Origin of the sequence: Ferrimonas futtsuensis DSM 18154 (assembly GCF_000422645.1) — a bacterium.
Lineage (GTDB): Bacteria > Pseudomonadota > Gammaproteobacteria > Enterobacterales > Shewanellaceae > Ferrimonas > Ferrimonas futtsuensis.
In genome coordinates this window covers 175,546-233,216 of the sequence record NZ_KE383896.1, presented here as the reverse complement: position 1 = coordinate 233,216, position 57,671 = coordinate 175,546, and the positions used below count along the sequence as shown (strand labels likewise).

The 57,671-nt window shown below is 58.7% G+C and carries 48 protein-coding genes (2 of these 48 only partly in view); 20 read left to right on the top strand and 28 right to left on the bottom strand.

The window, feature by feature from the left end; all coding sequences use genetic code 11:
- Positions 1-1,022: the 3' portion of a glutamine-hydrolyzing GMP synthase gene (gene guaA / locus G505_RS0118720; RefSeq protein WP_028110923.1), read on the top strand. It extends 553 nt beyond the left edge of the window; only the last 1,022 of its 1,575 coding nucleotides appear in the window; its start codon lies off the left edge, out of view; the stop codon is at positions 1,020-1,022.
- Between the two features lie 64 nt (positions 1,023-1,086).
- On the opposite strand, the gene G505_RS0118715 is transcribed toward guaA, so the two are convergent.
- From G505_RS0118715 to G505_RS0118665, 11 genes are all read right to left on the bottom strand, one after another.
- Positions 1,087-1,680, bottom strand: coding sequence for a PhnA domain-containing protein (locus tag G505_RS0118715; RefSeq protein ID WP_028110922.1), 594 nt, complete (start codon positions 1,678-1,680; stop codon positions 1,087-1,089).
- Between the two features lie 117 nt (positions 1,681-1,797).
- Positions 1,798-2,805 (bottom strand): hydrogenase expression/formation protein HypE, encoded by a 1,008-nt coding sequence (hypE, locus tag G505_RS0118710; protein WP_028110921.1) that lies wholly within the window; start codon positions 2,803-2,805, stop codon positions 1,798-1,800.
- Entirely contained in the window at positions 2,802-3,929 is a 1,128-nt protein-coding gene (hypD, locus tag G505_RS0118705; protein WP_028110920.1) for a hydrogenase formation protein HypD, read from the bottom strand. The genes hypE and hypD overlap by 4 nt, the downstream gene beginning before the upstream one ends.
- Positions 3,922-4,164 (bottom strand): HypC/HybG/HupF family hydrogenase formation chaperone, encoded by a 243-nt coding sequence (locus tag G505_RS0118700; protein ID WP_028110919.1) that lies wholly within the window; start codon positions 4,162-4,164, stop codon positions 3,922-3,924. The genes hypD and G505_RS0118700 overlap by 8 nt, the downstream gene beginning before the upstream one ends.
- A gap of 149 nt (positions 4,165-4,313) precedes the next feature.
- A complete protein-coding gene (gene hypF, locus G505_RS22010; RefSeq protein ID WP_035385550.1) occupies positions 4,314-6,590 on the bottom strand; it encodes a carbamoyltransferase HypF in 2,277 nt (758 codons plus the stop codon).
- Positions 6,587-8,263, bottom strand: coding sequence for a hypothetical protein (locus tag G505_RS0118690; protein WP_028110918.1), 1,677 nt, complete (start codon positions 8,261-8,263; stop codon positions 6,587-6,589). The genes hypF and G505_RS0118690 overlap by 4 nt, the downstream gene beginning before the upstream one ends.
- An 11-nt stretch (positions 8,264-8,274) precedes the next feature.
- A complete protein-coding gene (locus G505_RS0118685; RefSeq protein WP_028110917.1) occupies positions 8,275-8,811 on the bottom strand; it encodes a HyaD/HybD family hydrogenase maturation endopeptidase in 537 nt (178 codons plus the stop codon).
- 5 nt (positions 8,812-8,816) lie between these two features.
- Positions 8,817-9,488, bottom strand: coding sequence for a Ni/Fe-hydrogenase, b-type cytochrome subunit (gene cybH / locus G505_RS0118680; RefSeq protein WP_028110916.1), 672 nt, complete (start codon positions 9,486-9,488; stop codon positions 8,817-8,819).
- A 9-nt stretch (positions 9,489-9,497) separates the two neighbouring features.
- Entirely contained in the window at positions 9,498-11,201 is a 1,704-nt protein-coding gene (locus G505_RS0118675) for a nickel-dependent hydrogenase large subunit (protein WP_028110915.1), read from the bottom strand.
- A complete protein-coding gene (locus G505_RS0118670) occupies positions 11,201-12,340 on the bottom strand; it encodes a hydrogenase small subunit (RefSeq protein ID WP_028110914.1) in 1,140 nt (379 codons plus the stop codon). The genes G505_RS0118675 and G505_RS0118670 overlap by 1 nt, the downstream gene beginning before the upstream one ends.
- A 451-nt stretch (positions 12,341-12,791) precedes the next feature.
- Positions 12,792-14,585 carry a M14 family metallopeptidase gene (locus G505_RS0118665; protein ID WP_035385549.1) on the bottom strand — a complete coding sequence of 598 codons (1,794 nt, stop codon included), beginning with the start codon at positions 14,583-14,585 and terminating at the stop codon, positions 12,792-12,794.
- Between the two features lie 248 nt (positions 14,586-14,833).
- Between G505_RS0118665 and hcp the strand changes: the two genes are divergently transcribed.
- The 8 genes from hcp (at position 14,834) to G505_RS0118625 (ending at position 23,500) form a co-directional block, all read left to right on the top strand.
- Positions 14,834-16,495, top strand: a complete 1,662-nt coding sequence (hcp, locus tag G505_RS0118660) for a hydroxylamine reductase (RefSeq protein ID WP_028110912.1) — start codon at positions 14,834-14,836, stop codon at positions 16,493-16,495.
- Between the two features lie 63 nt (positions 16,496-16,558).
- Positions 16,559-17,548: an FAD-binding oxidoreductase gene (locus G505_RS0118655; RefSeq protein ID WP_028110911.1), complete on the top strand. Its 990-nt coding sequence runs from the start codon at positions 16,559-16,561 to the stop codon at positions 17,546-17,548.
- A 599-nt stretch (positions 17,549-18,147) separates the two neighbouring features.
- Positions 18,148-18,894, top strand: a complete 747-nt coding sequence (locus G505_RS0118650) for a (Fe-S)-binding protein (protein WP_028110910.1) — start codon at positions 18,148-18,150, stop codon at positions 18,892-18,894.
- A gap of 12 nt (positions 18,895-18,906) precedes the next feature.
- The gene (locus tag G505_RS0118645; protein WP_028110909.1) at positions 18,907-20,292 is read left to right on the top strand and encodes a lactate utilization protein B; all 1,386 of its coding nucleotides are present in this window, start codon (positions 18,907-18,909) and stop codon (positions 20,290-20,292) included.
- Positions 20,292-20,864: a LutC/YkgG family protein gene (locus G505_RS0118640; RefSeq protein ID WP_028110908.1), complete on the top strand. Its 573-nt coding sequence runs from the start codon at positions 20,292-20,294 to the stop codon at positions 20,862-20,864. Before G505_RS0118645 ends, G505_RS0118640 begins: the two co-directional genes overlap by 1 nt.
- Positions 20,865-21,291: 427 nt before the next feature.
- Entirely contained in the window at positions 21,292-22,140 is an 849-nt protein-coding gene (locus G505_RS0118635; RefSeq protein ID WP_245568402.1) for an ABC transporter ATP-binding protein, read from the top strand.
- Between the two features lie 2 nt (positions 22,141-22,142).
- Positions 22,143-23,126 (top strand): ABC transporter permease, encoded by a 984-nt coding sequence (locus G505_RS0118630; protein WP_051216456.1) that lies wholly within the window; start codon positions 22,143-22,145, stop codon positions 23,124-23,126.
- Positions 23,127-23,134: 8 nt separating this feature from the next.
- On the top strand, positions 23,135-23,500 hold the full coding sequence (locus tag G505_RS0118625; RefSeq protein ID WP_028110905.1) for a VOC family protein: 366 nt from the start codon (positions 23,135-23,137) through the stop codon (positions 23,498-23,500).
- Between the two features lie 15 nt (positions 23,501-23,515).
- Here G505_RS0118625 and G505_RS0118620 read toward each other — a convergent pair whose 3' ends face one another.
- The 5 genes from G505_RS0118620 to G505_RS0118600 form a co-directional block, all read right to left on the bottom strand.
- Positions 23,516-24,814 carry a transglycosylase SLT domain-containing protein gene (locus G505_RS0118620; RefSeq protein ID WP_028110904.1) on the bottom strand — a complete coding sequence of 433 codons (1,299 nt, stop codon included), beginning with the start codon at positions 24,812-24,814 and terminating at the stop codon, positions 23,516-23,518.
- A gap of 17 nt (positions 24,815-24,831) precedes the next feature.
- Positions 24,832-25,332, bottom strand: a complete 501-nt coding sequence (locus tag G505_RS0118615; protein WP_051216454.1) for an LPP20 family lipoprotein — start codon at positions 25,330-25,332, stop codon at positions 24,832-24,834.
- Positions 25,333-25,416: 84 nt separating this feature from the next.
- Positions 25,417-26,442, bottom strand: a complete 1,026-nt coding sequence (locus tag G505_RS0118610; protein WP_028110902.1) for a hypothetical protein — start codon at positions 26,440-26,442, stop codon at positions 25,417-25,419.
- A gap of 26 nt (positions 26,443-26,468) precedes the next feature.
- The gene (locus G505_RS0118605) at positions 26,469-27,401 is read right to left on the bottom strand and encodes an LPP20 family lipoprotein (RefSeq protein WP_028110901.1); all 933 of its coding nucleotides are present in this window, start codon (positions 27,399-27,401) and stop codon (positions 26,469-26,471) included.
- A gap of 14 nt (positions 27,402-27,415) precedes the next feature.
- Complete coding sequence (locus G505_RS0118600; RefSeq protein WP_028110900.1) at positions 27,416-28,222, bottom strand: ETEC_3214 domain-containing protein; 807 nt, start codon at positions 28,220-28,222, stop codon at positions 27,416-27,418.
- A gap of 237 nt (positions 28,223-28,459) precedes the next feature.
- On the opposite strand from G505_RS0118600, the gene tadA reads away from it, so the two are divergent.
- Entirely contained in the window at positions 28,460-28,975 is a 516-nt protein-coding gene (tadA, locus tag G505_RS0118595) for a tRNA adenosine(34) deaminase TadA (protein WP_051216452.1), read from the top strand.
- Here tadA and G505_RS23155 read toward each other — a convergent pair.
- Both G505_RS23155 and mltF read right to left on the bottom strand, forming a co-directional pair.
- Positions 28,948-29,088, bottom strand: a complete 141-nt coding sequence (locus G505_RS23155; protein ID WP_157509285.1) for a hypothetical protein — start codon at positions 29,086-29,088, stop codon at positions 28,948-28,950. The genes tadA and G505_RS23155 overlap by 28 nt on opposite strands.
- Positions 29,089-29,389: 301 nt before the next feature.
- Positions 29,390-30,775: a membrane-bound lytic murein transglycosylase MltF gene (gene mltF / locus G505_RS22005; protein WP_157509284.1), complete on the bottom strand. Its 1,386-nt coding sequence runs from the start codon at positions 30,773-30,775 to the stop codon at positions 29,390-29,392.
- Positions 30,776-30,947: 172 nt separating this feature from the next.
- Here mltF and purL point away from each other — a divergent pair, with 172 nt between their 5' ends.
- From purL to cydX, 4 genes are all read left to right on the top strand, one after another.
- Positions 30,948-34,838, top strand: coding sequence for a phosphoribosylformylglycinamidine synthase (gene purL / locus G505_RS0118585; protein WP_028110898.1), 3,891 nt, complete (start codon positions 30,948-30,950; stop codon positions 34,836-34,838).
- A gap of 1,085 nt (positions 34,839-35,923) precedes the next feature.
- Positions 35,924-37,564 carry a cytochrome ubiquinol oxidase subunit I gene (locus tag G505_RS22000; RefSeq protein WP_051216449.1) on the top strand — a complete coding sequence of 547 codons (1,641 nt, stop codon included), beginning with the start codon at positions 35,924-35,926 and terminating at the stop codon, positions 37,562-37,564.
- Positions 37,557-38,696: a cytochrome d ubiquinol oxidase subunit II gene (cydB, locus tag G505_RS0118575; RefSeq protein ID WP_028110897.1), complete on the top strand. Its 1,140-nt coding sequence runs from the start codon at positions 37,557-37,559 to the stop codon at positions 38,694-38,696. Before G505_RS22000 ends, cydB begins: the two co-directional genes overlap by 8 nt.
- Before the next feature lie 12 nt (positions 38,697-38,708).
- The gene (cydX, locus tag G505_RS22910) at positions 38,709-38,828 is read left to right on the top strand and encodes a cytochrome bd-I oxidase subunit CydX (RefSeq protein WP_028110896.1); all 120 of its coding nucleotides are present in this window, start codon (positions 38,709-38,711) and stop codon (positions 38,826-38,828) included.
- A 303-nt stretch (positions 38,829-39,131) separates the two neighbouring features.
- Here cydX and G505_RS0118565 read toward each other — a convergent pair whose 3' ends face one another.
- Entirely contained in the window at positions 39,132-41,141 is a 2,010-nt protein-coding gene (locus tag G505_RS0118565) for a methyl-accepting chemotaxis protein (RefSeq protein ID WP_028110895.1), read from the bottom strand.
- 203 nt (positions 41,142-41,344) lie between these two features.
- Here G505_RS0118565 and G505_RS0118560 point away from each other — a divergent pair, with 203 nt between their 5' ends.
- On the top strand, positions 41,345-41,587 hold the full coding sequence (locus G505_RS0118560) for a lipoprotein (RefSeq protein ID WP_028110894.1): 243 nt from the start codon (positions 41,345-41,347) through the stop codon (positions 41,585-41,587).
- 24 nt (positions 41,588-41,611) lie between these two features.
- Here the strand turns inward: G505_RS0118560 and G505_RS0118555 are convergent, their stop codons facing one another.
- Together G505_RS0118555 and G505_RS0118550 are read right to left on the bottom strand one after the other, a co-directional pair.
- A complete protein-coding gene (locus tag G505_RS0118555) occupies positions 41,612-42,934 on the bottom strand; it encodes a sigma-54-dependent transcriptional regulator (protein ID WP_028110893.1) in 1,323 nt (440 codons plus the stop codon).
- Complete coding sequence (locus G505_RS0118550; RefSeq protein ID WP_028110892.1) at positions 42,931-44,577, bottom strand: sensor histidine kinase; 1,647 nt, start codon at positions 44,575-44,577, stop codon at positions 42,931-42,933. The genes G505_RS0118555 and G505_RS0118550 overlap by 4 nt, the downstream gene beginning before the upstream one ends.
- Positions 44,578-44,827: 250 nt before the next feature.
- Between G505_RS0118550 and G505_RS0118545 the strand changes: the two genes are divergently transcribed.
- Positions 44,828-45,361 (top strand): hypothetical protein, encoded by a 534-nt coding sequence (locus G505_RS0118545; protein WP_157509283.1) that lies wholly within the window; start codon positions 44,828-44,830, stop codon positions 45,359-45,361.
- 137 nt (positions 45,362-45,498) lie between these two features.
- Complete coding sequence (locus tag G505_RS0118540; protein ID WP_028110890.1) at positions 45,499-45,744, top strand: HP1242/YdcH family protein; 246 nt, start codon at positions 45,499-45,501, stop codon at positions 45,742-45,744.
- Here G505_RS0118540 and G505_RS0118535 read toward each other — a convergent pair.
- Positions 45,741-48,821 carry an efflux RND transporter permease subunit gene (locus G505_RS0118535; RefSeq protein WP_028110889.1) on the bottom strand — a complete coding sequence of 1,027 codons (3,081 nt, stop codon included), beginning with the start codon at positions 48,819-48,821 and terminating at the stop codon, positions 45,741-45,743. The two genes, G505_RS0118540 and G505_RS0118535, sit on opposite strands and share 4 nt — an antisense overlap.
- Positions 48,818-49,933 carry an efflux RND transporter periplasmic adaptor subunit gene (locus G505_RS21995; protein WP_051216447.1) on the bottom strand — a complete coding sequence of 372 codons (1,116 nt, stop codon included), beginning with the start codon at positions 49,931-49,933 and terminating at the stop codon, positions 48,818-48,820. Before G505_RS21995 ends, G505_RS0118535 begins: the two co-directional genes overlap by 4 nt.
- Before the next feature lie 102 nt (positions 49,934-50,035).
- Between G505_RS21995 and G505_RS0118525 the strand changes: the two genes are divergently transcribed.
- A complete protein-coding gene (locus G505_RS0118525) occupies positions 50,036-50,647 on the top strand; it encodes a TetR/AcrR family transcriptional regulator (RefSeq protein ID WP_028110888.1) in 612 nt (203 codons plus the stop codon).
- Between the two features lie 33 nt (positions 50,648-50,680).
- Here the strand turns inward: G505_RS0118525 and G505_RS0118520 are convergent, their stop codons facing one another.
- From G505_RS0118520 to G505_RS0118510, 3 genes are all read right to left on the bottom strand, one after another.
- The gene (locus tag G505_RS0118520; RefSeq protein WP_028110887.1) at positions 50,681-50,935 is read right to left on the bottom strand and encodes a VF530 family protein; all 255 of its coding nucleotides are present in this window, start codon (positions 50,933-50,935) and stop codon (positions 50,681-50,683) included.
- 110 nt (positions 50,936-51,045) lie between these two features.
- The gene (locus G505_RS0118515; RefSeq protein WP_028110886.1) at positions 51,046-51,609 is read right to left on the bottom strand and encodes a chalcone isomerase family protein; all 564 of its coding nucleotides are present in this window, start codon (positions 51,607-51,609) and stop codon (positions 51,046-51,048) included.
- A 147-nt stretch (positions 51,610-51,756) separates the two neighbouring features.
- Positions 51,757-53,076 (bottom strand): OprD family outer membrane porin, encoded by a 1,320-nt coding sequence (locus tag G505_RS0118510; protein WP_028110885.1) that lies wholly within the window; start codon positions 53,074-53,076, stop codon positions 51,757-51,759.
- 463 nt (positions 53,077-53,539) lie between these two features.
- Here G505_RS0118510 and G505_RS0118505 point away from each other — a divergent pair, with 463 nt between their 5' ends.
- Both G505_RS0118505 and G505_RS0118500 read left to right on the top strand, forming a co-directional pair.
- Positions 53,540-55,306 carry a flavocytochrome c gene (locus G505_RS0118505; protein ID WP_028110884.1) on the top strand — a complete coding sequence of 589 codons (1,767 nt, stop codon included), beginning with the start codon at positions 53,540-53,542 and terminating at the stop codon, positions 55,304-55,306.
- 134 nt (positions 55,307-55,440) lie between these two features.
- Positions 55,441-56,325, top strand: coding sequence for a LysR family transcriptional regulator (locus tag G505_RS0118500; RefSeq protein ID WP_028110883.1), 885 nt, complete (start codon positions 55,441-55,443; stop codon positions 56,323-56,325).
- Here G505_RS0118500 and G505_RS0118495 read toward each other — a convergent pair.
- Positions 56,322-57,524 (bottom strand): MerR family transcriptional regulator, encoded by a 1,203-nt coding sequence (locus G505_RS0118495; RefSeq protein ID WP_028110882.1) that lies wholly within the window; start codon positions 57,522-57,524, stop codon positions 56,322-56,324. The two genes, G505_RS0118500 and G505_RS0118495, sit on opposite strands and share 4 nt — an antisense overlap.
- 77 nt (positions 57,525-57,601) lie before the next feature.
- Positions 57,602-57,671 carry the end of a GNAT family N-acetyltransferase gene (locus G505_RS0118490; protein WP_028110881.1) on the bottom strand. The gene runs 434 nt beyond the window's last position, so only the last 70 of its 504 coding nucleotides appear in the window; its start codon lies off the right edge, out of view — the gene reads right to left on this strand; the stop codon is at positions 57,602-57,604.

Genomic DNA, 57,671 nt, shown 5'->3' with positions numbered 1-57,671 from the left:
ACTCCAAGCAGGGCAAGCGGATGCTGGAGCACTTCGTGCTGAACATCTGTGGCTGTGAGGCCAAGTGGACCTCCGCCGCCATCATCGACGACGCCATCGAGCGCATCAAGGAGAAGGTGGGCACTGACAAGGTGATCCTGGGCTTGTCTGGCGGCGTGGACTCCTCGGTGGTGGCCATGCTGCTGCACCGTGCCATCGGCGAACAGCTGACCTGTGTGTTCGTCGACAACGGCCTGCTGCGTCTGGACGAAGGTGACCAGGTGATGGAGATGTTTGGCGACCACTTCGGCCTGAACATCGTCCGCGTCGACGCCGAGCAGCGTTTCCTGGACGCCCTCAAGGGGGAAGCGGATCCCGAAGCCAAGCGTAAGATCATCGGCCACACCTTTGTGGAGCTGTTCGACGAGGAAGCGGCCAAGATCCAGGGCGTGAAGTGGCTGGCCCAGGGCACCATCTACCCTGACGTCATCGAGTCCGCCGGCGCCGCCACCGGCAAGGCCCATGTGATCAAGTCCCACCACAACGTGGGCGGCCTGCCCGAGGACATGGAGCTGGGTCTGGTGGAACCCCTGACCGAGCTGTTCAAGGATGAGGTGCGTAAGATTGGCCTGGAGCTGGGCCTGCCCTACAACATGCTCTACCGTCACCCCTTCCCGGGTCCGGGTCTGGGTGTGCGGGTGCTGGGCGAGGTGAAGAAGGAGTACTGCGATCTGCTGCGCCGTGCTGACGCCATCTTCATCGAGGAGCTGCACAAGGCGGACCTGTACAACAAGGTGTCCCAGGCGTTCACCGTGTTCCTGCCGGTGCGTTCCGTCGGCGTGATGGGCGATGGCCGCAAGTACGACTGGGTGGTGTCCCTGCGTGCGGTGGAGACCATCGACTTCATGACCGCCCACTGGGCCCACCTGCCCTACGACTTCCTGGGCAAGGTGTCCAACCGCATCATCAACGAGATCGACGGCATCTCCCGGGTGGTGTACGACATCTCCGGTAAGCCGCCGGCCACCATCGAGTGGGAGTGATCCCCTCGACCTGACTGAAAAAGGCGGCCAATTGGCCGCCTTTTTTGTCTGTTGAAGCGGGAGATTACTCGCCCTGCTTGGATTTCTTCACGTACTGGGTGAGGATGACGATGCGCTGACCGTTGACCCGGCCCTCGATGTGCTCGGGGTTGTTGGTCAGGCCGATGTTGCGCACCGGGGTGCCGCGCTTGGCGGTAAAGTTGCCGCCCTTGACCACCAGGTCCTTGATCAGGTGGACGGTGTCACCGGCCAGCAGCACGTCGCCGTTGCTGTCCTTGTGGACGATGGCGTCGGGATCCGCTTCTTCGGGCAGGCCGGCGTCGGCCCAGGCCTTCACATCCTCTTCCATGTAGATCATGTCCAGCAGATCCTGGGCCCAGGTCTCGCCCTGCTTGGTCAGGCGGTGCAGCATGCGGTAAGCCACCACCTGTACTGCGGGCACCTGGCTCCACATGGCGTCGTTGAGGCAGCGCCAGTGGTTGGCGTCCAGCTGGGCGTCGTCGGGCAGTTCGCCCTGGCACTTAACACAGGCCAGCACCGCTTTCTCTTCGGTGCTCTTCTCTACCGGTGGCACGTCATACACGCTCAGCTGATCGTTACTACCACACAACTCGCACTTGGAGTCGCCACGCTGCATCAGAGTGTTTTCAATGCTCATTCAGATATGTCCTTCAGGAGAGTTAAGGCGGAATTATATCAGCGGCAAAGTGGTTCTGTCAGGGACTCAGACAGCAAAAAGGGCGCCTCGGCGCCCTTTGAATCCGGAAAGCTGGCCTTAGCAGATGCGCGGCAGCAGCTCCCCTTTGGGCAGTTCCAGGTAGCGCTGGCTGCCCCAGGGGGAGGTGAGGACCACCTTGCCCACGTGCTGCTGCACCACGGTGCCGATGATGGCGGCGCTCTCCTGTCCCTGCTTTAACAGAGCCAGAGCCTGCTCCGCCTGGTCTGCGGGAACGCCGAGAACGAAGGTGCCTTCGTTGGCCAGTTCCATGGGTTCGAAGCCGAACAGCTCACACAGACCCTGCACCTCGTCGGCGATGGGCACCTGCTCCTGCTCGACTTGGATCCCCAGTTCGCGGCTGGCGGCCCACTCGTTGAGCACGGCGGCCAAGCCGCCGCGGGTGGCGTCTCGCATGGCGCGCACCTCGATGCCTGCATCCAGCAGTCGCTTGACGTCATCCCACAGGGTGGCGCAGTCCGAGGCCAGGTCCCCCTCCAGGGTCATCCCCTCGCGGCTGGCCAGGATGCAGGCGCCATGGCGGCCAACGTCCCGGGAAACCAGGATGCGGTCACCCACCTCCAGATTCTTCCATGAGGGGTTGGCGATGCATTGGCCCACACCTGAAGTGTTGATAAAGATGCCGTCGGCGGCGCCTTTGGGCACCACCTTGGTGTCGCCGCAGACGATGCGGGCACCGCTCTTCTCCAGCTCCTCGGACATGGATTTCACCAGGGACTCCAGCTCGGCGAAGGTCAGGCCCTCCTCGATGATGAAGCCGCAGCTCAGGTACTGGGGAATGGCGCCGGCCATGGCCAGGTCGTTGACCGTGCCGGCCACGGCGATCTTACCCAGGTCGCCTCCCTTGAACTGGCGGGGACTGACGGTGAAGCTGTCGGTGGTGAAGGCCAGGGGACCCTGCAGATCCAGCCGGGCGGCGTCTTCGTCCCGAATCAGGATTTCATTGCTGAAATACTTGAAAAACAACTTGCGGATCAGCTCGTTCATCTCCACGCCACCGCCACCATGGCTCAGTTGAATGCGGCGTTTGTTGTCGGTGGCGGTCATAGAATCACTTCTCCGTACTTAAAGTGGGCGTGACAGGCGCCCTCTGAGCTGACCATGCAGCTGCCCATGGGGGTCTGGGGAGTGCAGCCCCGACCGAACACCTTGCAGTCGGTGGGTTTGGCCAGCCCTTTGAGAATGTTGCCGCACATGCAGGCCTTGTGGTCGTCCAGCTCCTCGCTGGGCAACTGGTCCTTGAACTTGAGCTCGGCGTTGAGGTGCGGGTAGTCGGGTGACAGTCCCAGGGAGGAGTCTGGGATGTAGCCCAGACCACGCCAGCGGAACTGGGGGCGCACCGCCAGGTATTTGTCCACCAGGGCCTGGGCGCCGGTGTTGCCATCCAGGGTGACGGCGCGGCTGTACTGAATCTCCAGCTCCGCCTTGCCCGCCAGTTTCTGCTCCACCAGCATCAGTACCGACTCCAGCACGTCCACCGGCTCGAAGCCAGAGACCACCACTGGGGTGTTGTAGGCGTCGACAATGGGCTGGTAGATCTTGGCGCCGGTGATCACGCTGACGTGGGAGGGGCCGATAAAGGCGTTGACCTTGGCCTGGCCGTCGGCCATTACTGCGTGCACGGCCGGCGGAACCAGCACATGGTTAACGTGCAGCAGCAGGTTGGGCAACCCCAACTGGTCAGCCATCTGCACCACTACTGCGGTCATGGGAGTGGTGGTCTCGAAGCCAATGGCGAAGTAGATCACCGTCTTATCCGGGTTCTCCTGGGCCAGTTTCACCGCGTCCATGGGGTCGTACAGGGGGCGCACATCGGCGCCCTGGGCACGGGCCTGGGCCAGGGTGGACTTGGAGCCAGGTACCCGGATCATGTCGCCCAGAGTGGCCAGGATGACGTCGGGCATCTGGGCCAGGGCAATGGCCTGATCGATGCGCTCTTTGGGCATGACGCACACCGGGCAGCCGGGGCCGTGGATAAACTCAATGTTCTCTGGCAGCGCCTGGTGAATGCCGTATTTCATGATGCTGTGGGTGTGACCGCCGCACACCTCCATGATCCTCAGGGGCTCTTTCAGGCCGGGGGCCTTGTCGGCGATCTGCTTCAGCAGCGCCTTGATGGTCTCCGGATCCCGAAATCCCTGATAGAGATCCTTCAGGGCCAGATCAGACATTTTCCGCCTCCATCTTTTCGACAATCTCTTTGTAGAGCTCGAGGCTCTCCTTGGCCGCTTCTTCGTCGATCTTGTTCATGGCGAAGCCGACGTGGATCAGCACGTAGTCGCCCACGTTCAGGGGCTCGCTGATCAGGTGGGTACTCACCCGGCGGGTCACGCCCATGGTATCGACGGTGGCGGTGGTGTCTTCAGGGTGCAGTTCTACCACCTGAGAGGGGATGGATAAACACATGGTCTGATTGGTCCCTTGTTTACATTTCGAACATTATTCGACAACACCCCCATGACTTTCGTGACCTGGGTCATGTTAGTGGCATTTAACCTGTGGTGGGTGTCGTAGTTTTGGGTAGTCGGAGGGCCGAAACCGGCCCTCCGGGGAAGTTACTCCTGGTTTAGCGCATACCAAAGCTGACCCTGAGCGATGCTGCCGTCATTGACGGCGGTGCGCTCTGGCCAGAGCCAGCGAGTCTGGTGTTCGCCCATGATCGCCTGCAGCCGCTCCAGCAGGCAGCGGTTCATCATCACCCCGCCACTGAGCACCAGGGGGTAGTCCGGGTAGCGTTCCATCAGGCTGACCATCATCTGGGCGACGGCGTTGATGAAGGCTCGGGCCCAGGTGGCGGTGTCCAGCTTGCTGTGTCCCAGGGTCATCATCTGATGCACCAGAGGGGCGGTATCGATAATGGGGCCGATGCTGGCGGGCAGGCTCAGCAGGTTGACCTCGCTGTCCTGGCATTGCTCGGCAGCCGCTTCCAGCAGCATTCCGGCCTGACCGTCAAAGTCGGTCTCGCGGCACAGCTGCAGGAAGCAGGCCACGGCGTCGAACAACCGACCCATGGAGCTGGAGTAGGGGGCATTGATTCCCCGCTGCCACATCAGGTGCATATTCTTCAGGGCCATATCCTTGATGCCGAACTTCTGAGGCCAGCCGCTGGCCTGCACCTCCTCCAGGGAGTAGTGCTGGAACATCAGGGAGAGGGCCACCCGCACCGGATACTTGATCGCCTGTTCCCCGCCGATCAGGCGGAAGGGTTTGACGTAGTGCAACCGGGTGTAGCCCTGAGTGTCTGCCAGCATCACCTCGCCACCCCACATCTGCCCGTCGTCGCCCAGGCCGGTGCCGTCGAAAGCAAAACCCAGGACCTTGTCGGTGCGTTTGTGCTCTGCCATCACCGCCAGAATGTGGGCGTGGTGGTGCTGCACCTGCAGCAGGGGCAGTTCCTGGCGCTGGGCCAGATTCTGGGCCCACTGGCTGGAGCCATAGCCGGGGTGCAGGTCGGTGACCAGTCGCTCCACCTTGAGGTCATAGATGCGCTGCAACTGGGCCAGGGTGTGCTCGAAATAGCCCTCGGTGGCCAGGTTATCCAGGTCGCCGATGTGGGGGCTGGTGATCGCTCGCTGGCCGAAGGCCAGGGCCAGGCGGTTCTTCTGCTGGGCGCCTACTGCCAGGGTGGTACACTGAGCTTCGGTGTCCAGCCGTTCGGTCTGTGGCGCCACCCCGCGGGCCAGGCGCCACCACTGGGTCTGCCCGCCAACCACCTGAACCACGGAGTCGTCGCAGGCGTTGAGAATGGGTCGGTCGTGATCCAGGATGCCATCCACCACGTGGCCCAGTTTGTCCACCAACTGACTCAGCTCGGTGATCACCGGCTCGCCGGAGAGGTTGGCACTGGTGGCCACCAGGGGCCGATCCAGCCGCTCGAGCAGCAGCTGATGGATGGGGGTGTAGGGCAGGAACAGTCCCAGGCGATCAATGCCCGGCGCCACCGACGGGGCCAACGTGTTGTTGCCCAGGGTGCGCATCAGGGTAATGGGGCGCTCCTGGGAGCAGAGGGTGTCCCACTCCTCGCGGGTGCCCTTGACCAGGGTCTCGGCGGTGGCGCGGTCTTTGACCATCACCGCCAGGGGTTTGGCGGGGCGCCGTTTGCGTCGCCGCAATGTGTCTACCGCCAGGTCACTGGTGGCGTCGCACATCAGGTGATAGCCTCCCAGTCCCTTGATGGCAATGATCTTGCCTTTGGCCAACTGGCTGCAGCAGTGCGCCAGGGGATCGGTGACCGTCAATGGCTGACCACTGGCCTTGCGCCAGGTCAGCTGAGGCCCACAGTGGGGACAGCTCACCGGCTGAGCGTGGTAGCGACGATTGAGGGGGTCCTTGTACTCCTTGGCACACTCGGGGCACATCTTAAAGCCTGCCATGGCCGTGTTGGGCCTGTCGTAGGGCAGGTCGCGGATGATGGTGTACCTGGGACCGCAATTGGTGCAGTTGGTGAAGGGGTAGTTGAAGTAGCGGCTGTTCGGGTCGCGGATGTCGTTGAGACAGTCGTCGCAACTGGCCTTATCGGTGGCCAGGGCCACCTGGGCATCTTGCTTGCCGCTGCTTTCCAGAATAATGAACTCCGCCTCATCCGGGTTGATCGGATGATCCTCGAGGGACAGGTGATCGACCTTGGCCAGAGGCGGGAGTTGGTGGCGCATGGCGTCTTCAAACGCGGCCAGCTGGGCCGCAGTGCCCTGCACCTCGATGGCAACGCCGTTGGCGTCATTGAGGACATTGCCGGTCAGAGCATTTTCTGTGGCGTGGCGGTAGACAAAGGGCCGGAAACCGACCCCTTGTACCGTACCAAGGATCTGGTAGTGCTGGCGCCTCAGACTCATGCACGCTTCCTGCGCTTGAGGAACAGACCACCGGCCGCCAGGTTGGAGCCGTCAAAGTCCAGCGCTTCGGGCCACATCAGGTGGAAGTTGTTGCCCAGGCGGCGATGGATGCGGTCCATCAGCGCCGGAGAAGCAAACTCATCCCCGGCCAGGGCCAACTGATCGATGCCCACATCCGCGTCCAGCTGTTCCACCCAGTTGGCAACGAAGTCGGCGAAGGAGTCCACCAGGCCGTAGCAGGTGGCCTGGATGCTGTTCTCATCCGCCATGGCGTAGCTCAGGGCGGCTTGCAGTGCCTTGTGGGGCTGCACCGTCAGCACCTCATCGTCGTCGCGCTTGAGCTTGAAGTCGATGCGGGGGCTGTTCTTGCCGTCGTGGCCCAGGGCCAGGGCGGTGAACTTGCGGGCGGCGGTCAGGCGATCGTCACCGGGTTCGGCCACCTGCAGCAGCCAGGCAATCAGGGCCATCACGCTGGACAGGTTGCCGCTGATGGGGGTGTCGCTCATGGCGTCCAGGGTGGCGGCACGCTCTGGGTGGAGCTCGCGGAAGCGGGCGACCAGACGTTCGCCGGTCTCGGCGCTTTCGGCGATGGCGTTGAGGATCTGATTCGGTGCAATCCACTTCTCAGGCAGTTTCACCAGCCACTGGTACTCGCCCTGGTCATCCTGATGGATCAGGCCTGAGGGGCGGTTGCCACTGAGGTAGAGGGTGGCCGTGGTGCTGCCCCTGGGGGCAAACAGGGTGGCGCCGTGATGGGCACAGGCGGCGGCCCAGCGATCATTGATGTTCTGACGACCATCTTCGCTCAGGAGCAGTTTGCCGTCGTTCACTTCGGCGCGATAGCCACCGATCACCGCGTCGTCCCACAGGGGGGCTTCAGGGCAGGCGATGTCGCCCGGCTGGGTGCGGTGGCTCAGGGCCAGGGGCTTCTCCTCCAGGAAGGTGAGCACCAGTTTGGGGGCTGGCTCCACCTCCTCGACGGCCACCAGCTCCACACCGGCGTCGGCCAGCTTCTGAGCCAGTCGCAGAGAGATCCTGTCGTCGGCCAGGTGGCACAGGTAGGTGATGTGCGCCAGGGTGTTGGCCTTGGCAAACTCCGCCTTGGGCAGCAGCTGCAGCATGGGCTTTTCCAGGCTGCTCAGCAGGCGCACGCCCTGATTGGAGAGGTGCAGGGCGGTGTTCAGGGCTTCGGCACGACAGAACATCAGCTGTTTGGGCTGGATGTTGCCGAGGCGGCGGAAGCGGCGCAGGCCACTGCCGGTGGCCAGGGTGCACTGACCTTTTGCCAGGAAGGTGTCTACGGCCTGCTGCAACTGGTCGCTGTCCAGGCTGGGCTGAGCCTCGCTGCCACAGTGGTGGCAGGTCTGCAGGTGATCACGGCAATAGCCACAGTAGGGGTTGTGAACCGGACCATGGGCCAGGGCGTGTTCGTCACCCTCGAGCTCCTCAACAGGGAGCAGTTCACTGCGCTCCAGCCAGCAGGAGAGAGACCACTCCTGACCCACCTGTTCAGCCAGCTCCGACAGTTGCTCCTGATCGCCTTCGGCGATGAAGAAGTAGGTGTTGTCGGTTTTGCCTGTGGTGAGTACCTGGGGGTGGGTCAGCAGCTGGTTGCAGCGATGAGCGTAGTAGGGGACCGGACGGTCGCAGTGGAAGTTAAACTTCAGCTTCATGGCTGGGGTCCTTAGGTGTCGCAGGATTGGTGGGCCAGGGCCTGGATGTCGAGATCCTTCACCTTGGTGGCGCGGATCCCCAGGGTCTCCAGATGACCAACCAGGGCTTTCTCCATGGTAGGCACGGCGCCTTTGACCTGGTCGGTGAGCTCAAAGCTCATGGATTCCAGGACAGTGGGTACCACACCCAGGACATAGGTCTCGGGCCGATCGCCCACCATGTCCATCATGTTCAGGGTTTGCAGCATCTCCACTTCGTGGGCGCTGCCTTGCCAGTCCACCTCGGCGGGGGCCCGGTCAAAATTGAAAAAGAAGACGTCGCCGAAGTTGGCGTTCGCGGAGTTGATGGTGTCGACCACCACCAGATGGTCATAAGGGGCAATCAGAGGAATCAATGCGTTGGCCAGAGTGCCGCCGTCCATGAATTCCAACTGAGGTTGCCCCTCGAATTTGTACGCTTTCTGGAAGTAGTTGGCAAAATGTACGCCGATGCCTTCATCGGCGTACAGTACATTGCCAATCCCCAGAATGAGGATTTTTTCTGGCATATCGATTACTTGTGCTTCATTGGGTGGTAGTCATAACCGGACACAATGGAATCCACAGAGTTGTGCTTAAAGCGGATGCCACTGAACACAGCCATGTATACATGGATAACCATGAAGATGACAAATACCCAGGTCAGGAAGTGGTGCAGCTCTCGCACAAAGGCCAGGGTTCCGAACATCGGAATCAGGGCTTCGGCGATGGGCATAAAGGCACCCCCCAGTCCTTCGTGATACACATGGGCGTGCAGGATCAGACCGGTAACACACATCACCACGATAACCATGGTCAGTGCGAAGTAGGTCATGTACTGCAGCGGTCCGTAGACACCGGACTTGTGCATGTTGCCCATGTAACCGTAGGCCATCAGGTTCTCAATCCATTTCTTGGGACTGATCACATCACGGAATGAACGCCGCTCAATATCACTCTTACTGAAGAAGTAAAGATAGGCGCGAATGATGGTGATCGCCACAAGCAGGAAACCTGCAACCAGGTGGCCGAAGCGCACCCAGCCTTGCATCAGGTTGTCGGGTCCACCGTACTGGACCAAAAAGGGCCAGGAGATGTAGAACCCGGAGATTACCAGCAACACGATGGAGAGCGCACGCAGCCAATGGCAGATACGGATCACCGGCGTGAAGATGTAATCTCTTGAATGTGGAACCTTGTTAGACATAGCTCCTCCTTAGCAGGCGTTGGGTGCTACTTGGAACTGCCCCAGATCCTGGCCTTTGTAATCCATCACGTGTACGGCACAGGCCATACAGGGGTCGAAGGAGTGGATGACGCGGATGATCTCCAGAGGCTTGGTAGGATCTTCCAGCTTCATGCCAACCAGGGATTCCTCGAAAGGACCAACCTTGCCGTTGGCGTCCACAGGACCGGAGTTCCAGGTGGTGGGTACCACGGCTTGGTAGTTCTCGATCTTGCCACCCTTGATGCGGATCCAGTGGCTGAGCAGGCCGCGAGGTGCTTCAATCACACCCACACCCTTGTACTCTTTGTTGGGATCGATAACCGGCTCGATGTAGGTGGACTCATCAACAAGGATGTTGTTCACCAGGGCATCGAAGGTCTTCAGGCTGTTCTCGGCAACCAGCATGGTCTGTACCAGACGGGACGCGGTACGGCCCAGAGTGGTGAACAGAGCTTCAACAGGCAGGCCAGTGGCTTCCAGCAGACCGTTAACGGCGCCAACCACCTGCTTGTTTCCGCGGGCGTAGGCGACCAGCAGGCTGGACAGGGGACCCACTTCGATGGGCTCACCAGCGTAACGAGGAGACTTAACCCAGGAGTACTTGCCTTCGTTGTCGAAGGTCGGCAGCTTACCGTAAACGGTGTCACGCTCGATCAGGCCGGTGTAGTTAGGCTCGGTCACACCATCATAGGGGTGACGGGCCGCGCCGTCCTGGTACCAGGAGTGAGTCACGTCCTCTTCGATCAGGGTCAGATCAACGTCCTGAACATTGGCCAGGTCGCCATTCATGATCACGCCCTGCTGGAACAGGTACTCGCCGTTGCCCAGGTAGAAGTCTTCGGCGGCCATGAAGTTCTTCACGCCCACGCCACCCAGTACGGAGGGCTCTTCTTTGTAGGCTTCGGCAGCCATCAGTACGTCAGGCAGGTAGGCACGGTTGATGAAGTCGTTCACTTCGGCGTGCTTCTGCTTCCACTCTTGCAGACGGGCTGGGGACAGCATGTCGCGAACACAGCTTACGCCACCAACAACCAGGGATTGTGGGTGAGGCTGCTTACCACCGAAGATGGCCAGCATCTCGGCAGCTTTACGCTGAACTTCCAGGGCCTTCAGGTAGTGGGATACGGCGATCAGGTTCTGCTCGGGAGAGAACTTGTAGGTGCCGTTGCCCCAGTAAGCGTTGGCGAATGGCCCCAGCTTACCGGTGTTAACCAGACCCTGTACCCGCTCCTGTACGGCGCGCAGTTCACCTTCGCCAGCGGCGATTGGGGTGGCGCTGTACTTCATGGCAACCTGAGCGGCCTTGGCCGGATCGGCGCTCAGAGCGGAGACGATGTCTACCCAGTCCAGGGCATGCAGGTGGTAGAAATGAACCACGTGGTCATGCATGTACAGGGAGGACTGCATCAGGCTGCGCAGCAGCTTGGCGTTCTCAGGAATCTTCAGGTCCAGAGCGTCTTCTACCGCTTCGATGGAGCAGCGGTAGTGGGAGTAGGTACATACACCACAGATACGCTGAACCAGCAGACCCGCATCCATAGGGCTACGGCCCTTCAGGATGGTTTCGATGCCGCGCCACAGGGTGGAGCCGGACCAGGCTTTGGTGATGACATTATTTTCATCGACCTCAACCTCGACACGAAGGTGACCTTCAATCCGGGTGATTGGATCGACTACAACACGTTTGCTCATCACTTATCCTCCACATCTTTGGCAAACACACCGGCGACGGCGTGGGCACCGAGACCTACTACCGACAGGCCAAGGATGGCGGTGCCGATAAAGTCAGCGGTCTTATCCAGGCTGTGGATATCGCGGCGACCCAGGGGTTTTTCGAAATCGGCCATGGCGTCCCAGAAGTTGGGCTCGGAACAACCGATACAGCCGTGACCGGCCAGCACGGGCCAGCTGGTGTGGTGGTTAAAGCGCTCGGTGGGGCAGTTGTTGTAGGTATAAGGACCCTTACAACCAACCTTGTACAGGCAGTAACCCTCTTTGGCACCTTCATCACCGAACTTCTCGACGAACTCACCGGCGTCGAAACGACCGCGGCGCTCACAGTTGTCGTGAACACGCGCGCCGTAAGCCCACTTGGGACGACCGTACATGTCCATTGGAGGCAGTTTGCCGAACATGACGAAGTACATCAGGGTACCCACGATGTTCTTCTCACTTGGGGGACAGCCACCCAGGTTCACAACGGGCTTGTGAACAACCTGGTCAACGCCCTTGGCGTCGGTTGGGTTTGGCGCAGCGGCCTGAACACCACCGAAGGCGGCACAGGTACCCACGGAGACGATGGCGGCGGCGCCTTCGGCTGCGTGGTGGATGATTTCGGTACCGGTGTGGCCCTTACAGCCTACGGTCAGGTAGTGACCATTGTCGGCGGTGGGGATGGCGCCCTCTACAGCCAGCACATAGCCGCCTTTGTAGGCTTCCAGTGCGTGCTCCAGGTTCTCTTCAGCCTGCCAGCCGGCGGCGGCCATCAGGGTCTCATGGTATTCCACAGAGATGTGGTCGAAGAGGACACTGTCGATGGAGGGGGTGTCACAGCGAATCAGGGATTCGGAACAACCGGTACATTCGGCCATGTGCAGCCAGATCAGCGGCACACGATCGGCGACCTCTGCCGCTTCGGCCACCAGGGGGCTGAAGGAGAGTGGCAGAGAAAGCATAGCGGTTACCTGTGCGGACCAGGTCATGAACTCCCGACGGGAGATGCCCTGGCTCTCGAGGCGTTGCATCAGCGGAGTGGACTTAACCGCGTTGATCTTTTTCAACTCGGAAAGTCGCTTTTTTCCCCGCGAGAATAAAGCGTCGTACTGTCCCATATTTTTTAATCCTTGCATTGGGTACACGGGATTGCCATGGAAAGTGTATGGAATTCGATGTTGGACATAATGACCGAGATCAATATTGGTGACATATATCCACAACCCTTGCTGTTAACGACCTGTTGTCGTGATCTAAATCATGGTTTTTTGGTAACTTTGGCTTGAACCATATTTTTTGTCTTATTTTTGGGGTTGAAAGTGAAAGAAATTTGTTAGCAGACCTTGGGCAAGCTGTATCTTTCTACATCTGAAATTGGCTGTTTCGCGGATCAATATGTGCGACATTTTGTCTGTGACCGCTGTCACTATGGGTCACTTTTGGAGACTTTTATCCTTTTTTGATATTTCTCAATCTTTTTTAGTCTCACGTTTTTTATTCCTTTGAATTCTGGAAAAAAGAGCCAATTAAAATTAATCATTGGCTCTCGAAAAAGTTTATCACTAAGTATTACGGATTCATTTTTCGTAATACCGGGTATTGCCGGTATTTTGCATCGTAATAGGAACTATTCTCATAAAGCCAGCGGAGCCGGGCCTGAGGGTTATTTGCAAAACTGGGATCTTCAGCCAGTTTTTTAGCAAACACCTTTTTTAGAGCCGGATCACTGTCGAGCATCTTCTGCGCCATGGGCTCTATGGCGTAGTCCTCGATATATTCGGTACGGGTGAAAATGGGATTGAACAATCCCCACTGAAGCAGCGAGTCTGGCGCCTCAGGTTCCAGCAGCTGGATCGCCAGTGCCCCCAACGGCTGATCCGTGCTGACCCGCCAGGTGCCCTTGGGCAGGGTGTGGCGGCCGAAGTGTTCGGTGGCGGTGACCGACACCCGCTGACGCCCTTCATAGTCCTTCTCGGCAAACTGATGTTGCAGGCGGTAGGAGCTCAACGCCTGAGTGACCGGCTCTGACAGCTGGCTCATGTGGATGCCGTGCAGCTGCAACCTCTCCACCACCTGCTGCCATTGGGGGGGAATATAGTAGGCCGCAGGCCGGGCCCGGTGGATTCCGGGGCGGGTGCGTCCGGTGACCGGCAGATTGGGGTAGAGCTTGGGTTGGCCGTTCCAGCGAATCACCTGGGCGCCGCTCACTTCGCTGATTTCTGCGGTGTAACCGATCCCCTTGAAGTCCCATCCCCGGGGCTGGCGTTCGCTCTCCCAGGTGAGGATCACCGGATCCGGGCGGCGGGCCCGGTCCTGCGCCACCGCCTGGCGTAGCCCTTCGCCCTTATCCGCCAGCAGCGTCAGCGTATGCTCCAGCATGACATAGGTCCCCAGCACCCTCTGACGGAAGGGTTTGAGGCTGTGGTTCTCGATGAGAATGGTGGGCAGGTGGCGCACGTCGCCATAGCCGTTGGAGTAACGAGGGGAGGGGTTCCACAGGCTCAGCCCCTTGGCCATGTTGGTGTTGTCCATGGCGAACACCAGAGGCCCCGGGGTGTGCCCGGCCCGGCTCAAAGTGAGATCGACCGAGGGGCGGTAGCTGTTCTCCAGCCATTGATGGGTGGCGGGGCTGTGTCCCACCGCCAGGTTGTAGCCGTAGGTGACGTCGTATTGATAGTCGATGCCGTCGGTGACGTGCACATCTATATAGAGGAGGGGATCCCACCGATTGAGGGCAGAGATCATCGCCTGCATCTCCGGGGCGTCCGCCTTGGCGTAGTCGCGGTTTAAGTTGAGGTTGGTGGCGGTGGTTCTCCAGCCCATCACCTCGGGGCCCCTCTGGTTCACTCGATTGTAGGGGCCGCGCCGCTCATGACCATCCACATTGAAAATGGGCACGAACAGCAGGTTGACGCCGTCGAGCAGGGCGCTTTTTTCTCCCAGGGCCATATCCCGAAGCAGCATCATGCCCGCTTCCTTGCCATCGATCTCTCCGGCGTGGATCCCCGCCTGCACCAGCAGGGTGGGGTGGCCGTTCGCCTTAAGTTCCTCCGGCGTGGCCGCGCCGTCACCGGCGGCAACCACCATCCAGATCTCCCGGCCCTGGGGGGAAGTGCCCAGGCTGACCTTGCTGAGTTTGGAGGAGCGGCCAATCAGGTCGTCGAGCCAGGCAACCGTTTCACGGTAGTCCGGACTCTGGGTCAGGCCGCTGCGCTCACCCGGGGTGGCGTGAGGGTTGGAGGCTGGCAGTTGCAGCTGTTCACTGGCCCCTTGCCAGGGTTGTTGAGGGGGCAGGATGGGATCGTTGAGATAGTGGCCAAATGCTGTCATCGGCAACAGGGCGGCGGCGAGCAGGTGCTTCATGGTCTTCCTTGGGGAGCGGGTCAGGGTGTCAACTTAAAAAGGAAGGATCGGAATTCAGTTGTTCTAAGTCAACTGAATCGAAATTGCTGAAAAAACTGAAATTCGAATTCTCATAGAGGGGAATAAATTTGATCCCCGTCAAGGCAATGCAAAGTTGCATCAAAAATGCCTTTATTGAGTTTCGGGGATATTTTAAGCTGGCCCCACTAAAACATGCATAACAGATATAACTTTAAAGGAGCGCCACCGTGTTTTGTATTCAATGTGAGCAAACCATGCAGACCCCAGTGGGTAACGGTTGTCAGTACGCCATGGGCATGTGCGGCAAGACTGCAGAGATCTCCGATCTCCAGGATGTGCTGGTGTACATGCTGCAGGGCGTCAGCGCCTACGCCAACGCCGCCCGCGAAGTGGGTGTGGTGGATGCCGATGCAGACGCGTACATTCCCCAGGCTTTCTTTTCTACCCTGACTAACGTGAACTTCGATGAGAGCCGCCTGATCGAGTACACCGCCAAGGCGATAGACACCAAGGCGCGCCTGAAGGCGGCTTATGAAGCTGCCTGCACCGTTCAGGGTGTTGAACCCAAGGTTCTGGCCGGCGCCGGTCAGTTTGAGATTTCCGCCGAGAAGGTTGCCATGCTGAGCCAGGCACCAGCCACCGCGGTCAACCGTGGTCTGAACGACGTGGGCGAGGACATCGTCGGCCTGCGCCTGCTGGTGCTGTATGGTCTCAAGGGTGTGGCGGCTTACATGGAGCACGCCCGCATCCTGAAGAAGCAGGATGAAGCGGTATACGCTGAGTTCCACCGCATCATGGCCCGCCTGGGTGAAGATCCCAGCGATCTGAACGAGCTGCTGGAGCTGGCCATGGCCTGTGGCCACCTGAACTACAAAGTGATGGAGATGCTGGACGCCGGCGAAACCGAGGCCTTTGGTCATCCGGTTCCGACCAAGGTGAACATGAAGCCGGTGGCCGGTAAGGCGATTCTGGTGTCCGGCCACGACCTGATCGACTTGCAACACATCCTGGAGCAGACCAAGGACAAAGGCATCAACGTCTACACCCACGGTGAGATGCTGCCAGCCATGGCCTACCCCGAGCTGGGTGGCAAGTACCCGCACCTGGTCGGTAACTACGGCAGCGCCTGGCAGAACCAGCAGAAAGAGTTTGCCAACTTCCCCGGTGCCATCGTGATGACCTCCAACTGTCTGATCGATCCCAACCCGGGTTCCTACGCCGACCGTCTGTTTACCCGTAACATCGTGGGCTGGCCGGGCGTGGTGCACCACACTGGTGACGATTACAGCGCCGTCATCGAGAAGGCGCTGGAGTGTGAAGGTTTCAAGTATGACGAGATCCCTCATTACACCATGACCGGTTTTGCCCGCAACGCCCTGATGGCCGCGGCTCCGGCAGTGATTGAGCAGGTGAAGGCTGGCAACATCCGTCACTTCTTCCTGGTCGGTGGCTGTGACGGCGACAAGCAGGAGCGTAACTACTTCACCGAATTCACCAAGGCGGCCCCTCAGGACACCCTGCTGCTGACCCTGGCTTGCGGCAAGTTCAAGTTCAACGACCTGGAGTTCGGCGACATCAACGGCATTCCCCGTCTGCTGGATGTGGGTCAGTGTAACGATGCTTACTCTGCCATTCAGCTGGCTCTGGCTCTGGCCGAGACCTTCGAGTGCGGTGTCAACGATCTGCCTCTGTCCCTGATTCTGTCCTGGTTTGAGCAGAAGGCGATTGCCATCCTGCTGACCCTGCTGGCTCTGGGCATCAAGGATATCCGCGTCGGTCCGACCGTACCCGGCTTCCTGACCCCCAACCTGATCAACCACCTGCATGAGCAGACCGGCTTGCGCCTGACCACCACAGTGGAGCAGGATATGGCCGACATCCTGGGTTAATCCCCAAGACCAGAGACAAAAGGGGAGCATGGCTCCCCTTTTCTTCCTACAGGAGAGGTATTGATGCAGCTGACCTGCACAGAGATTCGGGCGGAAACCCACGACGTGAACACCTACCTGTTCGAGTCGGACCAGCCCATCGATTTCATCCCTGGCCAATTTCTGCCTCTGCAGGTGGAGATCGACGGCCAGAGCCACAGCCGTTGCTACAGCCTGGCCTCCATTCCGGGTGACAGCCGCTATGCCCTGACCATCAAGCGGGTCGGCGGGGGGCTGGTGTCCAACCACCTGGCAGACAATGCCAAGGTGGGGGACAACTTTGCCACCCTGGCGGCAGGAGGAGAGTTCCACTTCCAGCACGCCGCCGATGGCAAACTGCTGATGCTCAGCGCCGGCTGCGGTATTACTCCGGTTTACGCCATGCTCAGGGCCCGCCTGCTGGCGGATCCCGAGGCGGACATCATCTTTGTCCACAGTGCCCGTACACCGGCGGATCGTATCTTCCCCGAGCAACTGGAGCAGCTGGCCCGGGATCACGCCAACCTCAAGCTTTGCTGGGTGGTGTCCCAGGGTGCGGAGTCCGGCCAGCATAACGGCATGCTGGACGCTCGTATGCTGCTGTCCCTGGCCACCGACATCCGGGATCGCACCATCCTGATGTGTGGGCCCCAAGGCTATATGGAAGCGGCGCATGAGTGGTTTGATGCCCTGGGTGTGGACGCCAGCAAGGTCTTTCATGAGGCCTTTGCCCCGATATCCGGCGACAACGGGCCTGAATCGGCCTCAGAGGGCGCTGGGCACACGTTGACTGTGGCCGACAAGGCCGTAAGCATCGACGGCTCCCAGACGGTTCTGGAGGCTCTGGAGGCGGTCGGTCTGCCGATCTTTGCCGCCTGTCGTGCCGGTGTCTGTGGCAGTTGCAAGTGCAAGGGCGAAGGGGACAAGCTGGAACGTACCTCTGTGGGACCACTGACGCCACAGGAACTGGAGGAGGGCTATTTCCTGGCCTGCACCTCCAAGGTGACCGGTGACATGCAGGTGACCCTGCCATAGTCACGGCGCAGTCCAAGATGGTTTAGGCGGTCACTCACTACGCTTAAGTGGTGCTGTGCATGACCTGATCAACAAGCCTCCCAAGTGGAGGCTTTTTTTGTGCTCCGGAAGGGCTGAATTTTCGCACTCAATGGCTGATGTTTGGCCGGCTTCGCCCCCTTTGGACTCACCTAAAAGCACGCAAAAAAAGCCTGTCGAATCGCCCGTGGGACAAAATGACCCGACAAGAATCTGCGTCAAATGAGCTTCGGTAAATCCAATCGTTCATCTGCTATTATTGTGTGATCGCGATCGCACTGTCGAGCGAAAAATGGTCGATGCCGGGTTGCGAGCTTGTTATTGCGTGGTTGGGTTTAGGTGAAATGAGGCGGGCGCTTGGTCAAACCAATTTTCCTTTGGTTAAATCTGTGTAATTAAATGTGGCTTTAAGTGATCGTTAAATGTTGCATTTTGTGGTTTCTTTCATAATTGTGAACCTGATTTTACATAAATTTAACCAAATTCAGCCCGGCAATAAGTGATACCTGGGTCACAGTCTGTCCTGGGGGCCACCTTTAGACTCCGCCAAAACTGCCGACACACACACAGCGGAGAATATAATGAAAATCGCCTTGTTCATCCCTTGCCTGGTGAACCACATGCAACCTAATGTGGGCATCGCCACGGTAGAGCTTCTTGAGAAGCTGGGGCATCAGGTCATCCTCCCCGAGGGGCAGACCTGCTGCGGCCAACCTATGACCAACTCCGGTTGCTTCGAGGATGCGAAAAAAACCACGCTGAAACTGCTGAACGCCTTCAAAGGCATCGACTGCGATTACATCGTATGTCCAGCGGCCTCCTGCATGATCGCCGCCAAAGAGAACTTCCACGAGTTCGACTGCAGCCCGGAAGCTACCGCTGTGATCGGCAAGCTGAAAGAGCTGACCGAATTTCTGCACGACATCCACGGCCTGGAGCGCTTCAACAAGCCCTTTAACCACAAGATCAGCCTGCAGATGTCCTGTCACGGCATCCGTATGCTGGATCTGGCCACGCCCTCTGAGATCAAGGGCAGCGGTCGTTACAACAAGGTGGAAGCCCTGCTGTCCCGCATCGAAGGCATCGACATTGTCTACCCAGAGCGTCAGGACGAATGTTGTGGCTTCGGCGGTACCTTCGCCCTCGATGAAGGCGCAGTGTCCGGCAAAATGGGTAAAGACAAGGCACAGGCGCACGCCAACACCGGCGCCCGCTATGTGGTGGGCTTCGACCCATCCTGTCTTTTGCACCTGGACGGCGTTATCCGTCGCGAGGGGCACCCCGTGGAAACTCTGCACATCGCAGAACTGCTCAACCAAGCACTGTAAGGAGCGACGATCATGGCACTGATTGGTGGAATCGAGTCTCATGCCAGTGCGGCTGAGAAGTTTAACCGCGACGTAGACCGCGTAAATTGGCACGACAAGGCTCTGTGGAACCTGCGTCACAAGCGTGACCTGGCCGCAGACTCCCAGCCTGAGTGGGAAGATCTCAAGCAGCTGGGCTCTGAATACAAGCTGCACACTCTGGCCAACCTCAAGCACTACCTGACCGAGTTTGAGGCCAACTGTAAGAAGAACGGCATCGTGGTGCACTGGGCGAAAGACGCCAAAGAGCACAACGAAATTGTGCACAGCATCCTGGCCAAGCACAATGTTAAGAATCTGGTGAAGTCCAAGTCCATGCTGACTGAGGAGTGTCACCTGAACCCTTACCTGATCGAGCGCGGCATCGATGTTATTGATACCGACCTGGGTGAGCGCATCATCCAGCTGAACGAGCAGCCACCCAGCCACATCGTGGTACCGGCCATCCACCTGAAGAAGGAGGAGGTTGGCGAGCTGTTCCACCGCAAGATTGGTTCAGAGAAGGGCGCGTCCTGCCCGACCTACCTGACCAAGCAAGCTCGTGCTCACCTGCGCCAGAAATTCCTGGAAGCCGATGCCGGTCTGACTGGTGTGAACATGGCGGTCGCCAGCGAAGGTGCCGTTGCCATCGCCACCAACGAAGGTAACGCAGACATGGGTGTGAACCTGCCTAAGGTTCAGATCCACTGCATGGGCATCGACAAGATCGTCCCCAACATGGATGCGGCCAGCGTGCTGTCCCGTACCCTGGCCCGTAACGCCACCGGCCAGCCCATCACCTCCTACACCACCTTCTACAAGGGCCCTAAAGAGGGCGGTGAGATGCACGTGGTACTGGTGGACAACGGTCGCACCAAACTGTTCCAGGACGAGCTGCTGGCGGAAGCCTACAAGTGTATCCGCTGTGGTGGCTGTCTGAACACCTGCCCGGTATACCGTCGTTCCAGCGGCTTCAGCTACAACGCGCTGATCCCTGGCCCCATCGGTATCGCAGTAAGCGCCGGTGATGACGAAACTCACTCCCTGGCCTGGGCCTGTTCCCTGTGTGGTTCCTGTACTCAGGTGTGCCCCACCAAGGTGCCTCTGGACAAGATCATCTTCAAGTGGCGTCGCATCCACTCCGAGCAGGGCAAACTGCCTTACGGTAAGTCTGGCTACATGCCTTGGGTCGGTAAGTTCATGGCCAACGAAACCATGCTGAACCTGGGTATGGCCAGCGCCCGTACCGCCCTGCGTATCCTGCCAGATGCTCTGATGAAGCCTTTCGGTATGGATTGGACCAAACACCGTGAACTGCCTAAAGCACCTAAGACCGGCTCCTTCGAAGCGTGGTTCAAGAAAAACCGGGAGAACAAATAATGTCTAGCCGTGACGCAATTTTTGCCGCATTGGATAAGTGCAACCTGCCCGATGCCCCCATGCCTTCGATCACCATCGAGCCCAACAACGAAGACCTGATGGGCCAGTATGAAGCCAACCTGGCCAAGGTCGGTGGCACTCTGGTTCGCGTTAAGGAGCTGAGTGAAGTACAGGCGCACCTGGACAAGGCGATGGCCGACGGTCAGTCCGTGGTTTGTCGTGTTGAAGGTCTGAACGGCAACCGTGAACTGGATGCCAAGCCTCACACCCTGCAGGATCTGGACTTGGCTCTGGTGAATGCCGAAGCGGCGGTGGCTGAAAATGGTGCAGTGTTTGTTCGCGAAACTGCCAGCGGCCACCGTGTGCTGCCCTACATTACCGAGAACCTGGCGGTAGTGGTTAAGGCGGACACCCTGGTTGCCAACATGCATGAAGTGGTTAAGAACGTGAAGCTGGAGTCTGGTCAGCATGGTGCCTTCATCGCCGGTCCTTCCAAGACCGCCGATATCGAACAGGCCCTGGTTATCGGTGCCCACGGCGCCTGCTCCATGACCGTATACATGCTGGACTAAGGGGTCGTTGACCGGGTTCGACAGGATGCGCCGGTGTGTAAAAACGCACCGGGGCGGGGGCCACAGCCCCCGCCTCCCGATGCAGAGTCTCCATCCCTGGCTCTGTGGGACGACTCCCCCGCACACAAGGGGGAACGATTCCCGGTCATCCATCTTTACGTGTAGTTAGCACACACGTTTGGCTCATTTTGATGAGCCTTTTTTCTATCAGCCCGGCAAGGCCGGGTCAGCACACAGGTTTGGCTCACGTTGGAGCGATACGGCCTGTCTTCATCTTACATGCCCACAAAGGCCCCCAAAGGGTTCATTGCAAGCCAGCCGTTTTTCTGCATTTAATGCTCTAGGGAAAATGGAAGTCAAGGAGTGGCTTGTGCAGGAGAGAACCAGGGCACAAAACCCACCAAATTTGCTGCAAGCTCGAAATTTAGTGAAACGATTTGGCGATCTCACCGCCGTGGACCGCCTGAGCTTGGCGCTGGGGGAGGGGGAGTGTTTCGGTCTTCTGGGTCCAAACGGTGCGGGGAAATCCACCACTTTGGAGATGCTGGAGGGCATTTTACCGCCGACATCCGGTGAAATCCTGTTCGATGGCGAGCCCCTGAAGGGGGACTACCGTCAGCAGATCGGCATCCAGTTCCAGGCGACGGCATTGCCGGAGCACCTGTCCGTCAGCGACTGCCTGACCCTGTTTGCCAGCCTCTATCACACCACCTGGGAACGGGAGGACCTGGTTCGGGTCTGCCGGCTGGAGGAGCTTCTTGAGCAGCGCCACCAGACCTTGTCCGGAGGGCAGCGGCAGCGATTGCTGCTCGCCCTGGCGCTGATCAACCGGCCTCGGCTGCTGTTCCTGGACGAGCCCACCACCGGCCTGGATCCTCAGGCCAGGCACAATTTCTGGTCGCTGATCCGCACGGTCAGGGACACGGGAACCACCATACTGCTGACCACCCATTACATGGACGAGGCGGAGCAGTTGTGCGATCGCATCGCCATCATGGACCATGGCCGGGTACTGCGTGAGGATACGCCCCTGAGGCTGATTGAGCAGGAGTTTTGTGCCCGTTTGCTGAGCCTGCCTGCCGAGTTGCAACTGGGGGAGAGCTGGGCCAAGCCCTGGCTCAAGCGCAACGGTCGCCAGGAGTATCACACCGATGATGTCAATCAGGTGCTCAGTGAGTTGCAACGCCGCAATGTCGACATTACCGGCCTCAACATTCGCCGCCCCAACCTGGAAGACCTTTTCCTGAAACTCACCGGACATCAATTGAGGAGCTGACCATGCGCAGTCTGCTGGCACTGATCCATGCCCGTAACCTGGAGTTTGTCCGGGACAGGTCCGCCCTGGGTTGGAGTCTGATGTTTCCCCTGATGCTGATCGTCGGTTTCGGCATCGCCTTTTCCGATACCGACAAACCTGAGTACAAGTTGGGGGTGGTGGGGCAGCCAGCCTATCTGGACACCCTGAAACAGACCCGTTATCTGCAACTGATCCCCTACGAGGATGAAACGCTGGCCCGGACCAAGGTGGGACGTCATCAGCTGGATTTGCTGCTGATCGAGCAGGGGTACGTGGTGAACCCGGACTCCATGAAGGGCTATCTGGCGGAGCGGATTCTCAAGGCGGAGGTGGGGGAGCTGCCGGCGACCCAGGTTCAGGGGGAGGCGGTGCGCTACATCGACTGGCTGATGCCTGGGGTCATCGGCATGAACATGATGTTTTCCGGCTTGTATGGGGTGGGCTATGTCATCGTCAGATACCGAAAGAATGGCGTACTTAAACGCTATCAGGCGACGCCGATGAAGCCCTGGATCTTCATTCTGTCTCAGATCTGCAGCCGATTGCTGCTGATGATGGCCACCGCCACCCTGGTGTTTGTTGCCTGCACCCTGATGTTCTCCATTCCCATCAATGGCAGCCTGATTCTGTTGTTTGTGACCGCCCTATTGGGGGCACTCTCCCTGGTCAGCATCGGATTGCTGGTGGCCTGTCGAACCCGTTCAGAGGAGTTTGGCAACGGGGTGCTGAACCTGATCGCCTGGCCGATGATGTTCCTGTCCGGGGTGTGGTTCTCCCTGGAGGGCACCGCGCCCTGGATTCAGTCCCTGGCCAGCCTGCTGCCGCTCTCCCACCTCAATGCCGCCAGCCGTGCCATTATTATTGACGGAGTTGGGATCGGCGGATTGCTGCCACACTGGCTGGCTCTGATCGTGATATCGGCCGTGGCGATATTCGTTGGCGCACGACTTTTTCGTTGGAACTAGGAGAGTCTATGGCGAAGGTAATGGGAGTGGGGGGGATCTTCTTCAAGAGTCAGAACCCCAAGCTGTTGGGACAGTGGTACCGGGATCATCTGGGGATGGAGGTGGGCGAGTACGGTGCCGATTTTTCACCAGCCAGCATGCCACAGAATGGCCTGACGGTATGGTGCCCGTTCGGTGACGATACCGAGTACTTCCAGCCATCGGATCGCCCCTTCATGTTCAACCTGGTGGTGGATGATCTGCCCGCAGCCCTGGCTCAGGTGGAAGCCGGTGGGGCGACCCTGGTGGGTGAGGTCGTCAAGGAGTCCTATGGGCAGTTTGGCTGGTTTGTCGATCCCGAGGGTAACAAGGTGGAGCTGTGGCAGCCCGCCTGAGGGGCTGCCTAGGGGCTATAAGATCTCACCTTTAAGTGTGGCAAATTCTTCGTGGTAGTCGACGACTCTGTCCAGGTAAACCTTAGTTTCATCATAGGGCAGGAAGCCCTTTAGTCGGTCGAATACCTCCACTGATGACAATTGATTGATGATGGGTGCAGCTTTAAGGATGTTTCGGCTTCGATCGGGGTTGAAAGCCCTGGCCACGTTTCCTGGGCCGGTATTATAAGCGGCTATGGTGCAGTACAGTCTGGCCTTAGGATCTTCTATTCTAGCAAGGTATTTGTCGTACAACAGGTGCAGATAGGCTGTGCCATACTGAATGTTCTCAGAAGGCTGGAACAACTGATATTCACTGGGCTTGCCGTGACGACTCAGCAGTTTGTCGTTGACGTCTTTTCCCGCGCTCGACGGTACAATTTGCATTAGACCAAAAGCAGGGATATGAGATTTCGCCCTTGGGTTAAAGCTGCTTTCCGCTTTCATGATGGCGAAGATAAGCTCTGGTGCAACGTGCCATCGTTCTGACTCTGATTTGACTGAGGCCAGATAGGGTTTGGCCTTACTGGCTATCTGCTTATTAGGGAGGGTGACCTTGTAGGTGGTGACGACCTTTGAGCTCGGATCGTGACGCATTTGCTGACTGTATTGTGCCTTGAGGCGGGCCAGGCGCTCCATTTCATGGGCTTTTATCCTTTTCCTCTCCCTGTCCAGTTGCGATTCCACTTTGGCTTCGTCTGAGCCACTGATAATGGCCAGATCCGCCCTTTTTTCTATGGCTACCAGCGCCTGCTGATGTTGCTGGCTGATGAGCTTCTCTTGCTCCTTTTCTGCCTGAGCACTATAGGATAGTGATGAGTGTTCAGGAGTAACCGGTTTCAGATATTCTTCTGCCGAAACTGACAGTCGCACCAAAGGAGCCTCTGCTTGTTCTGGCATCTGGTTTTCGGGGGTCGAGATTTGCTGAAGGCGGGCGACTGCCTGGTCCAGCGGGGGAGCAGAGCCAGGTTCATGGATGACACTGATCTCGATGGTATCGTTGGAGAAATCCACGACAGTGCGTTGAGTGAGGTCATTGCTGTAGTTGACGTAGGTGTCGGCATCACTTTGCAATGGCCGACCCCAGAGTTTCATCAATTCCTGACGATGCTGATCAAATTGATCAAGATAATCAGCTTTGTATTGTTCAAACTCCGACATAGTCTGTTGCTTGAAGGCCTCAAACTCCGCCAGTTCCTGAGAGGCTGGCGCCGGACCCACAAGCAACACTGCTACCAGCAGGGTACTGCTGGCAGCCGTGTTGCTTCTCTTCATGAGTTTCTCCTAAGAAATTAAAGGGCAGTTGTGTTGACCAGTAGGGCATTGAGCACCTTATCTGCCTTTTCCTCCTTGAACCTTTGCCAAAGCTCGGCATCTCGATCTTTACTGGCTTCCAGAGCGGTGCGCATGGTCCGTTGATAGTCGGCATTACTCATGCCTACCAAGACATATAGGGCGCCGCTAGGGCTAGTTCGAGACTTAATGATGCGGGCGCCGGACAGGGTCTGCTGAGTGATGCTGGAAGCCGCCTTTTCGATGAGCTGCTTGACCTCGCCACTGGCATCGACATTATTGGCGACTACAGCGTCATTCAGCTTGGCTGAGATGTTGGACTGGAAGGTCTTGGCCAGTTGAACCCGTGCTTCGGAACTGGCGACATCCTTCATAAAGCCGACACCGGCGGCAGACTTATTTGCGTAACCCACGGCGGTCAGGGCGTAGTTGTCTATGCCTTCATCACACACCCACGTGGGGGCTTCCACCTCGGGTGAGTCCGGGAAGGTGCATGCCATGGTGATGGGTTCCGGTGTGGATGAGCAGCCAGTTACCAGAGTAATCGCTATTACAGGTAAAAATTTCTTCATAGTTTCGCTCTCTTAGAGGTTAAACATTTCACGCAGATCTTTGGTGCCCTTGTCGGCCATCTCAAATATGTTGTCTTCATGTTTGAGCTTCACTAAGTCTCCACGACGGATAATTTCCAGCTGTTCTTTTTTATTAAGTACGATCCAGGAAAACATCGGTTCTATAGCGCCCGTAAATTTACCGTGAGCAATGGTTTCGAACTCAGTAATGGATTCTCCATTGCCCAACGCGGTGATTTTTTTACGTTTAATTTCGACTGAATCACCCTCTTTGGCTCCTCTCGCAGCTCCAAGAGAGACACGGAATACGTTGTCGTATTGATTGCCGCGACGCTCGATAACATAGCCCATAGGGGCCAGAGAGTTACGAATTTCCGTCTGTGCGTGTTCTACGGCGTCGCCCGAGGCATTGGAGAGCAGGGCGCTGTGCTTAGACTTGGTCAAAGAGCAATGACCATAAAAGGCTTCGACACTGGAATCGGTGCCTTTCATTTCCGCTGTGTTTACCTGATTTAATTCTGGAATGGACAGGATGCGGAGCTGGCCGGAGACTTTGCTGTTGTAAACACATTTCGGGCCGGTTTCTTTTCCTGTGAGTAGATCTGTTCCGCCATCAGTCTGTTTGGTGCTGATACTGGCCGTAGTGACTGTACTGAAGATGGCGAAATCTGCAACATGAGGGCCATCGTAGTTGAGTTTTCCGGTGGTTTCGGCCAAAAGTAGCTCTTCTTTTAGTGTCTTGGCCGATTCCCGATCCACAGCAAAGATTCCTGCGCCAGCCAGAGAATTTTCGATTTGTCCTTGGATCTGGCTCTGAATGGCTGCCTGGTTCACGCCAGTTGCAGAGACTTTGGTAGGCATGACAATGACTTTCTTTTGACTGGAATCCAGCAGCTTTGCTGGCATATATTCAGTATCCTGGATGGGAATATTGGGAAGTGAAGTAATAACCTCCCTTTTTGGGCCAGTTGAAACACAGCCTGTCATTATCAATGCCCCAATTACGGCAGTGGTGAGCTTTGGTTTCCTGCTGGTCATAATAACTCTCCTTGTATCATCATCATTTATATTGAAAGTAAAAGCTTCCAGATATCTTCTTCGGCGATCTGGTTCAGCATTTGCCGTTCTGCAACCGCTTTTGCCTGCTCTCCGCTAAGAGAGGAGACACCGGTCGCAGACAGCCGTTTTACATTTAGAACCTTTCCCTGATCTTCAACAATGAACTTGCCCTTCACACTGACGTGGAATTGTCCAAAGAGTTCTCGTACAGGTTGAGGTTGTATGGTGAATCTAAGCGTGGCTAGAGGGGAGGGACCCGAACTCTGAAAACCCGCATTGCTGAGCCATTGGTTCAGGAACTCATGGGTTTGCTCAGTGGCCTGCTCCAGCTCAATTGCGATCACCCTGTGGTTTTTCGACGCCAATAGGCGTTGTTCATACCAGCGCAGATCATCAAGGGCGGGGAGGCTCTGTTTTTGTTGCTGGAGAATGGCTATCAGGCTTCGTGCTGAAGTTGCATCCTGTTCATGTGCCAGCAGTGCCTTCAGTTCCAATAGGGGAGAGGCTTGTTGAGTCCTCAAGCGGCCGAACTCCAGCAACTTTTGGGTGAGTTGTTGCTTGAGCCCCTGTAGCAAGGCTGCGCGTTGAACTCGAATCAGCTGATAGTGTGTGCCGTCTTTGTGTGCGGAATCATACAGTTCGTAGTTGGTTAAGGTTAGCCTTGAGCTTTCGCTTCTTACCTGCTGGTTGGCACTGCTGGCTACAGCCCCGTTGATGACCTGGGTTTGAGTGTGAAGGCTTCCTTGAACCTTGACCTGAAGACGACTGGTGACATCCATTAGTGCTTGGTGGCGAGCGCCCTGCTGATTTATGCCAGCGCCGACACCATAGATGTAATCGGCAGAGTCTTTTGGGGGTTCTAGGTACCAGGAGGGCGGGGTAGCCCGACAGGCGGTGGCGGTCAGGATCAGCAAAAAGGTGGTAATCCGTATAGGCATTGAAATGCTCCAGCTTAGAAATAGGTGTTGTATTCGTATCGGGTCAGCAAAGCTTCGGCCATCACCTCTTCCTCGCCTTCACCTATCCCGTACATGTTGGGCTTTAACTGGTCTCGGAGGTGGTTGATTTGTTGGGTGGACGCCTCGCCGTGGACCTGCTTCTCAGCGATTTCTCTAACTCGTTCAACCAGACTACCTGGGGCAACACCGTACTCCACAGTGCCTAAGTAGAGCGTGGTATACATGCCTTTGGCGCCAAGGGGGTGAGGTTCCATGTAGTAGACCAGATTGAAGTCATCAAGCTGAAACTTGTCTGATTGGGAGAAGGAGTGGGTATAGCTATCCAGGTTCAACTGTTTGTCACTGAAGGGGATGGCAGGTGAGAACGCTGATAGCTGACTGTACAGCCCCTGATAATCCAATGTTTGTACCAGGTATCCGCTGATTCTCCCTCCTTTAACCAATAGGGTAAGTAGGAACTTATTTTTCTTGTAGTAGCGGAACTCCAACCCATCCTTGGTCCGGGAGCGTTTTACGACTTGTGGGAAGCCGAGGTCCTGCTCCACGTAGGCAAGATAGTTTCCGACATCGATCTTATTCAGGAGCCGCTCTTCGACGTGATGGGTGAAATTTGCCTGGATACCCTGGAAGATGGTGTAGGACAGTTCTTTGGTATCGTTCCAGTTACCGAAGCCAATCATCAGGGCGATTAGGTAAAGAAATCCGGATTTCGCTCTTTTCCAATGGGCAGAGAGGGGAGAACTGAGCACCTCTGCGACCCCCGAAGAGGTTGCCTTATCCTCTGGCTCTATGCGGGACATAATCCATTAGTCCTTTATTATTAAGATTTTTCTAAACTAGGGAATGATAATATGGTTTTAGTTTTACTAAATTCAAGTTAAATCTGTGTCGTATAAGTGATTGTTTTAGTTCACTATTGAAAAGTGTGAATTTGTTAATGGTTTGGTGTGATGAGGTTGAATTGATTTCCTCTTGCACCGGTGAAAATGCGCTAGTAAAGAGAGTGGTCGATAAGTAAACTATGCGCCCACTTGCGAATGGGGGGGAGAAAGTTGGATCAACATCAACACTGGATGCGCCGGGCGATGGAGTTGGCGGCTGAAGCGGAAGCCCTGGGCGAGGTGCCTGTGGGGGCGGTGCTGGTGAAGCAGGGGGTAGTGGTGGCCGAGGGTTACAACCGCAGCATCATCGATCACGATCCCTCCGCCCATGCCGAGATGCAGTGCCTGCGTCGGGCCGGATACGAGCTGGAGAACTATCGCCAGCTGGATACCACTCTCTATGTGACTCTGGAGCCCTGTCCCATGTGCGCCGGCGCCCTGGTGCATGCCCGGGTGGGCACCGTGGTCTTTGGGGCGTCCGATCCCAAAACCGGTGCGGCAGGCAGCGTGATGGATCTGCTGCGCCATCCGGCGCTCAATCATCAGGTAGAAGTCATTGGTGGGGTGCTGGCCGAGCCCTGCGCACAACAGCTGAGTGATTTTTTCAAGCGGCGCAGGGCGGAAAAGAAAGCCTTGAAACTGGCTCAGAGGGCTTCTGAAGACGCTTCCTGAAGGAAGGCCTTGGTGCGATGAAGTACTTTCATGTGGTCGCGTTTTCTCAGCGCCCTCCTGCGCTCGGACAGGCTGCTCAGGGCTTTACGGCGACGTGCTGGAGTTCTTAACATTCCTCTCTCCTCCTTACTGTTTTCTCTATTTGGACCCTATCCTCATCTGTTTGCAGTTCGATGACATCGGTTTTGAGCTTTTGTTGCGACTTTTGTTCCCAAAGGCGCCCGATCTCGTTCACTGTTTAAACTAAATTTGGGATGGCGGCATCTATGCCCCTAAAAACCAAGGGACAAACCTTTGATTTGTCCCCTGATATAAGAGATAGCTATGACTCTTGGCAATTTCAACCCCTGGCGCCTGGAAAAGCTGGGCCATTAACAGAAATATTTTGGTGAACGTGGTGAAAGCTGAGCCAGATCACTCGCGATTCTTGGCCAGATCCAGGGGGGCTCCCGTTGAGGGGGGCATATGGGTTTCCAGCAGCACCAGGGTGTCATAGTAACGCTTGATGTTGTCCACATAGTGGGCAGCGACCCCACCCTGTGCAAAGCCGTAGCGGGTGCGCTGGTAGTGGCGTTTTTGGGTCAGCTTGGGCAGGACAGATTTGACGTCTGCCCAGCTGCTGGGGTTGAGGCCATGACGCTGGGCGATCACCCGGGCATCCTCCACATGGCCCAGGCCGATGTTGTACGAGGCCAGGGCAAACCACAGCCGTTCAGGCTCAGGGATGGAGGCGGGCAGTCGTTTGATCAGATCGTGCAGGTAGTCGCTGCCGCCGCGTATGCTCTGCTCAGGGTTGAGCCTGTCCCTGACCCCAACCCGTTTGGCGGTGGACTGGGTCAGCATCATCAATCCCCGAACCCCAGTGGGGGAGCGCGCCTTGGGGTTCCAGTGGGACTCCTGATAGGCGACGGCAGCCAGCTGTCGCCAGTCCAGGATTCCGGCGTACTCCTTGAACCAGGGCTCGTACTTGGGCAACCGGGTCTCCACCGCCCGGATGAAGGCGCGGGTATCGACATAGTCGAACCGTTCCATATGGCCGAAATACTTCTCTTCCAGCTGTTTCAGGGTGCCGGCCTGTTTCAGTTTATCCCAGTAGTCCAGCAGTTCGGACAGGAGTTGGTGGCTGTGCTCCTCCGGCAGGGCCCAGCCGACCTCCTGCTCGATCCCCAGGCTGAAGGCAGCGGCCAGTTCCGGGTGCAGTCGCCGGCTGGCTGCCAGGGTCTTGGTGTCGGACAGGGTGTAGGCCAGCTCGCCGGAGGCCACCATGGAGAGCAGTTCGTGGGCGGCATACTCGGTGGTCTCCTGCCACTGCAGCCCGGGTTGGTTTCGCTGCTGTTCGGCGGCCAGTATCTCTGCGTGGTTGGAACCGGCCATCACCATCAGAGGGTCAGTAAGCTGGGCCAGTGAGTCGGGCTTGGGCTGCCCCCTGCGATAGACCAGTTGCACCTTGGTGCGGTAGATGGGGGGGCCGAAACGCCAGAAACTGCGGTTGAGGTGGGTGTCGGTGAGGCTGGAGGCGATGAGATCCAGTTTGCCCTGGCTCATGTCATTAAACATCTCAGGCAGCGACGAGTAGGGGGTGACCTCCAACTCCTGACCCAGATGCAGGGCGAAGCCCTGGGCCAGTTCGTAATCCAGTCCCTGGGCACCCGCAGCGCCCACCACATAGGTGGTGGGCCCATACAGGGTGCCGACCCTCAGGGGTCGGTCAGGTTCGGGCTCGGCTCGCTGAGGCTGCTGATACTCCAGCGGAAGGCATCCGGCCAGGGTCAGCAGCGATACAGCCAGTAAACCCCTCATCGTTATGCATCCATCTGAATTCTTCGTCATCTTCCGCTCATTGTAGACTGTTTTGCGACCGACCTTTCCACTATAATGTCGCCACCTTTAATGCCGGGAATTGTGATCCGGTTCGGATTTCGCTCCCGGTATTGAGCCCTACACAAAACTATATAAGGTAAAAAATACCGTGATTAAGATCCTCCGCGGCGCGCCGGCGCTGTCCGCGTTTCGGGTCCACAAGCTGCTATCGGCTTGCCAGAACGCGAAACTTCCCGTGTCCGATCTCTATGCGGAATACTGCCACTTTGCCCACCTCGCCTCGCCGCTCAATTCTGAGCAAACTCAACACCTTGAACAGATATTAACCTATGGACCTCGGCTGGAACAGCACGAGCCCCAAGGCAAACTGTTCCTGGTGATCCCCAGACCCGGCACCATCTCCCCCTGGTCCTCCAAAGCCACCGACATCGCCCACAACTGTGGCCTGGATGCGGTAAAGCGTCTGGAGCGGGGTGTTGCCTGGTACCTGACCCTCGAGGGGGAGCTCGATGGCGAGCAGCAGAAACAACTGCTCAACCTTATTCATGACCGCATGGTGGAAGCGGTGCTGGACAGCTTTGAGGCTGCCGACGCCCTGTTTGTCAGCGCCGAGCCAGCGCAGCTGACGTCCGTGGACGTTCTCGGCGGGGGCAGAGACGCCCTGGCTCAGGCCAACGTCAGCATGGGCCTGGCCCTGGCGGAGGATGAGATCGATTACCTGGTGGAGAACTTCACCCGCCTGGGGCGTAACCCCAACGACATCGAGCTCTATATGTTTGCCCAGGCAAACTCCGAGCACTGTCGCCATAAGATTTTCAATGCGGACTGGACCATCGACGGTGAGGTTCAGCCCAAGTCTCTGTTCAAGATGATCAAGAACACCTTCGAGCAGAACCCGGAAAACGTCCTGTCCGCCTATAAGGACAACGCCGCAGTGATGGTGGGATCGGAAGCGGGCCGCTTCTTCCCCGATGACACCGGCAGCTACCGCTACCATCAGGAGCCGGTACATATTCTGATGAAGGTGGAGACTCACAACCACCCCACCGCCATCAGTCCCTATCCGGGAGCCGCAACCGGCTCTGGTGGGGAGATCCGTGACGAAGGTGCCACAGGTCGGGGTTCCAAGCCCAAGGCGGGCCTGACCGGTTTTACCGTCTCCAACCTGAACATCCCCGGCTTCGAGCAGCCCTGGGAGCGGCCCTATGGCAAGCCCGATCGCATCGTGACTCCCCTGGAGATTATGATGGAGGGGCCGCTCGGTGGTGCCGCCTTCAACAACGAGTTTGGCCGTCCCGCCCTGCTGGGGTACTTCCGTACCTATGAGCAGGAGGTGACCAGCTTCAACGGCACCGAGGTTCGCGGTTACCACAAGCCGATCATGCTCGCCGGCGGTCTGGGTAACATCCGCGAGGATCACGTGCAGAAGGGGGAGATCCCGGTAGGCGCCAAGTTGATCGTCCTCGGTGGACCGGCGATGAACATCGGCCTGGGGGGCGGCGCCGCCTCCTCCATGGCCTCCGGCCAGTCCTCCGAAGATCTGGACTTTGCCTCGGTGCAGCGCGAGAACCCGGAGATTGAGCGTCGCTGCCAAGAGGTGATTGATCGCTGCTGGCAGCTGGGTGACGACAACCCCATCGCCTTTATCCACGACGTGGGCGCCGGTGGTCTTTCCAACGCCATGCCGGAGCTGGTGGACGACGGTGGCCGAGGCGGCCGCTTCCGCCTGCGGGAGGTGCCCAACGACGAGCCCGGCATGTCCCCCCTGGAGATCTGGTGTAACGAATCTCAGGAGCGTTACGTGATGGCGGTGGCCGCCGAGGATCTGGACAGATTTGACGCCATTTGCCGCCGTGAGCGCGCGCCCTACGCGGTGATCGGTGAAGCCACCGAAGAGCTGCAGCTGGTGCTGGAAGACAGCCATTTCGACAACACCCCCATCGACATGCCCATGGAGGTGCTGCTGGGCAAGGCGCCCAAGATGCATCGTGAGGTCAGTTCTGCCCAGTGCGCTGCCCCGGATCTCAATACCAGCGCCATGGATCTCAAGGATGCGGTGCGCCGGGTGCTGCGTCTGCCTGCCGTAGCGGAGAAGACCTTCCTGATCACCATCGGCGATCGCTCGGTGACCGGCCTGGTGGCCCGGGATCAGATGGTGGGTCCCTGGCAGGTGCCTGTCGCCAACTGTGCGGTCACCGCCGCCACCCTGGACAGCTACCATGGCGAGGCGATGTCCATGGGCGAGCGGACGCCCCTGGCGCTGATCAACTACGGGGCCTCGGCTCGTATGGCGGTGGGTGAGTCCCTGACCAACATCGCCAGTGCCCACATCGGCTCCCTGGCGCACATCAAGCTCTCCGCCAACTGGATGGCTGCTGCCGGTCACCCGGGTGAGGACGCCGGCCTCTACGAGGCGGTGAAGGCGGTGGGTGAGGAGCTGTGTCCCGCCCTGGGTCTGACCATCCCGGTGGGCAAGGACTCCATGTCCATGAAGACCGCCTGGGAAGACCAGGGAGAGCGCAAGAGCGTGACCTCGCCGCTGTCGCTGGTGATCACCGCCTTTGGCCGGGTCGAGGATGTGCGCGACACCCTGACTCCTCAGCTGCGCCTGGACAAGGGCGACAGCAAACTGCTGTACATCGACCTGGGCGATGGCCAACAACGCCTGGGCGGTTCTGCCCTGGCTCAGGTCTATAACCAGCTGGGTAACCAGGCGCCGGATGTGGACCAGCCCGAGTTGCTCAAGGGCTTTTTCAACGCCATCCAGGCGTTGATTGCCGACAGGGCACTGATCGCCTACCACGATAAGGGCGATGGCGGCCTGTTCGTCACCCTGGCGGAGATGGCCTTTGCCGGTAAAGCGGGTCTGGAGGTGGACCTGAGCCCCCTGGCCGCTGATGATCTGGCGGCACTGTTCAACGAAGAGCTGGGGGCCGTGGTTCAGGTGGCAGACGATCGCCTGGCTCAGGTGCAGTCGGTGCTGGCGGATCATGGCCTGGCCGGGTGCAGCCATGTGATTGGCTCGGTCAACGACGGCGAGCGCCTGATTGTTCGTCGCGGTGAACACTCCCTGCTGGATGAGAGCCGCACCGAGCTGCGCGGCGTCTGGGCAGAAACCACCTTCCGCATGCAGTCGATGCGTGACAACCCCCAGTGTGCTGAAGAGGAGCATCAGGCCAAGCTCAATGCCGAGGACCCTGGCCTGTCCGTCGCTCTCAGCTTCGATCCTGCCGAGGATGTGGCTGCGCCCGCTATCCTCAAGGGCAATGCCCCCAAGATGGCGATTCTGCGCGAGCAGGGGGTCAACTCCCACGTAGAGATGGCGGCTGCCTTCGACCGCGCCGGGTTTGACGCTGTGGATGTGCACATGAGTGACATCCTCGAGGGGCGCCTGACCCTGGAGCAGTTCCAGGGGCTGGTGGCCTGTGGCGGCTTCTCCTACGGGGACGTGCTGGGGGCCGGTGAAGGCTGGGCCAAGTCCATCCTGTTTAACGCCCGTGCCCGGGAGCAGTTTCAGCGCTTCTTCGAACGCAGCGACAGCTTGGCCCTTGGGGTGTGTAACGGCTGCCAGATGCTCTCCAACCTCAAGAGCATCATTCCAGGCTCCGATCACTGGCCTCACTTCGTGCGTAACCGCTCCGAGCGTTTCGAGGCCCGTTTCTCCCTGGTGGAGGTTCAGGAGAGTCCCAGTCTGTTCTTCAATGGCATGGCCGGCTCGCGCATGCCCATTGCCGTCTCCCACGGTGAAGGACGGGCGGAGTTCGCCAACCAGCAGGCGTTTCATGCGGCCGATGCTTCAGGCACTGTGGCGCTGCGCTACCTGAATCATCAGGGGCAGATCGCCACCGCCTATCCGGCCAACCCCAACGGCTCTCCGGCGGGGATCACCGGCCTGACCACTACCGATGGGCGGGTGACCATCATGATGCCTCACCCTGAGCGGGTTTTCCGCACCGTGGCCAACTCCTGGCACCCCGATGAGTGGGGTGAGGACAGCCCCTGGATGCGGATGTTCCGCAATGCCAGGGTTGCCCTGGACTAAGCTGAACTGAGGTTATCAAGCCCGGCTTTATGCCGGGCTTTTTTATACTTTCTTCTCAGGCTGAATCGCCTTACCTGGCTTTGTTGTCTGGGATCAAGGAGGGGGCGTAAGCAGAGGGTCACTCTGGAGCAGCCGGGGCAGGTAAAAAAAGGGCCGCCCTGGGAGGGCGGCCAAGCTATGCAATCAAGCTAATGCAAAGAAGGGTGACGCTTGGGCCGCCGCAAAAGCGGCGACCAGGGTGTTCACATTACCCGAAGCTGATAAAGCTCAACGAAGCTACGTTGGTAGAGCTTGGCCATGCGCTTCAGAAACAGACTCATGAGTACCTCCGAAAAACTGAGATTTGGGACAATTCCATATTTAAAACGTCATATTTCCGATATTTGGAATGCCGTTTTCGTGGATATAGTAGGCTGAAAGTTGGATATTCGACAAACGAGAAAAACTCTTTTATCGCATTAGTTTATCTAATTTATTATTCAGGTTTCATTCAGGCGGCTTAATGAGGGTTGATGGCTCGCAGTTGTTGAATACAAAGGCTTTTAACAACTGAATTTTTTTCATTGCGTTGATTGTTGCCATACAAATATTGTCAATTTGTCGAACCGTGTTTGCCAATAAATCGAGGATGGTTAAAGCTGAATATAAGTCATTCCCAAACTCTTAACATTTAACTGTTCTGCAAGGCTTTTTTATTAAGTCTTGATATTTGTGAGTCACCTCTCAAAAGTGATCAGGAGATTCTGGCAGGGATTGAGGGTGCCGCAGGGGGAATGATATAAAATTAGCGGAAATAGCAGCGCAATCTCTCTTTGTTCTCCGGTGCGGGGGAACAAACAGAGGTTCGCTAATCGAAAGTGTTGAGTTAACGAAATGTTGTGAGTGTCCGGCGGAGCCGGACCGGCCGACGAACCAGCAGAGGCGAATGAGAGTAAGCGTCTGTTGCGGGAGGCCCACAATGTCCCGGGGCAGCCGTGTCCCCCGGGTAAGCCGAACTCAGCACTTTATTTGTTGTATTGCTCCCAATAATTTTTCCTGAATCACGTTGCCAGCAATGGCGGCACGGCAGGCGTAAGGAGACACCAATGATTGTCGATGAAGTAGTGGATCTATCGCGATTGCAGTTTGCACTGACCGCGATGTATCACTTCCTGTTTGTACCCCTCACCCTGGGCATGGCGTTCCTGCTTGCGATCATGGAGTCACTGTATGTGATGACCGATAAGCAGGTTTACAAGGACATGACCAAGTTCTGGGGTAAACTCTTTGCCATTAACTTCGCCCTGGGTGTTACCACTGGTATCACCATGGAGTTCCAGTTCGGAACCAACTGGGCCTACTACTCCCATTACGTCGGGGACATCTTCGGGGCGCCATTGGCCATCGAAGCCCTGATGGCTTTCTTCCTTGAATCGACTCTGATTGGCCTGTTCTTCTTCGGCTGGGATCGTCTCTCCAAGCGTCAGCACCTGGCGGTGACCTGGCTGGTGGCCTTGGGCTCCAACATGTCCGCCCTGTGGATTCTGGTGGCCAACGGCTGGATGCAGCACCCTGTGGGTGCCGAGTTCAACTACGTCACCATGCGCATGGAGATGGCCAGCTTCGCAGACGTGCTGTTCAACCCCGTTGCTCAGGTTAAGTTTGTGCACACCGTGGCCTCCGGTTACGTGACCGGCTCCGTTTTTGTTCTGGCCATCAGCGCCTACTATCTGCTGAAGGGCCGAGACATCGCCTTTGCCAAGCGCTCTTTCTATGTGGCGTCCGCCTTCGGTATGGCCTCCATCCTGTCCGTCATCGTTCTCGGTGATGAGTCCGGCTACGAAATGGGTGACGTTCAAAAGGTGAAACTGGCGGCCGTGGAAGCGGAATGGGATACCCATCCGGCTCCCGCCTCCTTCACCGCCTTTGGTATTCCAGACAGTGAAAACATGGAGACCAACTTCGCGGTCAAGATCCCCTATGTGATGGGCATCATTGCCACCCGTTCTCTGGACGAGCAGGTGATGGGCATCAAGGACATCAAGGTGGAGCATGAAGCCCGCATCCGTAACGGCATGGTGGCCTACACCCTGCTGCAGAAGGTTCGTGATGGCTCTGCCACCGAAGCCGAGGTTGCCGAGTTCCAGGAGCGCAAGGTGGACCTGGGCTATGGCTTCCTGCTGAAGCGTTACCTGGACGATGTCGACCAGGCCAGTGAGGCACAAATCAAAGCGGCGGTTGAGGACTCCATTCCCAATGTTGGCCCGCTGTTCTGGACCTTCCGTGTGATGGTGGGCCTGGGCATGGTGATGCTGCTGGTTATTGGCCTCTCCTTCCTTCAGAGTGCCAAGCAACAGGTGATGGATAAGCCCTGGCTGTTGAAGGCGGCGATCTTCATCCTGCCTTTCCCCTGGATCGCCATTCAGTGTGGCTGGTTCGTGGCCGAGTATGGCCGTCAGCCCTGGACCATCGCGGAGATTCTGCCTACCGCCATGTCCACCTCCAGCCTGAGTACCGGTGATCTGATCTTTTCCATTGTCGCCATCTGTGGTTTCTACACCGTGGCCCTGGTGGTGGAGATGTTCCTGATGTTCCGCTTCGCCCGACTGGGCCCCAGCAGCATGAAGACTGGCCGCTACCACTTCGAGTCTGCCGAAAACGCTGCCGAAGACGCTCGTCTGCTGGCGAAACTGTCCAAGGCCCGCAAGGCCCGCGAAGAAGCCAAGGAGGCTGCTAGCCATGCTTGATTACGAAACTCTACGCGCTATCTGGTGGCTGTTGGTCGTCGTGCTGATGATCGGCTTCGCGGTCACCGATGGTTTTGACATGGGTGTGGGTGCCCTGTTGCCCTTCGTGGGCAAAAACGACAACGAACGTCGGGTGATGATCAATTCCATCGCCCCTCACTGGGACGGCAACCAGGTATGGCTGCTGACCGCCGGCGGAGCCCTGTTCGCCGCCTGGCCCCTGGTGTATGCGGCAGCCTTCTCCGGCTTCTACATCGCCATGGTGCTGGTGCTGTTCGCCCTGTTCTTCCGTCCTATCGGGTTTGACTACCGCTCTAAGATTGAAGATCCCCGCTGGCGCAACACCTGGGACTGGTGCCTGTTCATCGGTGGTGTGGTTCCGCCGCTGATCATCGGCGTCGCCTTCGGTAACCTGCTGCAGGGGGTACCCTTCGAATACGATGAGTACCTGCGTGTGTTCTACCGTGGCAGCTTCTTCGGCCTGCTCAACCCCTTCGCCCTGGTGGTTGGCCTGCTGTGTGTGACCGCCTTCATCCTGCAGGGGTGCACCTGGCTGGGCATGAAGACCGATGCCGAGTTGTACCAGCGTGTACGCAAGATCACTCAGTGGGTAGGTGTGCTGTGCGCGGCCCTGTTCGTGGTGGCCGGTGCCTGGCTGTACACAGGTATCGATGGTTTCGTGGTGACCTCCGCCCTGGATCACAATGGTCCGTCCAATCCGACGCTGAAGACCGTTGAGATTGCGTCTGGCGCCTGGTTCAACAACTACAACGCCATGCCTGTGCTCTACATCCTGCCCCTGCTGGCGGTGCTGATGCCCCTGGCAACCGCAGTGATGACCATGGCAAACCGCAACGGCCTGGCCTTCGTGACCAGTTCACTGAACCAGGTGGCGATCATTGCCACCGCGGCAGTGTCCCTGTTCCCGTTCGTGATGCCGTCCTCTCTGAACCCAAGCCACTCACTGACCATGTGGGATGCCACCAGTTCTGAGATGACCCTGACCATCATGTTCGCCGTGGCCTGCATCTTCGTGCCGCTGATTCTGGGTTACACCACCTGGAGCTACATCAAGATGTTTGGTCGCCTCAACAGCGAATTTATCGAGAACAACAAGCACTCTCTGTACTAAGGAGCCGACAATATGTGGTATTTCACCTGGATTCTCGGAGTGCTGCTGGCCTGTGCATTCGGCATCATCAATGCCCTGTGGTACGAGCACTCTGAAGAGATGGCCGCCAAGGCCGAACGCGAGCAGAAGTAAGCTTGCTCCAAGCTTCCTCCGGGAAGCCCCGAAAGAAGAGGCGCATCAGCGCCTCTTTTTTTGGTTTATTGGCGGGCCTTAGGGCCGCTCAGGTGCCCGGGCTAAACTGGCTACCGGTGGCCGAGTATGGTGTCTCTGGCGGGGAGGACCATGGGGAAGCGGCGTCGTCCTCCGGAGCGGTACGGGAGATCGCTAGGGGCAGGGGGGCAGACGGTGCGTCTGGGGGCAGGAGCTTCGGCCATGAGCCCGCCGGCAAAAGAAAAGGGCGCCCATGGCGCCCTTTATGGGTTTGGGGAAGTCCGCTTAGGACTTGAAGTGGGCCAGATGGCCGCGGATGTCCCCCGCCAGGGCGGTCAGCTGCTCGGCGGCGTCCACGGTCTGTCCTGCGGTTTGCTCAGACTCCCGGGCCAGTTCGGTGATGCCGCTGATGTTGCGGGCGATCTCCGAGGCCACGGACCCCTGCTGTTCGGTCGCAGTGGCGATGGAGGTGGCGTTCTGAGACAGGTCGGTTACGCTGTGGGAGATGTCGGTCAGGGCTTCGCCAGCCTGAACACTCAGCTCAGAAGATGCCACACCGAGCTTCTTACTCTCCTGCATCTGATTCACCGCTTCCTGGGTACGTTGCTGCAGTTGCTCAATGGTGCCGGTGATCTCGCTGATGGAGTTCTGGGTGCGCTGAGCCAGGGTGCGAACCTCATCGGCCACAACGGCGAAGCCTCGGCCCTGTTCGCCCGCCCGGGCCGCTTCGATGGCCGCGTTGAGGGCCAGCAGGTTGGTCTGCTCGGCAATTTCATTGATCACCTGGATCACCCGGGTGATGGCGTGGCTGCCCTCTTCCACCCGGTGGATCGCCTGGTTGCCGTTTTCCAGGGCGTCCCCCAGGGCACGCATCTGCTCAATCACATCGTCCACCTGCCGATCACCGTCCTTGGCGGCGGTGTCGACCGCTTCCGCCTGTTCGGCGGACCCTGTGGCGTGCTGGGCCACCTCTTGCACCGAGGTGGTGAGCTCCTCGACGGCGGCGGCGATCTGATCGGTTTGCTGCATCATCTGGGCCGCGCCGCTGCCGTTGACCTGAGCGACGGTCTGCATCTCGCTGGCCGCCTGTTCAAGCTGGGAGGTGGACCCCTGCAGGGTGGCGATCAGTTCCTTGAGGCTGTGGGTCATCTCGGCGACGCTGTCGGTGATGCGGTGCACCTCGTTCTGGCTGTTGCCGCCCGAGGTGGTGAGTTGGGCGGTCAGGTCACCGTGACCGATCGCTTCCACCTGGGTGCACAGGGCGGTGAGGGGCTTGAGCCGCTGGTTCAGCATCACCCAGAGCAGCACGGTGATCACCAGAATTCCCAGGATGGAGAGGCCGATGTTGGTGCGGGCCAGGGGTTTGAGGGCGTGGCTCAGCTCCTCTTCAGGCACCTGCATGACCACCATCCAGCCGGCGCTGGGAACGGGTTGGGTCATGGAGACCCAAAGCTTGCCATCCTGCATGAACTCAAAGTGGTGCTTGACCCGATCGGACAGGGCGTCCTGGTAGATGGGCTGGCCATTGTCATCCTTGAAGTTGGATGCCTTATCGCCTGTCAGCCGCGGGTGATAGAGGAAGACGCCATCCTCGTAGCGAACCAGGGAGACATAACCGGTTTCACCGAGCTGGATGTTGGCCAGGGCTTTGCCCATCTCCTGCATCATCTCGCTGACATCCTGACCGATGTAGAGAATGCCGATCACCCGGTTCTGCTTATCCTTGATGGGGCGGTAACTGGTGATGTAGCGCTTGCCGAACAGGTTGGCGTAGCCCTCGTAGGTCTGGCCTGCCTGGAGGATGGCGTAGGCGGGGTGACTCTGACCCAGTTGGGTACCGGTGGCCCGGTCGCCGTTCTTCTTGCGCAGGGAGGAGGAGATACGGGTAAAGTCATCGCCATCCTTAACAAACACCGTCGCCGTTCCGCCGGTCATGTTGGCGAACCTGTCTACCTGAGCGATGGCGCTGTTGAGCAGGCGGCGGCCGTTTTTCAACCCGGGGGCATTGGCCCCGGCGATGTTGACGCGCTTGTCCATCAGGGTGAAGTCAGTGGAGAACATCTTGTCGAACAGGTCGGCGTTGGTGCGTACCTGCTTGATAAGGAGCTGATACTGAAGATCCAGGGTGTCCGCCAGGGTATCGGCCATCACCGATTCGGACTCCTGGAGGGTTTCGGTGAGGCTGTCGGCGGCTACACGGTAACCGAAGAAACCGGTGATGGTGTAGGTCAGGATGCTAAGAAGCAGCGCGGATACACCTATCTGGCGGCCTAGGGTCCAGTTGCGGAAGTCCATGCGTTCCCCTGTAAAGAGTTTTTATTAGGTTTGTTTTAGCTCTATCGGCTAGTCGGCAAGGTTATACAAAACTTCCGTCAAAATAGTTGAACTCCATCACGATCAGTGGGGCTTAAAAGGTGATTCGTTAGTCATGCCGCGATTTGAAATCACGCCTTAACTTCTGGTTTACTTTCTGTAACAACTGGTTCGGGGAGAGAGCGATGAAACGATTGCTGTGGGTGACGCTGCTGTTGCTGGCAGGGTGCAGCAAGGTGAATCAGCAAAATTACGACAAACTGGAGCTGGGGATGTCCCGTGCCGAGGTGGAGGCGGTGCTGGGAAGGGCGGACCGCTGCAGCGGCTCCCTGGGCACCGAAACCTGCATCTGGGGCGGCGACCACACTCAGATTAAGGTGGGGTTCGCCGCCGACCAGGCGATGCTGTTTTCTCATAAGGGGCTGTGAGCCAAAACTGTTGGTCAGCTGCCTCTACAACCCGTGCTTCTCTGAACGGTAGAGGAACGCTTTGTACCCGAGTCCCAGCAGCCTGGCCGCTTCGGTACGATTGCCACTGGTTCGCTCCAGGGCCGCCTGCAGATACTCTTTCTCCACCTGTTCCCAGTTCAGGCCCGCGTCAGGCAGGGTGATCTTGCCCTGACAGCGGATGGGCTGAAGATCCAGCTCCTGCAGTAGCACAAACCGCTCCATGCAGTTGGACAGCTCGCGGACATTGCCAGGCCAGCCGTGACTGCGCAGTGCGTTCATTTCGGCGACCCCCAGTTTGGGGGCGGCCAGCTGGTATTTCTGACTGAAGTGACGCAGGAAATGCTCCGCCAGGGCCGGGATATCCTCGCTGCGTTGTTTCAGGGGCGGGGTAGCCACAGGGATCACATTGAGGCGGTAGTACAGATCCTGGCGAAAGTTGCCTGCTTCCACCTCCTGCAGCAGATCCCGGTTGGTGGCGGCCACCACCCGGATATCCAGATCGATCTCCTTATGGCTGCCGATGCGGGTCACCTTACCCTCCTGCAGGACCCGCAGCAGCCGGGTCTGAAGATTCAGGGGCAGCTCGCCAATCTCATCCAGAAACAGGGTACCTCCCTGAGCGGCCTCCAGCTTGCCGGGCCGGGCGCCGTGTGCGCCGGTGAAGGCGCCCTTCTCATGGCCGAACAGCTCGGATTCCGCCAGTGAATCGGGGATGGCGCCGCAGTTGAGGGCTATGAAGGGGCCGTCGCGGCCGGAGAGGCGGTGGATGCGCTGGGCCACCAGCTCTTTGCCGGTGCCACTCTCCCCCTGAATCAGAACCGTGGTGTTGATGGCACTGATACGTTCTACCCGGTCAAACAGGGTACGCATGGCGGGGCTGGAGCCCACCATGTCGATCAGGGCGCCCTGCTGCTGAACGCGGTCTGTCAGGCGCCGGTTGTCCTCCTTCAACTGGTGGGCGCGGGCGGCCTTGTCGATGGCCAGCAGCATGGTCTGCTTCTGGAAGGGTTTGGGCAGGTAGTCATCGGCGCCCATCTTCATCGCGTCCACCGCATGGTCAATGGAGCCGTAGGCGGTGGCGACGATGATCCCCAGGGTCGGGCTCTGGGCCCGGGCGCGGCGAATCACCTCACTGGCGTCTCCTTGCGCCAGCTTCCAGTCGCTGAAGAGGATCTGCCAGGGACGTTTATCCAGCCGTTTGAGGGCCGCATCGGCGTCGGCCACCGCGTCCACCCGATGGCCCGCCTCGGTCATCATCTTCGCCAGCAGTTCTCGTTGGGTGGGATCATCCTCCAGCAGCAGGATCTGAAATCCGTTTTGATTCATGCTTCTCTCTCCTTGGGCAGCACCAGGCCGGCCCGGACGCCCTTGGGCTGTTCTTCAATAATCAGATCGCCGCCGTACCAGAGGCGGGCGATGCGCCTGGCGATGTAAAGCCCCATGCCTGCGCCTTCAGGTTTGGTGGTCTGGTGGGGTTCAAACAGGCGATCGCGGATGGCGTCGCTCAGGCCGCTGCCCTGATCCTCGACCCAGAGGGTAAACTGCTCTGACCCTCTCTCCAGGTACAGACGCACTCTCTGCCCAGGTTCACTGGCCTGCCGGGCATTGTTCATCAGGGTGTGGAGTATGGCACGCAGCTCCACCTCCGCCCCCAGGACGGCCAGGTCATCGGGGAGTTCGCTGACAAACTCAACCCCCTCTGCGGTCTGGCTGAGTTCCATCTGAATCCCCTCAACCAGCTCAGGTATGGCCACAGGCACCTCCCGGTCGAGTCCCTGGCTGGCCAGGGTCAGCAGGCTGCTGAGGCTGTCATCCATATGACTCAGCTTGGTGCGGATTTGACTCTGCAACTGGTGCTGCTCTGGCTCCATCCCCTCCAGCAGCAGGCCGATGGTGTGGATGGGGTTGCGCAGGGCGTGGGCGATGCCCCGGGTGATCTCCCCCAGCTCCGCCAGGTGACGTTGCTGCTGGAACTGGCGTTGCTGCTCCTGACTCTCCTTGAGATCGGAGCTCATTCGGTTGAAGGTGTCGATGGCGCGGCGGGTCTCCCGGGTGCCACTGTGGCTCAGTTGCAGGCCCAGTTCACCGGCGGACAGCCGCCGGCAGCCCTCATCCAGGGTTTCCAGGGGACGGGCCAATTTGCGGGCGATCAGGTAGACCCCCACCAGGCTCAGCAGGGCTCCCGCCAGCAGCACCAGCGCCACCCGCTCGGCAAACTGGGTGATCATGGTCTGCTGGGGGCCATTGGAGAGAGGGACCGCCAGGCTGGAGCCCAGCCCCTCAATCACCAGTTGATCCTCTTCCGTGGGGATGAACACCCGAATCTCCCTGGCCTGACGCTGCAGCTGCTCCCGGGCCTGCTCCACTGCCTCGTGGATACGCTCCATCTCCTCTTCGCCGATGAGGTCGCCGTGCACCTCCATCAGTTCCAGGGTGGTTTCCGCTTCAAGGGCACTGCTGAGCTCCTTCTGCAGGGCCTGATGCTCCAGGTTGAGCTGAATCACCGCTTGCCACTGGTCCTCCTTGTCCTCGATACGCTGCTCCAGCTCCTCCAGCTTCTCCTCGTAGGCCTGAATCCGCCTCTGCTGGGCCTCTTTCTGTATCTGCAGGGAGCGTTGCTTGGCCTGCTGCTGCTGTTGCAACCGGACCAGCCGTCGCTGCTCCCGTTCCAGCTCTCTCTGCGCCTCTTCGGCGTGGCGTTCCGCCATGGCGAGCATCCGTTCGCGCTCCTGTTCGGACAGGGCGGTCTCCTCTTTCGGGGGCAGGACCCGAACCACGGATTTGGGCGGGACCGGAGGCAGCAGGGTTTCGATGGTGACCGACGCCACCTCCTGGGCCACGGCTTCGGAGTCTTCGGCCAGTTGTCGACGGAAATCGGTGGTGAGCTGCTGCACCAGCAGCCACTGGAGCAGGGTAAACAGCAGAATCAGCGAGCCAAAGGCGATCATCAGGTAACGTTTCAGGGACATCGGTTCCTCCTTGGAGTGATCACCTTACATAAAGCGTGCCAGATGAGCTGAAGTTACCACGGTGGGCAGTGGTGAGCCACAGTTGCCCGCTGCCAGTCCCAGGCGCTCCCCATATGGGAAGGGCCAGGGAGGATTTGAGGAGAAATTTCCGCTGTTTCATGGGGAAATCCGGGAGAATTCGCGGGCGGCGACTCTGGCACGTTTCTTTCTACACAGGCGGGGAACAACTCAGTTTAACAAGGAGACCATCATGAGAATGATTTTGGCAGCAGCGGCGATGCTGATGACCCTGGCGGCAACCGCGGCCACCTTTAAGGCCAGCCAGGACAAGGGGGAGCCCATAGAGGTGAGCTTTATCGACAGTGGCGAGCGGGTGCAACTGACCCTGGACAGAGACAATCCGGACTGGGGGGCGGTGGAGACCTTGCTAGGGGACCTGGATGCCGAGGTCAGACAGCGCTGGCTGGAGAAGGCCAAGGCCCTGGCCGGTGTGGGCAGTGACTGGAAGCTGGTGTTGTCCGATGGCCATCATCAGGTGGTTCATCTGGGGCATGATCCCGAAATCTATGTGGAGATCCATGAGCAGATGGCCGAGGAGGGGGCCCGTCTGGCCGAGGAAGCGGAGCGTATGGTGGCCAGGCTGGAGCAGGAAGGGGTGATGGAGTTGAAGCGGTTTCACCTGGACAGGGCCCAAATGCTGGAGCAGATGATCAAGGAGGGTGACCTGACCGCGGAACAGGTCGAGCGCCTGCGTCGCGCCCTGGATGAACATGGGATGAAGTAAAAGCCAGTGGCTCTGGGGGCTGCGCTGGAGAAGGTGGGGATCCTGGACTAGGTTTTAGGTATGCCATCCGGTTGTGTTGTTGTCCGCCTGGGCGCAGCGCAGCCTTTCTCTCACCTGACAACTCACAGGAGCTCGCGATGCTTGGAGAGAGTCATGCCCTCGTCGACGATTTTCCCGACTACAAGGACAAGATCCACAGCCTGAAACATATGGATGTGGAGTTTGCCACCATGGCCAGGGAGTACCACAGTTTGGATCATCAAATACGGGGGCTGGAGATGAACGACGTGCCCACCAGTGATGAGGAGTTTTCCCGTTTGAAGATGAGACGGGTAGAGCTGAAAGATCAGCTCTACAACCGCATCATTAACTCTGACCGCTAGGCGGTCACCTCGGATGAGAATCGGGCTCCCTTGGGGGCCCGAATCATTATGTAGCAGGCGGGAACGAACACGAAGGAGAGGAAGGTGGTCAGCAGGGTGCCTCCGGCGATGGCCACCGCAAAGGGGGGCCAGAAGCCACCACCGGCCAGGATCAGCGGCAGGAAGCCGCCGAAGGTGGTGATGGTGGTGGAGCCGATGTGGCGACCGCACCCTACGACGGTATCTATGATGGCGGCCATGTTACCGCCGACCGCTTCCGGATTCTCCTCCAGTTCCGCCAGGATGACGATGGCGGCATTGATGGCCAGGCCGGCCAACCCCATCAAGGCATTGATCACATTGAAGCCAAAGGGGTACCCCATCAGGTAGACCGACAGCAGACCCAACCCGGCAGACTGGGCGGCGCTGGCCAGGATCACCGTGGTCAGCCGGAAGGAGTTGAAGCTCAGTACCACCACGCTCACCAGCAGCACGCTGATGATGGTGACCGACGACATCAGCTTGGCCACCGCCTGATCCCGTTTAGCACTCTCTCCGCCGATCTCCAGCCGGTAGCCCGAGGGCAGTCTGGCTTCAAACTCTGCCAACTGAGACTCCATGGCATTGAGCACCTTGGAGGGCAGCACGCCCGCTTCCAGATAGCCTTCTATGGTGTTGATGCGCTCACCATTGCGCCTGGGGATGGTGGCGCGGCCGGACTCGATGCTTAACTGCGCCAGGGCGGACAGGGGCAGCATGGTGGGGATCTGCTGGCCGCCCACCAATTGCACCGAGCCAAGATCCGCAGCCTGGTTGCGGTCATTGGCGTTGAGGCGCACCCGCACCGGCAGGTTCTCCACCCCTTCTAGGACGCTGCCGCCCACCACGCCATCCATGGAGGCACGCAGCTGTCCTGCTACCTTGGTCAGGGTCAGGCCCCCGGCCAGGCTGGCCTCCTCATCGATGTCCAGCTTGATTCTGGCGGCACCGGCAGCCAGGGTGTTGCGGGTCTGAATGATGTGGTCCTGGTTGCCCAGCATCAGCCTGAGCTGGTCGCCCAGTTCGGTCAGTCTGTCCAGTTGCGGGCCATAGATCCGCAGCTCGATGGGGGCGTTGAATGGGGGGCCCTGCTCCAGCTTGCGCACCAGGATCTGCATCTGCGGATAACGCTGGTCCAGCTGCTGCTGCAGAGTGGGGATCAATTCGTTGGCCACCTCAAAATCGCTGGCGGTGATCATCCCTTGAGCGTAATTGGCCGCCCCCTGTCGCCGCTGCAACAGGTTGTAGTAGAAAGAGGGGGTGTTGCGGCCAAAGGTCCACACCGTCTGTTCGATGCCCGCCTGCTCTCTGAGCCAGGCATCCAGCTGACGCACGCCGTCTACGGTGGCTGGCAGGCTGGATTGCTGCGGCATGAACACCTCGATGTGGAACATGTCCCGATCGGCGGCCGGAAAAAACTGCTCGGTCATCTGGCCGGCGGCCCAGAAGCCGGTTGCCGGGGTGAGGAAGATCAGCAGCAGGGTGGTTTTCGGCCACACCAGGGCGATGGCCAGGGTGCGTCTCAATATGGCCCCCAGCCAGGGCAGGGTGATCCCCTGCTGCCACCAGTGATTGCCCTCCCTGGGCTTGATGAAGCGGCCTCCCAGGCCGGCCACCAGAGTCAGGGAGATCAGGTAGGAACCGATCAGGGCGAAGCTCACCGCAAGGGCGATGCCGCCGACAAACTCGCCGGCGGGGCCTGGCATCAGGAAGATGGGGGCAAAGGCCAGCACAGTGGTCAGGGTGGAGCTGGCCAGTGGCAGCCAGAACTGGCGCAGGGTGGCGGATACCGCTTCCACCGGGGTCATTCCCCGGCTGCGCCTCTGGCCTATGGCGTCCACCACCACGATGGCGTTGTCCACCATGATCCCCAGGGCCACCACCAGCCCGGTGACCGACATCTGATGGATGGGCAGGCCATAGAGCTGCATACAGAAAAGGGTAAAGAGCACGGTCACCGGCAGGGCGAAGGCCACCAGCAGGGCGCTGCGCCACCCCAGAGTCACCAGCAGCACCGCCAGAACCAGCATAAAGCCCAGCCCCAGGTTACCGGTGAGTTCCGACAGCCGCACTTCGGTGTAGCCCTGCTGATTGAACTGGGTCTCAAGCAACACGTTGGAGGCGATCAGCGGCTTGAGCCCCTCCAGGGTCTGTTCCACCTGGGCATTCCAGCGGTCGATGCGGGTGTCCGGCAACATGCGCACCGCCACCAGCACCCCCTGCTCGCCCTGGCTGAGCACATAGTCATCCGGGGGCCAGCGCACCGCCCGGCTGACGCTGGCCACATCCATCACCCTCAGGGTCTGCAACTGGTTGTCGGGACGCAGGGGGACCTGACGGATGCGGTTGAGGGAGACCAGTTCGCCGGAGACCTCCAGCTGGGCCCGGATCGCCTCGCCTTCGAGGCTGCCTGAGGCGGTCTTGCTGTCGGCGGCGCGGATCTGTCTGGCCAGATCGTCTACGGAAAGGCCAAGGGCGAACAGTTCGGCGTCGTCGATGGAGACCAGGATCTCCTCCTCGTGGGCGCCGACCACCTTGACGAAATCGGTGCCTGGCAACAGCCTCAGCCGGTTGGCCAGCTCCTCGGCATAGCGTCCCAGGACGGTGGGATCCGCCTGGCCGCCTCCCTGCCAGGTGAAGGAGAAGATGCGGGTGAAGGCGTAGGCCAGCTGATCATCCAGGGTGGGGGCGCCGGTTCCCTGGGGCAGGGACGGGGCTGCATCGCCAATCAGATCCCGGGCTCTGGACCAGACGGGATCCGCATCCATGATGCGATCCTGCAGTTCGATGGTAACCACGGAGATCCCCGGCCTGGAGTTGGAGGTGAGGGTCTTGATCTCATCCAGCTGTCGAAGTTTGGCTTCCAGGGGTTCGGTCACCAGGGCCTCGACCCGTTCGGCGGTGGCGCCGGGGTAGGGGGTGATCACCGCCGCCACTCTATTGGTCAGGTTGGGATCTTCGGTGCGGGGCAGGTTGGTCAGGGCGCTGAGGCCGCTGACGATCAGCAAAGCCGTCAGCAGGGCGGCGACCCTGGGGTTTTGAACCAGGGCGCGAATCATAGCTCTTCACCGCGGCTGGCGGTGATGCTGGCATCGGTGGCCAGCACCACTCTCTGCCCAGCCACCAGTCGCTGCAGTCCGGTGGAGACCAGGCGGTCGCCGTCGTCAATGGCGCCGGAGACCCAGGCGTACTCCTGATCGGCGTGCAGCACCCGAACGTCCCGGCGGGCGATCTGGAAGCTGCCATCCCCCAGGTCCTCCAGTATGTAAAGGTTCCACAGGCCCCGGACCCCGGCGGTCAGCGCGGTCAGTGGCACTCGAGTGGTGTCGGCGACAATGCGCTCCTCCACCTCCAGATAGAGCAACTGACCGTTGAGCAGGGTGGGTTGTTCCGGCAGGGCAAACCTCAGGGTGACGGTGCGGGTGCCCGGGTCTACCTGAGCACTGCGCCCCAGATAGGTCACCGGCAGGGACTGGCCGTCGACACTGGCCTGCCATTGTTGTCGGGTTTGCAGACGCTCCAGCAGCCGGACTGGCAATCCCACCCGGGCTTCGGCGGCACCGTTGGGCACCAGGGTGAAGGCCACCTGGCCGTTACCTGTGACCTGACCCTTGGTCAGTTGGCGCTGGGTGATGATGCCAGAATAGGGGGCCTTGAGGGTGCTCTTCTGCAGGCGGATATCGACCGACTCCAGGTTGGCGTTCAATTGTTGCTGGCGGGCTTGCAACTGGGCCTTGCGGCTGCGCAGTTCGTCCAGTTGCTGCTCAGACTGATACCCCTGTTCCGACAGGGTCAGCTGGCGTTTGAGGGTGGCTTTGTTGAGGTCCAGATCGGCGCGATTCTGCGCCAGGGTGGCCCTGAGCTGCTCGGCTTCGCTGCGCAGCAGGCGGGTGTCCAGGGTGGCGAGCACCTGGCCGGCCTCCACCTCCTGGCCAATCTCCACCTCGATGGTGGCCACGGTACCCGGGGACTCAAAACCGATGTCACTGGTTCTGGGGTGATACACTTTACCCACGAACCTGTGGGTCAGAGGGTAGCTGTGCTGCAGCTGGACATGCTGGGCATGGACCTCCAGGGGAGGCTTGACCGGCGCACTCTTACCCTGCTGGCTGCAGCCGGTGGCGATGAGGAGCAGGCCGCACAGTGGGCCAAGAAACTGGTACGCTGTCATAACATTCGAATTACAATTAGACTGGACGGTCTAGTTTGGTAGAATCAAACTAGACTGTCCAGTCCAGTTGGTGAAGTTTTTGTAAATATTTTGTGGGGCGCTATGGCCGTTGTAGCTAACGATCGGAAAAGTAAGAAACGTTCTCAGATCCTGGAGGCGGCCGCTGAGCTGTTTATGCAGAAGGGGCTGGAGAACACCTCCATGGATGAGGTGGCGGTGCAAGCCGGGGTGTCTAAGCAGACGGTTTACAGTCATTTCGGCAGCAAGAACGATCTCTTTGTGCACTGCATCGAGGATCGTTGTGTCAGCGCCCAGATGACCGAAGAGAACTTCGAGTTGGACGCCGATCCCGAGAAGTTTCTGCTGGGCTTTGCCCGTCGATTCCTGGCTATGATCCTCAGCCCCGAAGTTCGCCACGTCTATTGCTCCTGTGTCCGCAGCTCCGAGAGTCATCCAGAGCTTTCACAGCTCTATTTCGAAGCGGGACCCAAACGGATGATGGAGCTGGTGACCAGCTACCTGACCAGGTTGAATGATGTTGGGGTGCTGGTGATGCCCGATCCCACCTTTGCCGCCCAGCAACTGCTGCTGATGCTGCATACCGTGGACAAGATGCGTGGGGACCTGGGACTGGCGTTGAAGATGGATGAGGCCCAGAGGGAGCGTTATGTGCAGCAGACGGTGACCATGTTCCTCAAAGGTTATCGGCCATAGGAAAACGAAAAGGCGCGGTGGTCCGCGCCTTTTCTAATTCTGGTTGCCCGAGTGTTGCTGCCACTCCTCAATGTCCTTGATGGAGTCCAGATAGAGCTGTTCTACCTTTTCCCTGGCCCAGGGGGTGCGCCGCAGAAACTTGAGGCTGGATTTTACCGAGGGGTTGGAGTTGAAGCAGTTGATGGGGATGCGGCGGCCCAGCTCTCGCCAGCCATAATACTGGGCAAGAGTCTCCACAATCTGCTGAAGTTTCACCCCGTGCAACGGGTTGTTGGGTTGATGGTCCATGGAATGCTCTGTCTCGGGGCTGGGGTACACGGGCGGCAGTGTAGCACTGCCTGTCAGGGTTCAATAGAAAAGGCGCGGAACACCGCGCCTTTTTTTCTTGTTTGACAGGCTTAGCCGCCCAGCATAGCGTCCTTGAGGTCGTCGTCGGCGGGGTCGTCGCCCAGCCAGATCCCCAGCAGGGCCTGACGGAACTCATCTCCTTCGATCAGGGTCAGTAACTGGCCATTCTTATAGGCTTCTACGCCGACGCCGGGCAGGGACAGCAGGGTAAATTGGTCTCCCTCGACGATCTGGCTGCTGAACACTGCGATAAAGGCGTCGATCTTGGGTTTCAGTTGGTCATAGCTGTCGCCGGCGCTGCTCTGAAAGCCCTCCTCGATGGAGTCGATCATCTTGTCTGAGGTGATCAGCCCGGAGACGATGTTCAGGCGGATGGCGCTGGTCTGGTTGCCCTCGAGAGCAAGCTGCTGATCCAGTCCAGACTCACTGCTGTAGAGGCTGCCCACATAGAGGTCCATAAAGAACTTGGAGCGAATCCCGGCGCCACTCAGGGCCAGGGGTTTGCCCTGGAGTTCGATAGTATCGTCAACCGCCACACCGGCGATCTCGGTGGCGGCCTGGGCCGGAATCAGCAGGCTGGCTGCCAGGGCAGCGGCAAGGGTCAGTTTTTTCATCGTCTACAACTTGATGGTGGGTGTTGGCCGCAGTGTTGCAGGAGTTGCCACTGGGCACAAGCCTGACGGAAGAAAGAGCTGAAATGCTTGAGTAAAAATAGAGGCTGAGCCAGCGGGAACGGACTGCCCGCTGGCTGGGCTTATCCCTTAGAAGTTGAATTTGTAGCTGTAGTCCAGGTAGAGGCGGATGTCGGTTTCATCCTCTTTCACCCCATCCACGTTGCCCACTTCGTCGGAGTTGTAGTCGTGCCACACGCCGGTGAACTTGAGGCCTTTGACTGTGGGCACCTTGTAGGTGACCACCAGCTCCTTCCAGTCTTCGTCGGCGGTGCCAAGGGCAGGATCCACCGAGTTCTCCGCGTCCCAGCCCTGGGCTGCGGCGATCTCTGTGGTCAGTCCGGGCACCAGATCCTGCCAGTTGTAGATGACCGAGACCTTGGCCACGGTCTCATTGGCGTTGGTCAGGTCCGGTCCCACACGGCTGCGGGTGGGGAAGGGGTTGCGGCCATGGTCGCCGGCAAAGTTGTCCTCAATCCAGATGTCATCGAACTTGGAGATGGCCGCAGACAGCTGTAGGTTGTTGCGCTTCCAGACGGCCTCGGCGTACACACCCATGCCGTCGTTGTCGCTGCGGGTTTCACCCTTGACGGCGCCATCGCGATCCTCATCGTCCAGATCGCCATTTTCGGCGGCAGTGACAAAGAGCTCGCCATCGTCACTGGAGGTGAACACACCGGCAGAGAGCTTCAGGCTGGAGCCATCAAACTTGGTCAGGTAGCTGCCGCGCAGGCCGAACTTGCTCAGGTAGTCCTTGGAGTTGAGGTACTCGGTTTCCACAGTAAAGGCGTCAAACTTGTATTTGAGGCCGATCACCGAGATGTAGTCGATGGCTCCTTCGTCGGTCTGGTCAGTGCGAAAGCCGACAAACTCGTCGTCGTTACGGGCGGACCACTTGTCGTAGACGGCGCCGCACACAGACAGTCCCTTCATGGGCTTATACAGGGCGTTGACCCCCTGGTAAGTGTTGGGTACGGCGCGGCTGCCGGAGCTGCTGAGCAGCATGGACTTGTGGGTCTGGCGACCCAGCTTGATGGCGAGACCATTGACCGGGGTCAGGTTGACGTAGGCCTGGCCCAGCAGAGCAAAACCTGACATCTCACCATCTTTGACAGTCAGTACGTCGGCTTTCACCAGGCCATCGCTGCCCAGGTCTTCGACGAAGTAGGGGGAGAGGCCGATGCCGATCCAGCCGCCATATTGGGGGGTGGTCCAGTCGGCGGTGATGGAGAAGGCGGATTGGGTCCGATCCTTGGCCGGGTTTTCATATTCGCGATCAAAATAGACCAGTCGGGATTTGGTTTTCAGTTGGTAACCGCTGTCATCGGCACTGACGGCCATGGAGGGGGCACACAGCATTGCGGCTGCAATACTCATGGCAAGATAGTTCTTGTTTAATTTGGGCATCATCATATCTCCAGCATTTTATATCTTGAGTTATTTCTATTTATTCCGTTGGTTGTCTTTATTTAACAGCCAAGCTAATAAGTGTCATTGTTGGTTTCTTATTTCAGAATGAGAACATGTCTCATCTACTCAAGGGTGATTCCTGTTTTGTTCAGTCAAGTTGCGCCGCTGTAGGTGAGTGCTTGCAAACCTTTAGGAGCGCTTGCTCTCTAGGTGCCTGCCTGCTTTGACAGGTTGGATCACTCCTGTGGTACCGCCATCGCTGTTGGATTGAGCACAGTCTAAGAGGTGAAGTAATTTCGATATTTGAACATTCTCACAGGTGAACAGATTGTTGTTCAGAGTTTTTTAATTGGTTTTAAAAAACTTGAAACGGGCAGATATTTAAATTTGAACCGGATCAAATCAAAATAAATGGTGCGATTGATATGCTGAAAAAACACCAATAAACCTAAGCGGAAAATACATGATGAAACCTAAGCTGAGTTTTTTATCCGTTGCTGCGGTCATGCTGGCGCTCTCCTCCGGCGCCCAAGCCAAGGGGAATGGCCTGGCTGATTTCCATGCGGAGATGGACGGTTGTCAGACCTGTCACACCAAGCCCATCAAGGTAAGCGACAGTGAAACCCACGAAAACGCCCAATGCGTTGAGTGTCACGGCGGCTACCAAGATCTGGCCAACAGTGAGTTGCACTTCGACCCTCACACCTCTCACCTGGGTGAGATCAACTGTACCTCCTGTCACCGTGGTCACGAGGCGCCCAAGTTTTACTGCAACGAGTGTCACTCCTTCGAGCATGACAACATGCCGTTTGACGACGCCAAGAACAAGAAAGCCTGGGACGCCGAGTGGGACCAGCAGGCGATCCAAAAGGCGATCGCCAAGGGTCCCGTGGAGACCACCGAGGTGATCGTTGTGGGTGCTGGTAGCGCAGGTTACAACGCCGCCATCTCCGCCAAGCGTGAGGGGGCCAAGGTGATTTTGTTTGAAAAAGCGCCCTTTACCGGTGGTAACTCCATGCTGGCAGCCGGTGGCTTTAACGCTGTGGGTACGCCTCAGCAGGCCAAGAAGGGGATCGAAGACAAGGTTGAGTGGTTTGTTGAGGACGCCATGAAGGGCGGCCGCTATCAGAACGATCAGGAACTGGTGCAGATCATGGCGGATCAGTCTGCCGATGGCATCAAGTGGCTGGAGTCTCTGGGGGCCAACATGAATGACCTGAAGCGCTCCGGTGGTGCTCGGGTTGAGCGTACCCACCGTCCATCCGGTGGTGCCAGCGTGGGGCCCCACATCATCCACACCCTGCGTGCGGCTGCCGAGCGTGAAGGGATCGAAACCCGTCTTAACTCCCGCGTTGAGAAGCTGGTGCTGAACCAGGACCAGAGCATCGCCGGTGTGGTGGTCCACGGTAAGCACTCCGGTTACCGCATGGTTGCTGCCAAGTCTGTGGTTCTGGCCACCGGCGGTTACGGCATGAACAAGGAGATGATCGCCTACTATCGTCCCACCTTTGCCGATATGACCAGCTCCAACAACGTCACCGCCACCGGTGACGGCATCCGTCTGGCCAAGGAGATCGGTGCGTCCATGACCGACATCGACTGGGTTCAGGCTCACCCCACCATTGGTAAGGACAGCCGTATCCTGATCTCCGAGACCGTGCGTGGTGTCGGTGCCATCATGGTCAACACCGACGGCCAGCGATTCATCAATGAACTGACCACTCGTGACCGTGCGTCCGACGCCATCCTCAAGCAGAAGGAGCAGTACGCCTGGCTGGTGTTCGACCAGCAACTGGTTGAGAAGAAGAAGATGGTCCGGGGTTATGACCACCTGGGCATGTTGTCTAAGGGCAACACCATCGAGGAGCTGGCCAAGGTGACCGGCATGAAGGATCTGCCCAAGACGGTTCAGGCCTATAACGGTTACCAGAAGTCCGGCAAAGATGACTCCTTCGGTCGCGACCAGATGCCTCTGAACATCACCAAGGGTCCCTTCTACGCCGTTCGAGTGGCGCCAGGTATCCACCACACCATGGGTGGCGTGGCCATCAACAAGGAGTCTCAGGTGCTGAACCTGCAGAGCTGGCCTATTCCTGGTTTGTACGCGGCAGGTGAAGTGACTGGTGGTATCCATGGTTACAACCGTCTGGGTGGTAATGCCATCGCCGATACCGTGGTCTTCGGTCGCCGTGCCGGTGCCCACGCGGCTGAGTTCGCTACCAAGCAGTAATTCAACTCATCATCGTCTCACGTAGCGTCAGCGGGGCCCGGACTTTGGGCTCCGCTGTTTTGGTTTCTGCGTGAAGCGTACCTCGGCATCGCCCTGGCTTTACCGCTAGACTGGGGCTTCAATGGGAGAGTGTTATGAGAATCACCCTGAAACAGTTGCTGGTATTCCAGGCCATCAGTCAGACCCACCAGATTTCCAAGGCCGCCAGGCAGTTGCACCTGTCGGTGCCGGCTGTGAGCATGAGCCTCAAGGAGCTGGAGTCCTCTCTCGGGGCGCGGCTGTTTGATCGCACCCCTCATGGGCTGGTGATGACCGATTCCGGCAATCTGGTACTGGCCCACGCCAACAAGGTGCTGAACCAGGTCAATCAGCTGGAGCAGCTGTTCAAGGAGCAGGCCCAGGGGGTGGGTGGCACTCTCAACATCGGCGCCAACAAGACTTCGGGCAACTATGTGCTGTCGAAGAAGCTGCCCCTGTTCAAGACCCAGTACCCCAACGTCAACACCAGGCTGAAGATCCTGTCAAGCTCCGCCATCGAGGAGATGGTGCACAACAACGCCCTGGATCTGGCCTTCATCAGTCGTAAGCCGTCGGATAAGGAGATGGAGTACATCCGCTGGCGCAGCGATCGGCTGTGTATCGTGGTGTCGCCTGGCCATAAACTGGCCCACAGGCCAGCGACAGCGGCGGACTTGAGCGCCGCCACCTGGATCCTGGATGAAGAGGAGTCCGCTACCCGGGTTGAGTCCCTGCATATCTTGCGCGAGCTGGGGGTGGCGGTTCAGGATGAGATCGTGATGAACACCATGGGGGCGATCAAGCGGGCGGTGGGCACCGGCCTGGGGCTGAGTATTCTGCCGCTGCTCTCTGTGGATGCGGAGCTGGAGCGGGGCGATCTGGTGGAGGTGGCCACCGACGGTCACAGCGAGTCCAGGTACATCTACGCCATCTTTAAGCGGGATAATCTGACCCCTTTGATGGAGCGCTTCCTGGACTGCTGCGAAGTGCCCCGAGGCTAGTCGGTGCGTTTGAGTACCATCAGCTGGTAGTCGAATCGCCCTTCACTGCGATCCAATATGGTCAGCTCCCGCTCCAGATCGGCCACGGCGGGTGAGCCGGCCAACTTCTGTGACAGGCTTTGCAGCCGCTCTCTGAGTGGCACGGTGTAGGCCTGCCAGCCGTCTGCGCCCACGCCGCAGTGAGCAACCAATTGATAGCCCGCTTTCCCAGCCTGGGTCAGGCGTGTTGAGACGCGCTGCATGTCTGGGTACCCCTCCTGCCAGAACGCCTTAACCTCCAGATCATCAGGGCCAAGTTGTTGAGCATCGGCAAACTCATCCAGCCACACCAGATCGCTGATCACCAGATAACCGCCAGGCTCCAATAATGGCCGCCACTGCTTCAGGGCGCTTTCAAAGCCGATGATGTAGCAGCTGGCTTCACTCCACAGCAGGTCGAAGCTGCCCGATTCGAAGGGGAGGGCGGTCATCGAGCCGTTGCAGGCAGTGAGCTTCTGTTCCAGCCCCAGCTGGCGGGCGCGTGTCAGCATCTGGTTCAGGCTGGGCTCCAGGTTGTCCAGGCCTATCACCCGAGCCTGGCTGTGTTGAGCCAGCAATATTGCCGAGGCGCCTGTGCCGCAGCCGATGTCCAGTATCCGCCTGGGAGACGGGCTGACCTGACTCAAGGCCCACAGGGTGCTGTGGTCGGCGCCGGGACCGTGCCGCTCCAGCCCATTAAAAATCTCCAGAAAATCGTTCATATACTCCTCGTGACCATAGAGGTCTCTGGAGAGCCAGCGCAACCTCAGTGCGTTGGTTTCATCCAGCCCTTCGGCTCTTAACCACTGGGTGTGGGCATCCGGGGCCTGGGTCTCCAGTTGTTGGTGAAACTGCCTCAGGCCCTCCGGGTTGTCCCCCAGCAGGGCCTGCATCAGGTTTCTCGCCTGGTTTTTGGCGCGGATCTCCTCATCCAGTTGGGCAAGCCGGTCAGCCAGCAGCTGGCGGTCCAGCCCGGACTCCAGGATCTGTTTGCACTCCCTCAGGCTGAGGTTGCCGGCGTGCAGCTGCTGTATCAGCCGCAGTCGCTGCAGATCCCTGTCGTCGTAGTAGCGGTAACCGTTGTCCCCCCGACGGCCGGTCAACAGTCCCAGCTTCTCGTAGTAGAGCAGGGTGGAGCGGGCCAGTCCGGCTCGCTTGGCCAGTTCGGAGATGCGGTACATAGTGTTCGCCCAAGGTTGAGGTGTTCTAAGACACTAAACTATGAAATTTTAGGCAGTTCAATATGTGAACACAGTGGTTAGCAAAACGCCGGATGAAAGGTGACCTCTCCTTTACTGTGTCCTGACTTGAATGCTTGGACCATAAAG

Excerpts from the sequence above, each read along its gene's own strand:
- G505_RS0118715 (WP_028110922.1), bottom strand. The coding sequence starts at position 1,680 with ATGAGCATTGAAAACACTCTGATGCAGCGTGGCGACTCCAAGTGCGAG.
- hypE (WP_028110921.1), bottom strand. The coding sequence starts at position 2,805 with ATGACCGCCACCGACAACAAACGCCGCATTCAACTGAGCCATGGTGGC.
- hypD (WP_028110920.1), bottom strand. The coding sequence starts at position 3,929 with ATGTCTGATCTGGCCCTGAAGGATCTCTATCAGGGATTTCGGGATCCG.
- G505_RS0118700 (WP_028110919.1), bottom strand. The coding sequence starts at position 4,164 with ATGTGTTTATCCATCCCCTCTCAGGTGGTAGAACTGCACCCTGAAGAC.
- hypF (WP_035385550.1), bottom strand. The coding sequence starts at position 6,590 with ATGAGTCTGAGGCGCCAGCACTACCAGATCCTTGGTACGGTACAAGGG.
- G505_RS0118690 (WP_028110918.1), bottom strand. The coding sequence starts at position 8,263 with ATGAAGCTGAAGTTTAACTTCCACTGCGACCGTCCGGTCCCCTACTAC.
- G505_RS0118685 (WP_028110917.1), bottom strand. The coding sequence starts at position 8,811 with ATGCCAGAAAAAATCCTCATTCTGGGGATTGGCAATGTACTGTACGCC.
- cybH (WP_028110916.1), bottom strand. The coding sequence starts at position 9,488 with ATGTCTAACAAGGTTCCACATTCAAGAGATTACATCTTCACGCCGGTG.
- G505_RS0118675 (WP_028110915.1), bottom strand. The coding sequence starts at position 11,201 with ATGAGCAAACGTGTTGTAGTCGATCCAATCACCCGGATTGAAGGTCAC.
- G505_RS0118670 (WP_028110914.1), bottom strand. The coding sequence starts at position 12,340 with ATGGGACAGTACGACGCTTTATTCTCGCGGGGAAAAAAGCGACTTTCC.
- G505_RS0118665 (WP_035385549.1), bottom strand. The coding sequence starts at position 14,585 with ATGAAGCACCTGCTCGCCGCCGCCCTGTTGCCGATGACAGCATTTGGC.
- G505_RS0118655 (WP_028110911.1), top strand. The coding sequence starts at position 16,559 with ATGCAGCTGACCTGCACAGAGATTCGGGCGGAAACCCACGACGTGAAC.
- G505_RS0118650 (WP_028110910.1), top strand. The coding sequence starts at position 18,148 with ATGAAAATCGCCTTGTTCATCCCTTGCCTGGTGAACCACATGCAACCT.
- G505_RS0118645 (WP_028110909.1), top strand. The coding sequence starts at position 18,907 with ATGGCACTGATTGGTGGAATCGAGTCTCATGCCAGTGCGGCTGAGAAG.
- G505_RS0118640 (WP_028110908.1), top strand. The coding sequence starts at position 20,292 with ATGTCTAGCCGTGACGCAATTTTTGCCGCATTGGATAAGTGCAACCTG.
- G505_RS0118630 (WP_051216456.1), top strand. The coding sequence starts at position 22,143 with ATGCGCAGTCTGCTGGCACTGATCCATGCCCGTAACCTGGAGTTTGTC.
- G505_RS0118625 (WP_028110905.1), top strand. The coding sequence starts at position 23,135 with ATGGCGAAGGTAATGGGAGTGGGGGGGATCTTCTTCAAGAGTCAGAAC.
- G505_RS0118620 (WP_028110904.1), bottom strand. The coding sequence starts at position 24,814 with ATGAAGAGAAGCAACACGGCTGCCAGCAGTACCCTGCTGGTAGCAGTG.
- G505_RS0118615 (WP_051216454.1), bottom strand. The coding sequence starts at position 25,332 with ATGGCATGCACCTTCCCGGACTCACCCGAGGTGGAAGCCCCCACGTGG.
- G505_RS0118610 (WP_028110902.1), bottom strand. The coding sequence starts at position 26,442 with ATGACCAGCAGGAAACCAAAGCTCACCACTGCCGTAATTGGGGCATTG.
- G505_RS0118605 (WP_028110901.1), bottom strand. The coding sequence starts at position 27,401 with ATGCCTATACGGATTACCACCTTTTTGCTGATCCTGACCGCCACCGCC.
- G505_RS0118600 (WP_028110900.1), bottom strand. The coding sequence starts at position 28,222 with ATGTCCCGCATAGAGCCAGAGGATAAGGCAACCTCTTCGGGGGTCGCA.
- tadA (WP_051216452.1), top strand. The coding sequence starts at position 28,460 with ATGGGGGGGAGAAAGTTGGATCAACATCAACACTGGATGCGCCGGGCG.
- G505_RS23155 (WP_157509285.1), bottom strand. The coding sequence starts at position 29,088 with ATGTTAAGAACTCCAGCACGTCGCCGTAAAGCCCTGAGCAGCCTGTCC.
- mltF (WP_157509284.1), bottom strand. The coding sequence starts at position 30,775 with ATGAGGGGTTTACTGGCTGTATCGCTGCTGACCCTGGCCGGATGCCTT.
- G505_RS22000 (WP_051216449.1), top strand. The coding sequence starts at position 35,924 with ATGATTGTCGATGAAGTAGTGGATCTATCGCGATTGCAGTTTGCACTG.
- cydB (WP_028110897.1), top strand. The coding sequence starts at position 37,557 with ATGCTTGATTACGAAACTCTACGCGCTATCTGGTGGCTGTTGGTCGTC.
- cydX (WP_028110896.1), top strand. The coding sequence starts at position 38,709 with ATGTGGTATTTCACCTGGATTCTCGGAGTGCTGCTGGCCTGTGCATTC.
- G505_RS0118565 (WP_028110895.1), bottom strand. The coding sequence starts at position 41,141 with ATGGACTTCCGCAACTGGACCCTAGGCCGCCAGATAGGTGTATCCGCG.
- G505_RS0118560 (WP_028110894.1), top strand. The coding sequence starts at position 41,345 with ATGAAACGATTGCTGTGGGTGACGCTGCTGTTGCTGGCAGGGTGCAGC.
- G505_RS0118555 (WP_028110893.1), bottom strand. The coding sequence starts at position 42,934 with ATGAATCAAAACGGATTTCAGATCCTGCTGCTGGAGGATGATCCCACC.
- G505_RS0118550 (WP_028110892.1), bottom strand. The coding sequence starts at position 44,577 with ATGTCCCTGAAACGTTACCTGATGATCGCCTTTGGCTCGCTGATTCTG.
- G505_RS0118545 (WP_157509283.1), top strand. The coding sequence starts at position 44,828 with ATGAGAATGATTTTGGCAGCAGCGGCGATGCTGATGACCCTGGCGGCA.
- G505_RS0118540 (WP_028110890.1), top strand. The coding sequence starts at position 45,499 with ATGCTTGGAGAGAGTCATGCCCTCGTCGACGATTTTCCCGACTACAAG.
- G505_RS0118535 (WP_028110889.1), bottom strand. The coding sequence starts at position 48,821 with ATGATTCGCGCCCTGGTTCAAAACCCCAGGGTCGCCGCCCTGCTGACG.
- G505_RS21995 (WP_051216447.1), bottom strand. The coding sequence starts at position 49,933 with ATGACAGCGTACCAGTTTCTTGGCCCACTGTGCGGCCTGCTCCTCATC.
- G505_RS0118525 (WP_028110888.1), top strand. The coding sequence starts at position 50,036 with ATGGCCGTTGTAGCTAACGATCGGAAAAGTAAGAAACGTTCTCAGATC.
- G505_RS0118520 (WP_028110887.1), bottom strand. The coding sequence starts at position 50,935 with ATGGACCATCAACCCAACAACCCGTTGCACGGGGTGAAACTTCAGCAG.
- G505_RS0118515 (WP_028110886.1), bottom strand. The coding sequence starts at position 51,609 with ATGAAAAAACTGACCCTTGCCGCTGCCCTGGCAGCCAGCCTGCTGATT.
- G505_RS0118510 (WP_028110885.1), bottom strand. The coding sequence starts at position 53,076 with ATGATGCCCAAATTAAACAAGAACTATCTTGCCATGAGTATTGCAGCC.
- G505_RS0118505 (WP_028110884.1), top strand. The coding sequence starts at position 53,540 with ATGATGAAACCTAAGCTGAGTTTTTTATCCGTTGCTGCGGTCATGCTG.
- G505_RS0118500 (WP_028110883.1), top strand. The coding sequence starts at position 55,441 with ATGAGAATCACCCTGAAACAGTTGCTGGTATTCCAGGCCATCAGTCAG.
- G505_RS0118495 (WP_028110882.1), bottom strand. The coding sequence starts at position 57,524 with ATGTACCGCATCTCCGAACTGGCCAAGCGAGCCGGACTGGCCCGCTCC.